The sequence below is a fragment of the Pacificispira sp. genome (assembly GCF_965228185.1).
GTDB lineage: Bacteria > Pseudomonadota > Alphaproteobacteria > UBA8366 > Aestuariispiraceae > Pacificispira.
This window is the reverse complement of the sequence record NZ_CBDDHE010000009.1, coordinates 113591-170703: the sequence shown is the minus strand read 5'-3', so window position 1 is coordinate 170703 and position 57113 is coordinate 113591. Positions and strand designations below refer to the sequence as shown.

The 57113-nt window shown below is 62.7% G+C and carries 52 protein-coding genes and 1 other RNA gene (2 of these 53 running past the window's edge); 23 read left to right on the top strand and 30 right to left on the bottom strand.

Annotation, left to right across the window (positions count from 1 at the left end; genetic code table 11):
* Both hisC and pheA read right to left on the bottom strand, forming a co-directional pair.
* Positions 1 to 521: the 5' portion of a histidinol-phosphate transaminase gene (gene hisC, locus ACO06O_RS20350; protein ID WP_421884149.1), read on the bottom strand. The gene continues 577 nt to the left of window position 1, outside the view; only the first 521 of its 1098 coding nucleotides appear in the window; its start codon is at positions 519 to 521; the stop codon falls past the left edge of the window.
* On the bottom strand, positions 518 to 1375 hold the full coding sequence (pheA, locus tag ACO06O_RS20345) for a chorismate mutase (protein WP_421884147.1): 858 nt from the start codon (positions 1373 to 1375) through the stop codon (positions 518 to 520). The genes hisC and pheA overlap by 4 nt, the downstream gene beginning before the upstream one ends.
* A gap of 216 nt (positions 1376 to 1591) precedes the next feature.
* Here pheA and ACO06O_RS20340 point away from each other — a divergent pair, with 216 nt between their 5' ends.
* The 4 genes from ACO06O_RS20340 to truA are packed head-to-tail and all read left to right on the top strand — an operon-like array spanning position 1592 to position 4264.
* Positions 1592 to 2512: a homoserine O-succinyltransferase gene (locus tag ACO06O_RS20340; RefSeq protein ID WP_421884143.1), complete on the top strand. Its 921-nt coding sequence runs from the start codon at positions 1592 to 1594 to the stop codon at positions 2510 to 2512.
* Positions 2513 to 2535: 23 nt separating this feature from the next.
* Positions 2536 to 2916, top strand: a complete 381-nt coding sequence (locus ACO06O_RS20335; RefSeq protein ID WP_421884140.1) for a hypothetical protein — start codon at positions 2536 to 2538, stop codon at positions 2914 to 2916.
* 37 nt (positions 2917 to 2953) lie between these two features.
* Positions 2954 to 3466: a copper chaperone PCu(A)C gene (locus tag ACO06O_RS20330; protein ID WP_421884136.1), complete on the top strand. Its 513-nt coding sequence runs from the start codon at positions 2954 to 2956 to the stop codon at positions 3464 to 3466.
* Between the two features lie 57 nt (positions 3467 to 3523).
* Positions 3524 to 4264, top strand: a complete 741-nt coding sequence (gene truA, locus ACO06O_RS20325; protein WP_421884182.1) for a tRNA pseudouridine(38-40) synthase TruA — start codon at positions 3524 to 3526, stop codon at positions 4262 to 4264.
* 7 nt (positions 4265 to 4271) lie between these two features.
* On the opposite strand, the gene ACO06O_RS20320 is transcribed toward truA, so the two are convergent.
* The 9 genes from ACO06O_RS20320 to ACO06O_RS20280 all read right to left on the bottom strand — a co-directional run bounded on the left by ACO06O_RS20320 (position 4272) and on the right by ACO06O_RS20280 (position 10477).
* A complete protein-coding gene (locus tag ACO06O_RS20320; RefSeq protein WP_421884133.1) occupies positions 4272 to 4835 on the bottom strand; it encodes a DoxX family protein in 564 nt (187 codons plus the stop codon).
* A 9-nt stretch (positions 4836 to 4844) separates the two neighbouring features.
* On the bottom strand, positions 4845 to 5579 hold the full coding sequence (locus ACO06O_RS20315) for a putative DNA-binding domain-containing protein (RefSeq protein WP_421884130.1): 735 nt from the start codon (positions 5577 to 5579) through the stop codon (positions 4845 to 4847).
* Entirely contained in the window at positions 5569 to 6456 is an 888-nt protein-coding gene (locus ACO06O_RS20310; RefSeq protein ID WP_421884127.1) for a DUF692 domain-containing protein, read from the bottom strand. The genes ACO06O_RS20315 and ACO06O_RS20310 overlap by 11 nt, the downstream gene beginning before the upstream one ends.
* Positions 6457 to 6524: 68 nt before the next feature.
* Positions 6525 to 6857, bottom strand: a complete 333-nt coding sequence (locus tag ACO06O_RS20305) for a DUF2282 domain-containing protein (RefSeq protein ID WP_420420297.1) — start codon at positions 6855 to 6857, stop codon at positions 6525 to 6527.
* Positions 6858 to 6915: 58 nt separating this feature from the next.
* Positions 6916 to 7455: a YHS domain-containing (seleno)protein gene (locus tag ACO06O_RS20300; RefSeq protein WP_421884123.1), complete on the bottom strand. Its 540-nt coding sequence runs from the start codon at positions 7453 to 7455 to the stop codon at positions 6916 to 6918.
* Between the two features lie 129 nt (positions 7456 to 7584).
* Positions 7585 to 8163: a hypothetical protein gene (locus ACO06O_RS20295; RefSeq protein ID WP_421884120.1), complete on the bottom strand. Its 579-nt coding sequence runs from the start codon at positions 8161 to 8163 to the stop codon at positions 7585 to 7587.
* Complete coding sequence (gene dapE / locus ACO06O_RS20290; RefSeq protein ID WP_420420300.1) at positions 8160 to 9326, bottom strand: succinyl-diaminopimelate desuccinylase; 1167 nt, start codon at positions 9324 to 9326, stop codon at positions 8160 to 8162. The genes ACO06O_RS20295 and dapE overlap by 4 nt, the downstream gene beginning before the upstream one ends.
* The gene (gene dapD, locus ACO06O_RS20285) at positions 9327 to 10172 is read right to left on the bottom strand and encodes a 2,3,4,5-tetrahydropyridine-2,6-dicarboxylate N-succinyltransferase (RefSeq protein ID WP_421884117.1); all 846 of its coding nucleotides are present in this window, start codon (positions 10170 to 10172) and stop codon (positions 9327 to 9329) included.
* Positions 10173 to 10297: 125 nt separating this feature from the next.
* A complete protein-coding gene (locus ACO06O_RS20280; protein ID WP_421884114.1) occupies positions 10298 to 10477 on the bottom strand; it encodes a hypothetical protein in 180 nt (59 codons plus the stop codon).
* Positions 10478 to 10695: 218 nt separating this feature from the next.
* Between ACO06O_RS20280 and ACO06O_RS20275 the strand changes: the two genes are divergently transcribed.
* The gene (locus ACO06O_RS20275) at positions 10696 to 10938 is read left to right on the top strand and encodes a hypothetical protein (protein WP_421884111.1); all 243 of its coding nucleotides are present in this window, start codon (positions 10696 to 10698) and stop codon (positions 10936 to 10938) included.
* 5 nt (positions 10939 to 10943) lie between these two features.
* Here the strand turns inward: ACO06O_RS20275 and ACO06O_RS20270 are convergent, their stop codons facing one another.
* From ACO06O_RS20270 to ACO06O_RS20260, 3 genes are all read right to left on the bottom strand, one after another.
* A complete protein-coding gene (locus ACO06O_RS20270) occupies positions 10944 to 12116 on the bottom strand; it encodes a trans-sulfuration enzyme family protein (RefSeq protein ID WP_421884107.1) in 1173 nt (390 codons plus the stop codon).
* Positions 12117 to 12123: 7 nt separating this feature from the next.
* A complete protein-coding gene (locus ACO06O_RS20265) occupies positions 12124 to 13506 on the bottom strand; it encodes a pyridoxal-phosphate dependent enzyme (protein ID WP_421884104.1) in 1383 nt (460 codons plus the stop codon).
* Between the two features lie 120 nt (positions 13507 to 13626).
* Positions 13627 to 14463 carry a HalD/BesD family halogenase gene (locus ACO06O_RS20260; RefSeq protein ID WP_421884101.1) on the bottom strand — a complete coding sequence of 279 codons (837 nt, stop codon included), beginning with the start codon at positions 14461 to 14463 and terminating at the stop codon, positions 13627 to 13629.
* 120 nt (positions 14464 to 14583) lie between these two features.
* Here ACO06O_RS20260 and ACO06O_RS20255 point away from each other — a divergent pair, with 120 nt between their 5' ends.
* On the top strand, positions 14584 to 15438 hold the full coding sequence (locus tag ACO06O_RS20255; RefSeq protein WP_421884097.1) for a LysR family transcriptional regulator: 855 nt from the start codon (positions 14584 to 14586) through the stop codon (positions 15436 to 15438).
* On the opposite strand, the gene ACO06O_RS20250 is transcribed toward ACO06O_RS20255, so the two are convergent.
* The 3 genes from ACO06O_RS20250 to ACO06O_RS20240 all read right to left on the bottom strand — a co-directional run bounded on the left by ACO06O_RS20250 (position 15428) and on the right by ACO06O_RS20240 (position 18823).
* Complete coding sequence (locus ACO06O_RS20250; protein ID WP_421884095.1) at positions 15428 to 15970, bottom strand: PAS domain-containing protein; 543 nt, start codon at positions 15968 to 15970, stop codon at positions 15428 to 15430. The two genes, ACO06O_RS20255 and ACO06O_RS20250, sit on opposite strands and share 11 nt — an antisense overlap.
* 109 nt (positions 15971 to 16079) lie before the next feature.
* The gene (locus tag ACO06O_RS20245; RefSeq protein ID WP_421884092.1) at positions 16080 to 16562 is read right to left on the bottom strand and encodes a peroxiredoxin; all 483 of its coding nucleotides are present in this window, start codon (positions 16560 to 16562) and stop codon (positions 16080 to 16082) included.
* A gap of 152 nt (positions 16563 to 16714) precedes the next feature.
* Positions 16715 to 18823, bottom strand: coding sequence for a protein-disulfide reductase DsbD family protein (locus ACO06O_RS20240; protein WP_421884088.1), 2109 nt, complete (start codon positions 18821 to 18823; stop codon positions 16715 to 16717).
* Positions 18824 to 19010: 187 nt separating this feature from the next.
* Between ACO06O_RS20240 and ACO06O_RS20235 the strand changes: the two genes are divergently transcribed.
* From ACO06O_RS20235 to rsmI, 7 genes are all read left to right on the top strand, one after another.
* The gene (locus tag ACO06O_RS20235) at positions 19011 to 19589 is read left to right on the top strand and encodes a YqgE/AlgH family protein (RefSeq protein WP_421884084.1); all 579 of its coding nucleotides are present in this window, start codon (positions 19011 to 19013) and stop codon (positions 19587 to 19589) included.
* Between the two features lie 138 nt (positions 19590 to 19727).
* Positions 19728 to 20198 carry a Dps family protein gene (locus ACO06O_RS20230; protein WP_421884179.1) on the top strand — a complete coding sequence of 157 codons (471 nt, stop codon included), beginning with the start codon at positions 19728 to 19730 and terminating at the stop codon, positions 20196 to 20198.
* A gap of 174 nt (positions 20199 to 20372) precedes the next feature.
* Positions 20373 to 21362, top strand: coding sequence for a protein-methionine-sulfoxide reductase catalytic subunit MsrP (gene msrP / locus ACO06O_RS20225; RefSeq protein WP_421884082.1), 990 nt, complete (start codon positions 20373 to 20375; stop codon positions 21360 to 21362).
* A 330-nt stretch (positions 21363 to 21692) separates the two neighbouring features.
* Entirely contained in the window at positions 21693 to 32333 is a 10641-nt protein-coding gene (locus tag ACO06O_RS20220; RefSeq protein WP_421884079.1) for a FecR domain-containing protein, read from the top strand.
* 373 nt (positions 32334 to 32706) lie between these two features.
* Positions 32707 to 33573 (top strand): isocitrate lyase/PEP mutase family protein, encoded by an 867-nt coding sequence (locus tag ACO06O_RS20215; RefSeq protein ID WP_421884075.1) that lies wholly within the window; start codon positions 32707 to 32709, stop codon positions 33571 to 33573.
* A gap of 12 nt (positions 33574 to 33585) precedes the next feature.
* Positions 33586 to 34242: a class I SAM-dependent methyltransferase gene (locus ACO06O_RS20210; RefSeq protein ID WP_421884071.1), complete on the top strand. Its 657-nt coding sequence runs from the start codon at positions 33586 to 33588 to the stop codon at positions 34240 to 34242.
* A 31-nt stretch (positions 34243 to 34273) separates the two neighbouring features.
* Positions 34274 to 35554: a 16S rRNA (cytidine(1402)-2'-O)-methyltransferase gene (gene rsmI, locus ACO06O_RS20205; protein ID WP_421884067.1), complete on the top strand. Its 1281-nt coding sequence runs from the start codon at positions 34274 to 34276 to the stop codon at positions 35552 to 35554.
* A 114-nt stretch (positions 35555 to 35668) separates the two neighbouring features.
* Here the strand turns inward: rsmI and ACO06O_RS20200 are convergent, their stop codons facing one another.
* The 6 genes from ACO06O_RS20200 to ACO06O_RS20175 form a co-directional block, all read right to left on the bottom strand.
* Positions 35669 to 36364 (bottom strand): ABC transporter ATP-binding protein, encoded by a 696-nt coding sequence (locus tag ACO06O_RS20200; RefSeq protein WP_421884064.1) that lies wholly within the window; start codon positions 36362 to 36364, stop codon positions 35669 to 35671.
* Positions 36365 to 36368: 4 nt separating this feature from the next.
* Positions 36369 to 37103: an ABC transporter ATP-binding protein gene (locus ACO06O_RS20195; RefSeq protein WP_421884061.1), complete on the bottom strand. Its 735-nt coding sequence runs from the start codon at positions 37101 to 37103 to the stop codon at positions 36369 to 36371.
* Complete coding sequence (locus tag ACO06O_RS20190) at positions 37100 to 38035, bottom strand: branched-chain amino acid ABC transporter permease (RefSeq protein ID WP_420420318.1); 936 nt, start codon at positions 38033 to 38035, stop codon at positions 37100 to 37102. Before ACO06O_RS20190 ends, ACO06O_RS20195 begins: the two co-directional genes overlap by 4 nt.
* Positions 38032 to 38913, bottom strand: coding sequence for a branched-chain amino acid ABC transporter permease (locus tag ACO06O_RS20185; RefSeq protein ID WP_421884058.1), 882 nt, complete (start codon positions 38911 to 38913; stop codon positions 38032 to 38034). Before ACO06O_RS20185 ends, ACO06O_RS20190 begins: the two co-directional genes overlap by 4 nt.
* An 82-nt stretch (positions 38914 to 38995) precedes the next feature.
* Positions 38996 to 40306 carry an ABC transporter substrate-binding protein gene (locus ACO06O_RS20180; RefSeq protein WP_421884056.1) on the bottom strand — a complete coding sequence of 437 codons (1311 nt, stop codon included), beginning with the start codon at positions 40304 to 40306 and terminating at the stop codon, positions 38996 to 38998.
* A gap of 108 nt (positions 40307 to 40414) precedes the next feature.
* Positions 40415 to 41815: a hypothetical protein gene (locus ACO06O_RS20175; protein WP_421884053.1), complete on the bottom strand. Its 1401-nt coding sequence runs from the start codon at positions 41813 to 41815 to the stop codon at positions 40415 to 40417.
* 116 nt (positions 41816 to 41931) lie between these two features.
* Here ACO06O_RS20175 and ACO06O_RS20170 point away from each other — a divergent pair, with 116 nt between their 5' ends.
* Positions 41932 to 42726, top strand: a complete 795-nt coding sequence (locus tag ACO06O_RS20170; protein ID WP_421884049.1) for a copper chaperone PCu(A)C — start codon at positions 41932 to 41934, stop codon at positions 42724 to 42726.
* Here ACO06O_RS20170 and ACO06O_RS20165 read toward each other — a convergent pair whose 3' ends face one another.
* Complete coding sequence (locus tag ACO06O_RS20165) at positions 42727 to 43197, bottom strand: DUF1203 domain-containing protein (protein WP_421884045.1); 471 nt, start codon at positions 43195 to 43197, stop codon at positions 42727 to 42729. It abuts the gene before it with no gap.
* Between the two features lie 129 nt (positions 43198 to 43326).
* Here ACO06O_RS20165 and pncA point away from each other — a divergent pair, with 129 nt between their 5' ends.
* From pncA to ACO06O_RS20150, 3 genes are all read left to right on the top strand, one after another.
* Positions 43327 to 43935, top strand: coding sequence for a bifunctional nicotinamidase/pyrazinamidase (gene pncA / locus ACO06O_RS20160; RefSeq protein ID WP_421884041.1), 609 nt, complete (start codon positions 43327 to 43329; stop codon positions 43933 to 43935).
* 125 nt (positions 43936 to 44060) lie between these two features.
* Positions 44061 to 44483, top strand: coding sequence for a rhodanese-like domain-containing protein (locus tag ACO06O_RS20155; protein WP_420420325.1), 423 nt, complete (start codon positions 44061 to 44063; stop codon positions 44481 to 44483).
* Positions 44484 to 44526: 43 nt separating this feature from the next.
* On the top strand, positions 44527 to 45714 hold the full coding sequence (locus ACO06O_RS20150) for an O-succinylhomoserine sulfhydrylase (protein WP_421884176.1): 1188 nt from the start codon (positions 44527 to 44529) through the stop codon (positions 45712 to 45714).
* Between the two features lie 75 nt (positions 45715 to 45789).
* On the opposite strand, the gene ACO06O_RS20145 is transcribed toward ACO06O_RS20150, so the two are convergent.
* The 3 genes from ACO06O_RS20145 to ACO06O_RS20135 are packed head-to-tail and all read right to left on the bottom strand — an operon-like array spanning position 45790 to position 48626.
* Positions 45790 to 46836, bottom strand: a complete 1047-nt coding sequence (locus tag ACO06O_RS20145) for an extracellular solute-binding protein (RefSeq protein WP_420420326.1) — start codon at positions 46834 to 46836, stop codon at positions 45790 to 45792.
* 33 nt (positions 46837 to 46869) lie between these two features.
* Positions 46870 to 47709, bottom strand: coding sequence for an ABC transporter permease (locus tag ACO06O_RS20140; RefSeq protein ID WP_421884037.1), 840 nt, complete (start codon positions 47707 to 47709; stop codon positions 46870 to 46872).
* Positions 47706 to 48626, bottom strand: a complete 921-nt coding sequence (locus tag ACO06O_RS20135; RefSeq protein WP_421884033.1) for an ABC transporter permease — start codon at positions 48624 to 48626, stop codon at positions 47706 to 47708. Before ACO06O_RS20135 ends, ACO06O_RS20140 begins: the two co-directional genes overlap by 4 nt.
* 316 nt (positions 48627 to 48942) lie before the next feature.
* On the opposite strand from ACO06O_RS20135, the gene ACO06O_RS20130 reads away from it, so the two are divergent.
* Positions 48943 to 50178, top strand: a complete 1236-nt coding sequence (locus ACO06O_RS20130) for an MFS transporter (RefSeq protein WP_421884029.1) — start codon at positions 48943 to 48945, stop codon at positions 50176 to 50178.
* Here ACO06O_RS20130 and ACO06O_RS20125 read toward each other — a convergent pair.
* Positions 50175 to 51812, bottom strand: coding sequence for a PAS domain-containing sensor histidine kinase (locus tag ACO06O_RS20125; protein ID WP_421884025.1), 1638 nt, complete (start codon positions 51810 to 51812; stop codon positions 50175 to 50177). The genes ACO06O_RS20130 and ACO06O_RS20125 overlap by 4 nt on opposite strands.
* A 124-nt stretch (positions 51813 to 51936) precedes the next feature.
* Positions 51937 to 52306, bottom strand: a transfer-messenger RNA (tmRNA) gene (gene ssrA, locus ACO06O_RS20120).
* A 39-nt stretch (positions 52307 to 52345) separates the two neighbouring features.
* Here ssrA and ACO06O_RS20115 point away from each other — a divergent pair.
* From ACO06O_RS20115 to ACO06O_RS20095, 5 genes are all read left to right on the top strand, one after another.
* On the top strand, positions 52346 to 53140 hold the full coding sequence (locus ACO06O_RS20115; protein ID WP_421884022.1) for a thymidylate synthase: 795 nt from the start codon (positions 52346 to 52348) through the stop codon (positions 53138 to 53140).
* A 1-nt stretch (position 53141) separates the two neighbouring features.
* Complete coding sequence (locus ACO06O_RS20110) at positions 53142 to 53519, top strand: TfoX/Sxy family protein (RefSeq protein ID WP_421884019.1); 378 nt, start codon at positions 53142 to 53144, stop codon at positions 53517 to 53519.
* Positions 53516 to 54046, top strand: a complete 531-nt coding sequence (locus ACO06O_RS20105) for a dihydrofolate reductase (protein ID WP_421884015.1) — start codon at positions 53516 to 53518, stop codon at positions 54044 to 54046. The genes ACO06O_RS20110 and ACO06O_RS20105 overlap by 4 nt, the downstream gene beginning before the upstream one ends.
* Positions 54047 to 54175: 129 nt before the next feature.
* The gene (gene trxB / locus ACO06O_RS20100; protein ID WP_420420334.1) at positions 54176 to 55147 is read left to right on the top strand and encodes a thioredoxin-disulfide reductase; all 972 of its coding nucleotides are present in this window, start codon (positions 54176 to 54178) and stop codon (positions 55145 to 55147) included.
* A 163-nt stretch (positions 55148 to 55310) separates the two neighbouring features.
* Entirely contained in the window at positions 55311 to 55838 is a 528-nt protein-coding gene (locus ACO06O_RS20095) for a bactofilin family protein (RefSeq protein ID WP_421884011.1), read from the top strand.
* Positions 55839 to 55844: 6 nt separating this feature from the next.
* On the opposite strand, the gene ACO06O_RS20090 is transcribed toward ACO06O_RS20095, so the two are convergent.
* A protein-coding gene (locus ACO06O_RS20090) for an aromatic amino acid ammonia-lyase (RefSeq protein WP_421884008.1) crosses the window boundary here: on the bottom strand, positions 55845 to 57113 show its 3' portion. The gene runs 312 nt beyond the window's last position; the window shows 1269 of its 1581 coding nt (coding positions 313-1581); its start codon lies off the right edge, out of view; the stop codon is at positions 55845 to 55847.

Genomic DNA, 57113 nt, shown 5'->3' with positions numbered 1-57113 from the left:
CGCAGTTCCGATCCTGAAATATAGGTGCCGGTCGGATTGTTCGGGTTCGCGACGAAACAGATCTTCGTGCGTTCCGTGACCTGGGCCAACAAATTGTCGACGTCGGTGTGCAGATTGGTTTCGGGGGCCAGGACCGGCGTCGCGCCGACCGTGCGGGCCGAAATCCCGTACATCAGGAAACCGTGCTGCGATTGCAGAACTTCGTCGCCCTGTCCGGCATAGCATCGGATCAGCAAGGTGATCAGCTCGTCCGATCCGGCACCGCAGACGATCCGCGCCGGATCCAGTCCGAAACGTGCGCCGATGGCGTTGCGCAGGGCAACTGCGCCGCCATCCGGATACCGGTTCAACGCCAGAGCCTGGCCGTAGGCTTCAATCGCCTTCGGACTGGGCCCCAACGGATTTTCGTTGGCGGACAGGACGACCGGCGGCTCGGCATCGTCGTCGCCGCCATGGGCTCCGGGCACGTAAATTGGTGCGTCCGCGATGCCGGGACGCAGTTTCAGCGGGCTTTCACTCATTCCAGGACAACTCCCGTCCGGCGGTCCGGACCCAAGATTTCGGCGTAGCCGCCGACCACTTCGACACGGACGACGGTGTCGCGCACTTCGATCAACTCCAAACGCGGGTCCTTGCCGTCGACGAAATCGCCCAGTTCGACCAGATGAACCCAGCTTTCCTGCTGCGGTGCCGACGCGGTGAACAGCGGATGCAGCTTGGCGCGCTGCAATATGGCGTTCAACCCGGTCCGGGACAGGGGCGCGGTGGTTTCGACCAGGATCAGTGTCCGATCACTGCCCGTCGGTTCCAACTTCAACCGGGCGACGGCCAGCGCATCCTGCATCTGGCCCCGGACGCTGCCGACACCGGCGAAGGGCAAGCGCATGATGACTTTCGGCGCGTTCGCACCGGACAGTTTGACCCACCAGGGGTCTTCGTCGCTCTCGCGGGGCGCGGGCAGGACGGCAATCTGGTGTTTGTCCTCAAAGACCTGGGCCAAAGCGTCGCGCACGGTCGGATAGGCCGTCATCGGCACCTGGCTGCCGAACTGATCGCGCGCCAGATCCCACAGCGTATGTTCCTCGCTATTGGCGAAGACGGCGACTGAGTAGTCCGCCTGCAGCATGGTGAAGGCGGCGATCATCTCGTGCCACATGCGGGCCAGGGCGGAAAACGGGAAGGGCCCGCTATGCCGTTCGGCCAGGCGGCGCAGCATCCCCGCCTCGCGCGTCGGGCGCAGTGGGAAGCTGACGCTCTTGCCCTTGGCTTCGGCGACGTGTTGGACGACATCCCAGCGCTTCAGGATCAGATCGTGGATCTGATCGTCGATCGCGTCGATCTGCTGGCGCAATTCGTCTAGGTTCGGTTTGGCCATTTCCCCGGTCCCAATATCAAGCCGTTAGGACGTAGCGCGCCCCTTGCGCGAAATCAAAGCAAAAGCGTTTACGGTCCGAGTTTGGCCGGGTTTGGGTGGATTGCTTTAATTTACGTTTTTTTAGTGGAAATTATGGTTCCAGGGTATTAAATCATCCGCTCTGAGGCGCCGATGCCTCCGAACAAGGATGACGTAAGTAAGAGCGAGACCAAGGATATGCCGATCAAGATTCCGAACGACCTGCCCGCCCGCCTAGAGCTGGAGCGCGAGGGCATGATGGTCATGTCGGAAGCCGACGCGATTCGGCAGGATATCCGCCCGATGAAGATCGGTCTGCTCAATCTGATGCCCCAGAAGCAGAAGACCGAAACGCAGTTGGCGCGCCTGATTGGGGCGACGCCGTTGCAGATCGAACTGACCCTGGTGACGACCGGAAGCTATGTGCCGTCAAATGTGTCGGCGCATCACCTCTCGACATTCTATCGGACCTGGGAAGATGTCGCGGACGAGAAGTTCGACGGGTTCATCATTACCGGCGCGCCGGTGGAAACCCTGCCTTTCGAAGAAGTGCGCTACTGGCAGGAACTGGAGCGCGTCATCGACTGGACCCTGACCAATGTGCATTCGACCCTGGATATCTGCTGGGGCGCGCAGGCGGCGCTGCATCATTTCCACCGGGTGCCGAAGCATGAACTGCCCAGCAAGATGTTCGGGGTCTTTCCGCACCGGGTAACGGACCGGACCGCCAATCTGCTGCGTGGATTTTCGGACGAACTGGCGATCCCGGTGTCGCGGCATACCGAAACCCGGAAGGAAGATCTGAAGGGGATCGACGGGGTGCAGGTCCTGATCGAATCCGATGAGGCGGGGCTGTGCCTGGCCCAGGATACGGCAAAGCGGCATATCTATATGCTGAACCATCTGGAATACGACGCCTGGACCCTGCGCGACGAATACCAACGGGATGTCGACCAGGGCTTGTCCATCGCCCCGCCGAAATACTATTTTCCGGACAACGATCCGACTCGCGATCCGCCGAACACTTGGCGCGGCCACGCCCATCTGTTCATCGCGAACTGGATCAACGACACGTATCAGACGACGCCGTTCGATCCGCAGGACATCGGTAAGGTCTGATACCTCCGGAAAGCGGGGCAGGCGTGAAGCGGTTTCGGCAGTTGGACGGCATCGGCGGATGGGCGCGCAATCTCGCGCTCTTCGCCCTGCTGCTTCAATTTACCCTGCCGCTGGGGATGGCGGTCGCAGCCGACCTGCCGGGGGCGCAGTTCGATCCCGCGTCCGTCTTTGACTGTTATAGCGGTGATCCGGACGATCCCGACACGGGCCATAGTGGCTTGCATGGATGTGTCTTGCCCGGCGGGTGTTGTATCGCAGGCGGGTCGGTCAGCCTGGGTATCGCGCCGACCAACGGCACAGGCACCGAAATTGCCGCCATGTTCTCGCCGGCCTATTCACAGTCGCTCCCAGTGCGTCCGACTGCGCAGAATCTCGTAAGGGGGCCGCCCGACCCGTCCGCTTGAATCCCGGCACAATTCGAATTCAAGAAGGACGAAAGACATGTTCAACAGACGTCAAACCCTGGGCGCCCTAGCAGCCGTTTCCTTGCTGACCGCGGCCGCGCTGCCCGCCACCGCCGAAATGAAGCATGGCGGGATCATGGTGGATGCGCCCTTCGCGCGCGCCAGCGCCAGCCCGGCCGTCAAATCCGGCGCCGCCTATTTCACGCTGCATAACCATGGCGAAATGGCGGACCGCCTGATCGCCGTCGAGGGCGACGCTGCCGCCCGGATCGAATTGCACACCCACGTTATGAAAGACGGGGCGATGCAGATGTTGGAAATCGAAGGCGGCGTGCCGGTCGGGCCGGGCGAAAGCGTCGCCTTCGAACCGGGCGGCAACCACGTCATGATGATGGGCCTTGCCGCGCCGCTGAAGGAAGGCGAAACTCTGCCGCTGACCCTGGTTTTCGAACATGCCGGCAAGGTCGCGGTTCAGGTTCCCATCCTGGGCGTCGGTGCGATGGGCGGTATGAGCCACGGCGATCATTCCGGCCATAAGATGACCGAATAACCGGCGGAACCGACGGCGCGGCTTTCCTTGGCCCAACCGATCCGGTAAATGCCGGGAATGCAGCGCTGGAAGATCACGATCGAATATGACGGCGGACCGTTCGTCGGCTGGCAACGCCAGACGAACGGTCCCTCCGTTCAGGCCGCCTTGGAAGACGCCGCCTTCGCATTTTGCGGGGAACGTGTGCTGGTCCAAGGGGCGGGCCGAACGGATACCGGCGTCCACGCCCTGGCCCAGGTCGCCCATCTGGATATCGAGCGGGCGACCGATGCCAAGACCGTCCGGGACGCGATCAATCAACACCTGAAGCCGGACCCGGTTGCCGTGCTGGGGGCCGAAGCGGTGCCTCAGGATTTCCACGCCCGGTTTTCCGCGACGGGCCGGTCCTATCTTTACCGCATCCTGAACCGGCGGGCGCCGGCGGTCCTGGATCACGGCCGCGTCTGGGCCGTGCCGCAGGAGCTGGACGCCGCCTCGATGCATGAGGCCGCGCAGGTCCTGGTTGGCCGACACGATTTCACCAGTTTCCGCGCCAGCGAATGTCAGGCCGACAGCCCGGTGAGGACCCTGGACCGGCTGGATGTGTCCCGGCGGGGCGAGGAGATCCATATCGTGGCGGAGGCGCGCAGCTTCCTGCATCACCAGATCCGGAACTTCGCCGGCACGTTGGAGCGGGTCGGGCGCGGGCGTTGGACGGCAAGGGACGTCGCGGACGTCCTCGACGCCCGGGACCGTGCGGCGGCGGGACCGACCGCCCCGCCGCAAGGCCTGTACCTGACAGGCGTCTGCTACGACTGACCTGCCGCTATCGCAGCTTCAGTAGTGCGTCCACCGACAGTTTGCCGCCGCCCTTCACGACCAGCACGATCAGCAGGAATATCCACAGGGCGCGCTGATCCAGGATCGCCGCGTCCGAGAACCGGTCGAACCAGGAACCGATCGTCGCCGCGTCGGCATGGTGAAACAGAATGTCGACCAGGCTCTGTACCAGAATGAACCCGATCATTCCCAGCGCGGACAAGCGGGTCAGCAATCCCAGAACAATCAGGATCGGCAGCAGGAACTCCGCATAGGTCCCCGCAAAGACGATCAGGCCATAGGGAAAGACGGGCACCTGGGCCGCGTCATAGCCATAGGCCTCGACGACGCTGGGCAGGATCTGGAAATAGGCGTTGTCGCCGATGGTGAAGAAGCCAGTCACCCCATCGCCGACCTTGGTCGCGGCGGAGTTCAGATAGTAGATCAGCAGCACCGCCGCGAAAACGAAACGGGCGCTCAACTCCAGCAACCAACCCTCAGTCTTCGCCTGGATGGCGGTGAATGCCCGGTCATGCAGCAATCGGGCGCAATTCAGTAGTTTCGTGAGCATGCTTTCCCCCTAACATCGATCCGTAATCCCGATTACGGCCCCCAGGGCAAAGACGCCCTGAAGATTGGCGGCCAGATCGAATTCCGCTGATTCCTCGGCGGCCGCCTGTGCCGCCGCACCGAGGGTCGCGCCATCCTGTAACGCCGACAGGAACCCATAGGCCCCCGGGGTCAGGACGGTCGTTTCAACACGCATATCCGGGCGCAGCACGGCTACATCTTCGCCGCGCTTCATATCGATGCCTTCCACTCCGGCCCAGATGGACCCGACCGGGAACCGAGAGCGGAGCAGATGTAATGTGGGAAGCAACGTCAGTTGAGCCTGTCCCAAACGGTCGGCGGGAAAATCGGCCATGACGTCGATCGCCACCGGATGCGCGTCCGGCCCGTGATAGGCATCGCGCCGCGCCCATTCCAGACGCGCGACATCGCCCAGATAGGGGACGGTGGCGGCCGGTTCGAAATCGTCCAGGAAATCGCCGAAGCCTGCGCCATAGATCAATAAGACCGGATCGCGCGGCGGTTCGGTATCGATAAAGATGCGTGCGGCGGCGCGGAAGAACGCCTCGCCGACCAGGCGTTGGACGACGGGGAAGATATCCGCCAGCACGTCGATCAGCGCGACCGCGCGATTGTTGCGGTAAACGTCGAAACGCCGCTTGCCCGATGACCGGACCGGCGCGGGCGGTGGCAGGTCGGGATCGCACAGCGCGGCGGCGAAGGCGGCTTGAAGTTCATCCGGCATGGGACATCGCCTTCACGTCCGTACCGGCCGTTTCCGCCAGCAAGGCATTCGCGCGCACCGCTTCGTCATAAAGGACGGACCATTCCGGAACGTCATTATCCCATTCGATCAGGGTCGGGCGCGACCCGGTCCGGCTCAGCACGTCCTTGAACAACCGCCAGACCGGATCGGCGACGGCCCGGTCATGTGCGTCGATCAACAGCGGCGCGCCGAAATCGTCGGTATCGGGCGCATGGCCGGCCAGATGGATTTCCGCGACACTCTCCATCGGGAAGGCGGCGATGTAAGAGGCAGCGTCCCAGCCGTGATTGACGGCGGACACATAGACATTGTTCACGTCCAGCAGGAGCGCGCATCCGGTGCGCTGGGTCAGCGCCGACAAGAAGTCGGTCTCGCTCATATCCTCGGCGTCGAAGGCGACATAGGTAGACGGGTTTTCAATCGCGACGGTCCGGTTCAGCGCGGATTGAAGGCGGTCCACATGCTCGCAAAGCCGCGCCAGCCGTTCCTTGGTGTAGGGGATGGGCAGAAGGTCGTTCAGGAAACTGCCGTCGTGACGGGACCAGGCCAGATGTTCGCTGACCAGCCCTGGCTCGTATCGATCGACCAGGCGGCACAACCGGGCCATATGATCGGCATCGGGCGGCTCATCCCCACCCAGCGACAGGCCGACGCCATGGATCGAAAGTGGATAGGACGCACGGATTTTTTCGAGATAGCGATGCGGCGGTCCGCCGCCACCCATGTAGTTCTCGGCATGGACTTCGAACCAGCCGATATCGGGACGTTCCGACAGGATCGTTTCATAGTGGACCGGTTTCAGCCCGACACCGGCCGAAGCGGGAATAGTGGGATGTTTCGGGTATGCATCCGGCATGATGCTGTGCTCCAAGAACGAAGGCGGCGCGCGTTCCAGGTCGGACCGCGCGCCGCTTCGCGCAAATCTTAGGCTTCCGGAACGTCGCGTTCCAGCGGCTCCAGCGAGCCTTTGCGGTCGCCCGGCAGATCGAATTCGGCCATGGACTCTTCCACGCCGTACTTCGTGCAATCTCCGGCGGGGACGAGTTTCCAGGCATTGCCCTGATAGTCGACCTTGGAGGTGCCGGCGCAGGTCGTGCCCGGCCCGGCGGCGCAATCGTTCTGACCGGCCAGCGAAATGCCGTAGCATTTTTCCTTGCCGGCGGCGGAGGCACTGGTGGTCGCGGCGGTCGCCGACAGGGCCAGCGCGACGGCGCCGGCGATCATGGTGGCGTTGATGGTTTTCTGATGATCAGCCATGGTCATACTCCTTCGATGGTGGATCGGCGGACACCCTCCGCCGACAGGGTAACGCAATTCAGTTCTGCAATGGGGCGGAAACCGTGTAGGTGCCGTCATTGTCGGCAATCGCCTTCCAGCTACGGTCCGACGCGGGCTGGACTTCCGACGAACTCCAGTTGGATTCGGATTTCGACAGGTTGCCGTCGATATCCTGTTCCCACAGGCCGACAACCGTCGGCGTGATGTTCAGATACAGTTTGCCGTCGACGATCCGCCACAGGTTCGGATTGCCGGGAACTTTCCCGCCCTGGGCAATGCCATAGGCGCAATGCCCGTCATAGGCCGGGGCGTATTTTTCCGGATCGGACAGGAACTTGTCGCGGTTTGCCTCGGTCGCGAAAGCCCATTGGGCACTGTTGAACTCTGCCGTGATCCCGGTATTTCCCGGCACGGCCTCTTTCTGACGCTGGCCGACCGGCATTTGATCCAGGTCGAAATAGGCGACCGGATCATAGCCGCCGATCGCAAAGCCGGACGTGTCGACATATTGTTCACCGGCCTGCGCACCGGCGACGGTCGCCAGGCCGAAGGCGGCCGCAAGGAGGAAAGTTCGCATTGCTGATGCCTCTGTCATATCGGTTGCCGGTTCGGGATGTTTCCCGTGCCCCCGATATATTTTTCAGATTGCCGCCAACGGCAATTCACGTCCTAACACCAAAACGTTATCGGGACGTCAGCGGGCCGATTACAGGCTTTGCAGCAAAACGTAGTTCTTGATCCAGCCCAGCACGCGACCGATCGCCAGATCGCCCAGGACAAGAAGAAGGGTCACGGGCAGGCTCGTTTTGAAAAGGTGTCTCAGCACCATACCGCCGATGAAGAGGCTCCATCCCTGAATCATCAGGAAAAGGATGCGGGCGCCGCCGCTGCCGCTTTCCAAATCGATCGTCAGAAGCAGGACAATCTGGATCGCCATCGGGGTCAGGACGACCCAGTTCGCGGCGACGACGTACCGAATCCAGCGTTCGGGCCGACCCAACAGAACCGACAGATAGGCCATGATCAGCGGCCAATAGACCAACTTGATCAGATAATCCGTGGTTTCGGCGATGAAAAACTCAAAACCGGGGTAATCGCTGCCATAGGTGTTGAGCCGGTATAGCGCGGCGAAGACCAATGGATAGATCAGCAGCAGGCACCAGAAGCTTTTCAGAAAGTCTTCGCGGGTGTCGCCAAACCGGTCCAGGGCGTCCATGCGGGTGCAAAAGACGTGGAAACCGTCTCTCAGTCGGCCCACCATTTCGGCGGGACCGACGGGAATCATGATGCGGCCTTCTCGAAGTACCGGTCGATGACCTGAACATAGATATCGCGCAACGACGTGATGTCCGCGGTCTCCACCCGTTCGTCGACCTGGTGCATGGTCTTGCCGACCAGGCCGAAATCGACGACGGGGCAGTAATCCTTGATGAAGCGGGAATCCGACGTTCCGCCGGTCGTGCTCAGTTCCGGGCGGTTGCCTGTCACCGCCTCGCAAGCCTCTACCAGCAGATCGGACAGCAGGCCCGGCGGCGTCAGGAAGCTTTCCCCGGACACCACGATGTCCAGGTCGAAATCGGCACCGTCGCCGGCCGCTTCGGTGAGGCGGGCGCGCAAGGCGTCTTCCAGGGATGCCCCGGTATGCAGATCGTTGTAGCGGATATTGAACCGTGCCGTTGCCAAGGCGGGGACGACATTGGTGGCCTCGTTATCCACTTCGATCCGCGTCACCGACAGGACGGACGGTTCGAAATGTTCTGACCCTTCGTCGATCCGCCAATCGACCAGGCTGGCCAGCATCCGTGTCAGGCGATGTGCGGCATTGTCCGCCAGATGCGGATAGCCGGTATGACCCTGCACGCCGCGCGCGGTGATATAGCCGTTCAGGCTGCCCCGGCGGCCGATCTTCATCATCGTGCCCAACGCGGTTGGATTGGTCGGCTCGCCGGTAATGCAATGGTCGATCCGTTCGCCCAGTTCCGCCAGGGCCGGCAGCATCTTCTTGGTGCCGTTGACGGAAGGCCCCTCTTCATCCCCGGTAATCAAGAGGCTGATCGATCCGGGAACGGGCCCGACGCTGGCCAGACGGCGCGACACCGCGGCGACCCAGGCGGCAATGGCACCTTTCATGTCCGATGCGCCGCGCCCGATCAGCATGCCGTCCCGCACGGTCGCCGCGAACGGATCCGTGCTCCAACTGGCCGCCTGTCCCACCGGTACGACGTCGGTATGCCCGGCGAAGCACAGATTGGGCGCTTCCGTACCCAGACGGGCATAGAGATTGTCGACCCGGTCGGTCCCGTCTTCCTGAAAGGGCAGTCGGTGGCAGACGAAGCCCAGTTCCTCCAGGACGCCCTGTAGCAGGTCAAGCGCGCCAGCTTCGGCCGGTGTGACGCTCGGGCAGCGGATCAGGTCCTGGGTGAGGGCGATCGGGTCGATTTCAGTCATTTAAGTGCGCAGCAGCTCGTTGATGGAGGTCTTGGAACGGGTCCGCTCGTCGACGCGCTTGATGATGACGGCACAGGACAGGGACGGGCCGGGGCTGCCGTCCGGCAGCGGCTTGCCGGGCAGGGCACCGGGCACGACGACGGAAAACGCCGGGACGCGGCCCATGAAGGTCTCGCCCGTATTGCGGTCGACGATCTTGGTCGATGCGCCGATGAAAACGCCCATGGACAGGACGGAGCCTTCTTCGACCCGAACGCCTTCGACCACTTCGGATCGGGCGCCGATGAAGCAATTGTCTTCGATGATGACCGGGCCGGCCTGAAGCGGTTCCAGAACGCCACCGATGCCGGCGCCGCCGGACAGGTGAACGTTCTTGCCGATCTGGGCGCAGGACCCGACCGTGGCCCAGGTGTCGACCATGGTGCCGGTGTCGACATAGGCGCCCAGATTGACGAAGCTGGGCATCAGCACGACGTTCGGCGCGATATAGGCGGAACGGCGGACCACACAGTTGGGCACGGCGCGGAAACCGGCGGCACGGAATTCCGTTTCGCCCCAGCCTTCGAACTTGGACGGGACCTTGTCCCACCATGGCGCGTTGCCGCCCGGTCCGCCGGCGATGGTGGTCATGTCATTCAGGCGGAAGCTCAGCAGCACCGCTTTCTTGAGCCATTGATTGACGGTCCAGCCGCCTTCGCCCTTTTCCGCGACGCGGGCCTTGCCGCTGTCCAGCAGGTTGAGGGCGGTTTCCACGGCTTCGCGGACCTCGCCGCCGGTCGCCGGGGATACCTGATCCCGGGTCTCGAAAGCGGCATCGATCACCGACTGCAAGTCTTCATACGCCATATCTCGGCTTACTCCCAAACGCGCCCGGCGGGCAATTTCCGATAGGGCCCCGCACGGTCGTGACAGGGTCGGCGCACCATACCGTGCGCGGCGGGGCGGTCAAGTTGGGTGGCGGCGGGAAAAGGCTATTCTGCGACGCGCAGCGCCCGGATCTTGGTTTCGATCTCGATCCAATGCGTTTGGCCCTGCTGATCCTGATAGAACAGGCATTCGGCGGACCGGGCATGGGCAAACGCCGAGGCGCCGGGGCCATGCTCGCGCAAGATGCTGCGCGCCAATCGATCTGCATTTCCGATGTCAAACATCGATCGCATCCTCAGACGCATCGCCTGGACGATACATACCCTTCCCCGATGATCATTGAACGACCGTCGGGTAAACAATTTGTAAACGCGGATGTCGAATTCGCCGGTAGGTGGGGACGCCGTCCCGAAATCGTCATCAAAAATCGACGTCCCGTTAAGGCACCATTAACTCAAGCCCGCCTACCATGACTCGCGTTCACGACATGAGGCAAAGGGCAATGATTTCCGCTTGCAAGGATTCTGTCAGCCGGGCGTATTCCCATATCGGTGACGCCGACGAAGAAAGCGCCAAGTCGATTGTCCGTCGTTTGAGTTCTTGTGCTATTCGGGACGCCTGCCCCTATGCGCGCGAATGCGCCCGCACGGTCGGGACCCTGCGGCGCGACATTGCCGCGTCGGAAAGCACGCTCGCGGTCGTGTCCTCAAATTCCTATCTGCTGGATTCCGACGGGTTGATCTAGGCCGGTCAAACCGCCGCCAATGCGGAATCCAGATCGGCCAGCAGGTCGTCGATATCCTCAATCCCCACGGACAGACGCACCAGGGAATCCGAAATCCCCAGTTCAGCGCGAATCTCAGCCGGGATCGATGCGTGGGTCATGATGGCCGGATGCTCGATCAGGCTCTCCACCCCGCCAAGGGATTCAGCCAGGGCGAACAAGTCGGTGTGCTCCAGGAAGCGGCGGCTCTCGTCAATGCCGCCCTTTAGGATCGCGGTGACGATGCCGCCATAGCCGCCGACCATCTGCCGCGCCGCCAGGTCATGCTGCGGGTGGCTCTCGAGACCGGGATAGATCACCCGTTCGACCTTGTCATGGGCTTCCAGATACTCCGCGATCCGCATCGCGCCGGCACAGTGCTGGCGCATCCGGACGGCCAGAGTCTTCAGGCCGCGCAAGGCCAGGAAACTGTCGAACGGGCCCAGGATGCTGCCGACCGCGTTATGCAGATAGGCCATGCGGTCGGCCAGTTCGCCGTCTTCGCGCAGCACGGCCACGCCGCCGACAATGTCCGAATGCCCGTTCAGATATTTCGTGGCCGAATGCACGACGATATCGAAACCATGATCCAGCGGCTGCTGCACAATTGGGGATGCGAAAGTGTTGTCACAAACGGTCAGAAGCCCGTGCTTCTTCGCAATCCGCGCAATGGCGTCCAGGTCGACGAGGCGCAGGGTCGGGTTGGTCGGGCTTTCGACCCAGACCATCTTGGTTTCCGGCCGGATCGCGGCTTCCAGGTTGGCCGGATCGGTCAGGTCGACGAAGCTGAAATCCAATCCCGCCGAACGCTTGCGGACATTCTCCATGATCCGGTAGCTGCCGCCATAGAGATCGTCCATCGCGACCACATGGTCGCCACTGTCCAGCAGTTCCAGGATCGTGCCCATGGCCGCAAGGCCGCTGGCGAAAGCATAGCCGCGTGCGCCGTTTTCCAGATCCGCGACGCAGGCCTCGAAGGCCATGCGCGTCGGGTTCTGGCTGCGGGAATATTCATAGCCCTTGTGAACGCCGGGGCTGTCCTGGACATAGGTCGACGTCGCATAGATCGGCGTCATGATCGCGCCGGTCGTCGGGTCCGGGCTCTGACCGGCATGAATGCCCCGCGTGGAGAGGCCCTGGCGGTTTTTCTTGATCGTCATGATTGGGTTACTTCCCGCGTTTGCGCATGTAGTTGATGAAATCGACCCGCGTGATCAGGCCATAGAATGTGTCGGAATCCTTGACGATGGCGACCTTTTCCGCCCGGAACAGCGGCAGAAGCGCCTCGATCGGCGATTTGGGCGAGATCGTTTCAAGCTTCGCCACCATATGGTCGCCTGTCGGATCGCCGAAAGCCTTCTCGTTCTCGCAGACCGCCAGCATCAGGTCGCTTTCATCGATCAGGCCGACGATATGGCCCTTGCCGTCCATGACCGGCAATTGCGAGACGTCGAACATCCGCATCCGGCCATAGGCCGTCGCGAGGGTCTCGTTGGGCTTTACGGTGACGACCTGTCCCTTGTCCGCACGCCGGGTGACGAGGTCGCGCAGATCGCCGTGCTCCTCTACATCCAGCAGACCGTTGTCCAGCATCCAGGCATCGTTGTAGACCTTGGCCAGATACTTGTTCCCGGTATCGCAAACAAAGGTGACGACGCGTTTCTTTTCAGTCTGGGCCCGGCACCATTTGATGGCCCCGGCCAGCAGGGTGCCGGTCGAACTGCCGCCGAGGATGCCTTCCTGGACGACAAGGTCGCGCGCGGCGGCGAAAGCCTCCTTGTCGGACACGTAGACGGCGTCCGCAATCAGGGAGATGTCGCAATTCGGCGGGATGAAATCCTCGCCGATCCCCTCGACCAGCCAGGAACCGACCTCCGTCGGGACTTCCCCGGTCTTGACCGTATCACCGACAACCGATCCGTCGGGGTCGGCCAGCACCATGCGCAGGTTCGGCTGCACTTTACGGAAATAGCGGCCCAGGCCGGTAATCGTACCGCCGGAACCGACCCCGCAGACCACGGCATCGACATTGTGGTCCATCTGCTCCCAGATCTCGGGACCGGTCGTCGTCTCGTGGGCCAGCGGGTTTGCCGGGTTGGCGAATTGATTGATCCAGATCGAATTCGGCGTTTCGTTGTGAATCCGCTCCGCCATGTCCTGATAGTATTCGGGATGGCCCTTGCCGACGTCGGACCGGGTCATGATGACCTCCGCCCCCAAGGCCTTCAGATGGAAGATCTTGTCCTGGCTCATCTTGTCGGGGATGACCAGGACCATGCGATAGCCCTTCTGCGCGGCGACCAGGGCGAGGCCCAGTCCGGTATTGCCGGCGGTCGCCTCGATGATCGTTCCGCCCGGCTTAATTTTTCCTTCGCGTTCGGCGGCCTCGATCATCGACAGACCGATCCGGTCCTTGATCGACCCTCCGGGATTCTGGCTCTCCAATTTGAGGAACAGCTCGCAAGGGCCCGTATCGACATTGCTGACACGGATCATAGGCGTGTTCCCAATCATCGACAGTACGTCGTTGAAGGGCTTCGCGGCGGACATGGGACTTCCTCCGGTTTGTGCGACGGGTGGGACCGGTCGTAGAGCCGATTTCCGACCTTTGATCCTGCGGAATGTAGGTCAGTTGGACGGGTTCAGAAAGGGGGACCTATTGGTCCGGGATCAGTCGACCAGCGAATCGCCCCGCTGGCGTCCCATCTCCAAATGGACCGGCAGAACCCGACCGTAGATCTGTTCCGTACGGTGGGGATTGCCCACCATTCCCGGTACGCGGGCCCAGGAAGGAATGGCGACATGGCGGGGCAGGCTGCCGTCGACCCGGGTGACCCGGTGCAGGGTATAGCGGCCTAGGAACAACTGCATGTCCCCGGCGTTTAACTCCAATTGGCGCACCCGGGACCGGTCGCCGGCCATGACCGCGGCGACGTCGTCATAATGTTCGTCCTGCGGGTCGCGGATCCCCGGGACATATTCAAAAATTCCGCCCGAGTGCGACGGCTGAATCATGAAAGTGACGGTGAATTCATTGGTATCGAAATGCCAGGGAAAGGCGTCTCCCGGCCGCATCGTGTTGAACGGCATGCAGGCCAAAGGGTCTGCGTATTTGTAGAGCGGGTCGATCCCGAACGCGGCGGATAGGAACGCAGTCAGATGCGGACTGTCATAGAGTTGCCAAAGGTCCGATCCGGGATCGATCAGATCGGCGCAGACAAATCCGTTCGTGCGTTCCTGAACCCGGTTGACCGGATGAGACGGCCCGAGTTCCGGACGGGGTTCGGAAAAATATGGATTGTGGTGGGTCCGCCGCCGAAAGGCCTGCGGCGCCAGCCTATCGGCTTCTGTGGCAATTCGGGCGATCGCCGCCGGGGTCAAAAAGCGCGACAGGGTGCAGCATCCGTCTTCGGCCAGTGCCTCCCGGCAGGAATTGACCAACCGGTCATGGGCCGCCGTGCCCGGCGCATCGATCGGATACTTGTCCGCGTGAAAGACCCCCTGCATGCCCGCACCCTTTCGATGAGAAGCGTATTATCGCGAAAAGAGTCTCCGAAATTCTGTTGAATTGGAGAAGCGATATTTTTAAGTCTCAGAGATCGAAAATTTCGATTATGCGGGTGGGCAATGAACATCGATCACATGCGTGCCTTTCTGGAGGTCGCCGCGACCGGCAGTTTCCAACTGGCGTCGGAGCGTCTGAATGTGACTCAGTCGACGATCTCGGCGCGAATCAAGGTGCTGGAGGACCGACTGGACCGGACCTTGTTTCACCGCCGTCGGTCGGGTGCGGAACTGACAGGCGCGGGGCAGCATTTTCACCGCTATGCCCAGACGGCGGTGCGGGCCTGGGAGCAGGCGCGTCATGAAATAGCTTTGCCCGAAGAACTGTCCTCGGTTCTGGGGATCGGCATCCATGCCACGCTATGGGATCGCATCGGCTATGCCTGGATCGACCGGATTCAGGCGCGGGCGCCGCGTCTCGGCGTGCGGGCGGCGGTCGATTTCTCGCCGACGCTGACACGCCATGTCTGCGACGGTTTTCTGGATCTCGCGGTGCTTTTTGTGCCGCAGCAGCGCTCGAACCTGACGGTCGAAATGCTGATGGAGGAGGATTTGATCATGGTGTCCGGCGCGCGGGACCGGACCTACAAGGGCTCTTGGGTCGAAGATTACATCTTCGTCGATTGGGGCGACGATTTCCGCCAGCAGCATGCGATCGCCTTCCCGGACGCCCTGACCCCGAAACTGCAAGTGGACCACCCGGCCCTGGCTCTGAATTTCGTGATTGAGCGCGGTGCTTCCGCCTATCTTCTGGCCAGCGCCGTCCGGCCCAACATCGAGAACGGCGAGGTTTTTCAGGTCGACAAGGCGCCGGTCTTCCGCCGGGCAACCTATGTCGCCTATCCCGAGAACCCGATCGATCCGGAGCGCCTGACCATCGCGCTGGAGGAGTTGCGGGCCCTGGTCGCTAGTGGTTGAACAGCGAGGGTTCGGCGCTGTCGGAATGGCGGCACTGACTGAAGTTCATCATCATGTCGATTGTCCGGCCATCCCTGGCAAGGGGCAGCATCAGTGCCTCGACACTGGCGACCATCGTAAAGGGATCAACCGATGGAGCGCCGTTGTAATGGCGCGGCACGCCGGTTTCGCAGACGGCGATCAGGTCCGCCTCGCCATCGGAGCCGGTGAAGTTTGACACCGTATCCAGGAGCTTTCCCTGCATGCGCGGCCCCCAGGAATCGAGGAAATGCCCGCCGAAAATGCGGCACCGGAAGCGCATCGTCGGATAGTCGGGATCGTCGCGCACGACGTCCAGCAGCCAGATGGATTGTAGCAGGCGCGGAATGTCGGTCGGATCGATATGCTGCCGTCCGGGCAATAGGCCCGGCCCGGGGCGGCGATCGCGCCAATACGCAAGAGCATCTCGAATTACCGGGCTTTCGACCGGAATCAACGACGGATCCTCGATCATCTCCGGGGTCAGAACGGTCGAACCTGTTTCGGCTTTCAACGATACGTCCTCCGAGGCGCCAACCGACTATCCGGCCTCGGACCGATAAATTCAATGCCGGTGGGCGGCGTCGGCGTGGACCGCCGGACGCCGCGCACCGTACCGGAACTTACAGCTTCGCCAGAATCGCTTCGGCGGAGGATACTTCGAACGCGCCCGGCTCTTCGACGGCGAGATGGGTCACGGTGCCGTCGTCGACGATCATCGCGAAACGCTTGCCGCGCACGCCCAGCCCGGCCGCGACGAGGTCGAGTTCCAGACCCATGGCAGAGGTGAAGGCGGCCGAGCCGTCGGCCAGCATGTCGACCTTGCCGTCGGCCTGCTGATCCTTGCCCCAGGCGCCCATGACGAAGGCGTCATTCACGGCCAGGCAAGCGATACTGTCGACGCCCTTGGCGCGCAGCGCTTCGGATTGATTGACGAAACCGGGCAGATGCTTGGCCGAACAGGTCGGCGTGAACGCGCCGGGCACGGAGAACAGGACGACTTTCTTGCCCGAGAAGTAATCTGCCGGGTCGACATCTTCCGGCCCGTTTTCGCCCATCTGCTTCAGGCCGATCGCCGGAACCTTGTCGCCTTCTTTGATGCTCATGATCTGTCTCCATCCCGTGTGACATGCGTTGGACGGTGCAAGGAGGCTACCCCCTTCACCCATGGTGCGGATTTAGGCTAATCCGAAAGCAAGTCCAGTGACAATTCCGACGCCACTGGTCAACCGAGGCGCCAACATTCATTCGGTGGCGATCATTCGGCTGCCGCAAATTCGGTTTCCGGGTCGGCCGTCCGCGCCGCCTGCCGGACCGCCGCCGCCGTCAGAAGCTCCGGCAGGGCCACGCCTGCCGGTGCCTCGGGGCCATAGACGATATTGAAGGGAATGCCGTACCGGCCGTGCCGGGCCAAATAGTCCGCGATGGCGGCATCGGGTTTGGTCCAGTCCGCCTTCATCGCCACGACATTGGGCCCGGTAAGCCAGCCCGCGATTTCGGCCGATTCCACGACCGCTTTCTTGTTCCATTGACAGGTGACGCACCAGTCCGCCGTCACATCGATGAAGACGGTCTTGCCCTCATGGATAAGGCCGGGAATGGCCGCCTCGTCGAAAGGCCGCCAAACAATTCCGGAAGCATCGGAAGCCGCGGCGGCGATGGAAGGACGTGCCGATTCGTTGAAGGTCAGCGGCGCCGCCACGGCGGCGATGGCCAACAGGGCCGAAAGCGGCCAGGCGAAACGGCCGAGGCGCGATCCATCGATCTTGCGTGTGGCGAGGGCGGCGGCTGCCAGTGCCACGAGCGCGCCGACCGCCACGGCATTCTCCAGCCCGACCGTCGCGGCCAGAACGGTGGCGAGCCACACAGCGGTGCCGACAAGGGCGAGGATGAGGATTATCCGCAAGTAGCCCATCCAAGGGCCGGGGCGCGGCAGGAAGCGGATGACCGCCGGAAACAGGGCGATCGCCAGATACGGGGCTGCCAGACCGACCGCCAGGGCCGCGAAGACGGACAGGATATCCACGGTGCCGCCGCTTAGCGCGAAGCCGACGGCGGTGCCCAGGAACGGCGCGCTGCACGGCGTGGCCAACAGGGTTGCGAAAGCGCCGGTCAGAAAATCGCGCAACAAGCCGTCGCGGCCATTGCCGGCGGTCGCTGCACGGTCGCCTATCGTGCCGGGGAGCCTGAAATCGAAAAGGCCGGCCATGTTGCAGGCGAACAGCGTCAAGAGCGCGATCATCAATGCCAGGAAGACCGGCTGCTGAAACTGAATGCCCCAACCCACACTCAGCCCGGCCTGTTTGACGCCGATGGCCAGGGCGGCAAGAACCATGAACGATGCGAGGATTCCGGCGCTGGCGGCCAGGAAACCCAGCCGGACCTCGCGGAGGCCCTTGCCCGACTTGCCGAGGACGGACATCAGTTTGAGCGACAGGACGGGCAGAACGCAGGGCATGAGGTTCAGGATCAAGCCGCCCAGCAAGGCCAGCCCCAGAATCGTCCAAAAGGGCGTTCCTGTTTTCTGGCCGGGTATAATGTGTGTTTCGAAAGCGGTCTGATCATCCACCAAGGTCACGGTCAGCCCCTCGGCGGTCAGCGCAGCGACATCCAGATGGGCTGGGGCAGTCACGGTCAGAACGGCTTGGTCCGACCCGCGCATAGCGACATCCGGCCGGTCGAAATAGGCCCCGCCGGGACCCTCGACGAAGGCATCCAGCCCATCCCCGAAACCGGTCGCGCTTTGGACCGACAGGGCAACCTGTATGGCCGAGCCGGTTTGAATGATTGTGGCATCCTGGAGCCGCAGGCCTGTTCCCTGCGGGTCGGTTACGGGCACGGTGGCCCGCGACTGGTCGATCAGATGCGCGTCCGGCGACAGGGCAGCCGGCCCTGCCGGCAGATCCAGGGCGATCTCTGCCCGCCCGGGAATGCAGATTTCCTCACAGATCAGGAAATCGACCGTACCGCGCATCCGGACCGGATCGCCGATGCGGGCCGGGCGAACGGTCATCGGAAAAAGGACCGCTTCCTCATATCCCAAGGTGCCGATATCGAAGATTTCAAACCGTTTCGGGACGGGCCATTGCAGCGCGACGTCCGCAACATTGTCCGATGCCGACCAATCTGGAATCGGCGGCAGTCCCGCGTCACCCGGGGTGCGCCAGTAAATCTTCCAGCCTGGATCCAGGCGGAATTCGAGGCCCAATGGCAGGGTTTCCCGGTCCCCAGTTGCCGTCACCGCGGAAACGAGACGCAAAGCCGCGTGGTCCGCCGCGACCCATTCGCCCGTGGCCGCCGTTGCCGGACCGGACGCCGCGATCAGAAGCAGCGCGGCCTGAATGAGTCGCAGGACGGTATGTCGCATCGTCTCTTTGATCCTCCATTGGAATGGCCTCTATATAGGACTTCCAAGCCGTTGCAGAAACTCACATAATCGTGCGGCGCTTCGACGCTTCGCCGTTGCTTGTGCGGTCGGCCCCAATGGCCGCATCTGGCAACCGGCCCTATCTTGTTGTTAGACTGAGCAGGCTGAGACAGGCACAGTGACCGGCATGACGGAATCGAGCCAAAATCATTCGGGATACCTGACCGGGCAGTTTCTGGTCGCCATGCCCAGCATGACCGATCCGCGATTTCAGCGGACGGTCATCTATCTTTGCGTTCATAACGCCGAAGGGGCCATGGGCCTCGTGGTAAACCGCCTTGTCGATTCCCTGACCTTCGACGAATTGCTGGAACAGTTGAACATCGGACGGCCTCGGGGCGGTGACGAGATCCGCGTTCATTTCGGCGGACCGGTGGAATCCGGCCGCGGCTTCGTCTTGCATTCGACGGAATACATGCGCGAAGGCACGGTCGTCATGGACAATGGGATCGGCCTGACGGCGACGGTCGACATTCTGCGGGACATCGCCGGCGGTACCGGGCCGCGCGACAGTCTGCTGGCGCTCGGTTATGCCGGGTGGGGACCCGGGCAGTTGGATGGCGAGATTCAAGAGAATGCCTGGCTGACCGTCCCGGCGGATGCAGACCTGCTCTTCGATGCCGAACTGGACGACAAGTGGGATCGGGCCGTCGGAATCCTGGGGTTCGACCCGAAACTCTTGTCCATGGAATCCGGCCGCGCCTAGGGCTGCAAGCACTATTTTAGAATTATTCTAAAAAACCATTGAAGCACCTGACCGAACCACCATATGGAGGGTCGAGCTAAAGAAATTGCGCCGCGGTTCGCGCAATCCCAATGCAAGATCAGGAGCTGAAGAATGGCTTTGGAAATCGACATCGGTATCCCGGAAAACGACCGGAAAGCGATCGCTGCGGGCCTGTCCCGCGTTCTGGCGGACAGCTACACGCTGTATCTGAAAACCCATAACTTCCACTGGAACGTCAAGGGTCCGATGTTCAATTCGCTGCACACCATGTTCGAGTCGCAATATGTCGAACTGGCCACGGCTGTTGACGAGATCGCAGAACGCATTCGCGCGCTGGGCGAGAAGGCCCCCGGAACTTACGGCGCCTTCGCCAAGCTGACCCAGATCGAAGAAGAGGAGGGCGACCCGCCCGCCGAGGAAATGATCCGCCAGTTGGTGCGCGGTCACGAGACGGTCGCCCGGACCGCCCGTTCCGTTTTCCCACAGGCAGAGGCCGGTCAGGACGAACCGACTGCCGACCTGCTGACGCAGCGGCTGCAGGTCCATGAAAAGACCGCGTGGATGCTGCGCAGTCTTCTGGCCGAGTAAGCCGCCGCACTAGGCTGTGCGAAAGTGCAGAGGGCCCCGTCGATCGCGGCGGGGCCCTTTACTTTGCGCTGTCCTCATACCTTGTCACGAGCGCGTGACCATGGATTGACCGGCGCGTGCTTTGGCCCGACTTTGCGGAACAGGGCGGGTTCAAAGGAATGGAGCGGACGCATCATGCTGATCAAGGTCAAGAAGGGTTGGGAACTGCCGGAATCGGCCGCCATGGACGAAGGCGCCTACCGCAATCGTCGCGACATCCTGCGACAGCTCTCATTGGCGGGATTCCTTGCCGGGACGACTCTGGCGACCGGGATCGGCGGGCGGGTGGCCCGGGCAGCCGAAACCGATCCGTCGGCGAATCTTTATCCCGTTCCCGCGAACAGCCTGTATCAGGTGCCGGAACGGCCTCTTACCGCGGAATCCGACGCGACGACCTACAACAATTTCTATGAGTTCGGCAGCCACAAGCGCATCTATGAGGACGCTCAGGCCCTGAAGATCCGGCCCTGGGACGTGGTGATCGACGGTATGGTCGAATCCCCGATGACCCTGGATATCGATACGCTGCTGCGTAAGGTACAGCTGGAGGAACGGGTCTACCGCCACCGCTGCGTCGAGCGCTGGGCGATGACGGTGCCCTGGTCCGGTTTCCCTATGTCGCAGTTGGTCGATATCGCAAAACCGCTGAGTGGCGCGAAATATGTGAAGATGCAGACACTCGCCGATGAGGAAACCATGCCGAACCTGTCGGCAAGCTGGTATCCCTGGCCCTATACCGAAGGCGTCACCATGGCCGAGGCGACCAATGATCTGACTTTCCTAGTGACGGGCCTGTACGGGAAACCGGTGCCGAAGCAGAACGGGGCACCGTTGCGCCTGGCCCTGCCCTGGAAGTACGGGTTCAAGTCGGTCAAATCCATCGTTCGCTTCACCTTCACGGATGAACGTCCGGTCAGCTACTGGGAAGAGTTGCAGGCCAGTGAGTATGGGTTCTGGGCCAATGTGAACCCCGATGTGCCGCATCCGCGCTGGTCGCAGGCCGAAGAGCAGCTTCTGACCAGCGGCGACGTGGTGCCGACTCAGATCTACAACGGATACGGTGAGTTCGTGGCGCATCTGTATGACGGAATGCAGGCCGAATTCGGCGACCGACTGTTCCGTTGACCGCCGGTCCAAGACCGTCGGCGGATTGAATTCTTTATAATTTATGTAAAATTTCGCCGGTATTTTCGAAAACTCATCGGCTTAATTGTCGCGTCTGCTTGCCAAACGCGACGCAGGACCATGATACTGTATTGGTACGCATAGTTGAAGCCGATGCGCACAATGCGGTTTAGGCGACAGCCGGTGATATTTTTTTCCCGGTGTGACCGCCGTCACCGCATCGATGTACCCCATTTGCTATTGAATAGGGCATCGTAGAGACGCATCGGCGTCGGCGAGCGTGCCTTGGAGAGGGGCACGGTATAACGAACGACCTACAGGTATCGTGCGATGAATATTCTAGAGGCCTTGAAGGCGCAGTCCGAAGCGGCTGGCGAAACTTACGTTGAGCTGAATGCCGACGGGCCAACCGTCGTGCCCGGCGGCGACGATTTGCTGCTCAGCGAATATTCCCGCCTGGGGCCGGATCTTCAGATCACCCTGCCGACCGGCGATACCGTGGTCGTGGTCGACTATTTCTCCGGCGGCGGCGTGCCGCCCACGCTGCAGACCGAAGGCGGCGCCATGGTCAATGGCGACCTCGTGTCTCAGCTGGCCGGGCCGATGGTCCCCGACACCCAGATCGCCCAGACCGGGACATCGGATGCGCTTGGCGAGGCCGCGGGCGTCGTCGACAACATGAAGGGGGACGTCGTTGCGATTCGCGGCGGTGTCGAAGTGCAACTGGGCGCGGGCGACAGCATCTACGAGGGCGACGTTCTGGTCACCGGGGCAGATGGTGCGGTCGGTATCATCTTTGCCGACGACAGTACCATGTCCATGGGCGGCGGCGCGCGCATCTCGATCGACGAGATGGTCTATGACGCCAATGCCGGCTCGGGCTCGCAATTGTTCGATGTCGTGCAGGGCGCTTTCGTCTTTGCGTCCGGTCAGATCGGCAAGGACGATCCGGAAAATGTGCAGGTTCGCACCCCGGTTGCGACGATCGGGATTCGCGGCACGAAATACGCCATCAATGTCGACCAGGAACTGGGCGAAGCGACAGTAACCTTGTTCGAAGGTGCCGTTGTCGTGGAAAACGGTGCGGGTCAGGCGTTGCTGAATTCCATCGGCCAGTCGACCGTCGTGACCTCCGCCTTCACGGCGCCGGGCGATGTCTTCGTGATGGATCCGGATACCCAGACGTCGACCTATGGCGACGCCATCGATTACCACCCGAATCAGCCGCAGCTTCGCGAAGACGATGACGGCGGCGGTGAAGACGGGTCGGACTCGAGCGATCTCGGCGCAGAAGAGTTGGAAAAACTTGCCGAAGAGCTCGACGATCTGGACACAGCCGCGGGACCCAGCGGCGCAATCGCGGGCTTTACTCAAAGCGCGCTTTTTTTGCGCCTGTTGAACGGCGTTATGGATGGCGGGGACTTTACCTCCGGAGAGCTGGGTGACGATGGGTTCTCGATCGGCAACCCCTTTTTCCCGGTCGAGCCGATCAGAAGCAATGAGTCCTTTCTGAACAACTCGACGCCGTCCGACGGCACCTATCGGATCGGCAGCGACGCTTTCAGCAGCGGTTCCTATACCTATACGTTCGACGCATCGTCGCCCTTTGTGTCGGTGACCGGCAGCTCCGGGTTCGATCTTTTCAACATCAATGCGCAGTCGTCGGGAGTCTCCGACTGGACCGTCGGGCAGAGCGGCGGTCGTGTCGTCATTCAGGCTGGTTCCTATGGCGCCGGCAATTTCGACGTCACATCGACCATTGACGTCGACGATGTCGAAGAGCTGCAGATCGATCTCGGTTCCGGCAACAACTCCATCACCATCGGGGACCTTTCCAATACCGACATTGCCGAAAGCACGGTCATTCTGAATACCGGTGCCGGCAACGATACGATTGACGGGTCGGATGCCAACAAACGTTTCGTCATCGACGGTGGTGTCGGCGACGATACCCTGATCGGCGGGACGTCGAGCGACGACCTTCTGGGCGGCGACGGAAACGATACCTTGGTCGGCGGCACAGGCGACGATGGCGGCGCCAGCAACGATCTGCTGATCGGCGGCGCGGGGGACGATACGCTGGTCGTCACTCTGGAAGGCGGCGCGGTCGACGCGAACCCGCCCAGCACCGAGGATGCGATCCTGAATTTCGGCGACAGCGCCGTATCCGCTGCCCGCGCCTATGACGTCGTCATCGGCGGCGAAGGCAACGATACCGTCGTCCTGAACATTCCCGAGGCGCAGCTCACGAACCCTGAATTCGCTCAGGAGCTGGTCGACCTCAAGAACCACATCGAATCCGGTGATACCGGTGCGGACCGGTATTTCCCGGCCCTCGGCCTGCAGATCAGCGGCGTCGAGAATGTCGTGTTCCAGGGCGCTGCGGCCGATCTGTCGATCACGCCCGCCCTGACCGTCGGTAACGGCGTGGAAGACGGCGAAGCGACCGTGTCCTTGACCCTGGAAGGGGCGTTGGAAACGCCGCTGCTCGATATCGATGTCACGATCTCCGGCGTGCCGGAAGGGGCGACGCTGGTTGTCGGCGGGCAGGAGTTCGCCGGTGGGTCCGCAATCGTCCTCGACTTGTCGGAACTGGGCCTGACCCACGCGCAACTGGCCGATATGGTCCTGAAATTTGCGCCGGATTCGGATGCCGATGTCTCTTTGACCGTCGCTGTTTCCGCGGAAGCGATTCTGACCGGCGACACGGCCGCCACGGAACTGTCGGGCACGGCCGTGGTCGATGGCGTGGCTGATGCGCCGGTCGTTTCCGTCAGCGATACCGCCGGCAGCGAAGACGGTGCCATTTCCCTGTCGATTTCCGTCACGCAAGGCGACGCGGATGGGTCCGAGACGGTTACGGTCGCAATCCAGGGCCTCCCGGAAGGCGCCGTACTTCTTGACGCCCAGGGCAATGAGCTCGATCCGTCGGAAATTCCTGAATCGGCACTGAACGGCCTGCAAATCGTGCCGCCGGCGAATTTCTCCGGCGAGATCCCACTGAGTGTCGTCGCCACCAGCTCGGAAGGCACGACCACCGCCAGTTCCACCGCAACCGGCTTTACCGTCAATGTTGCCGCTGTCGCGGACACGGCGGATCTGGTGACGGCGCCGGCCGAAGGGCTGGAAGATGGCGCGATCCCGCTGACCATCGCCGCCAGTGCGACCGACGCGGGCGAGACCGTGACGCTGTCGATCTCCGGCTTGCCCGAAGGGGCGAAGCTGGTCGACGGCGACGGCAATGTGCTCGACGCCGCCAATATCTCCGCGGATCAGATCGGCGATATCCATCTGGTCCCGCCGCAGGACTTCTCCGGCGAGATCGTATTGAGCGTTACGGCGACGACGCAGGACGGCGACAGCACGCAGACCTCCGACCCGGCTCCCTTGACCGTGACCGTCGGCGGTGTGGCCGATGCGCCGATCGTTCAGGTCGGCAACGGTGCGGGCGACGAGGACGGCTTGATCGGCCTGTCGATTTCCGTCGCGCAGGGCGATGCGGATGGGTCCGAGACCGTTTCCGTCGCGATCCAGGGCCTGCCCGCGGGTGCGAAACTGTTCGACGCCGCCGGCAATGAGCTGGATCCGGGGAATATTTCTCCGGACGCGCTGTCGGGTCTGAAGCTACTGCCGCCACTGAATTTTACCGGAACGATGGCGCTTAGTGTGGTCGCCACCAGCGCGGAAGGCGACACCACCGCCACGTCCGAGCCGGCCGGTTTCACCGTCAATGTTTCCGGCGTCGCGGATGGGGTGGAGCTTGTGCTCGAACCCGCTTCCGGTTTGGAGGACGGCGCGATCCCGCTCGACATCGAAGTCAGCCTGACCGATGCCAGCGCAACGGAGACCGTGACCCTATCGATTTCCGGCCTGCCGGAAGGGGCGAAACTGGTAGATGCGAACGGCGTCGAAATTGATGCCGGCAACATTTCGGCCGATCAGCTCGGCAATATCAATCTCGTCCCGCCGCAGGACTTCTCCGGCGAGATCGCGCTGACCGTTACCGCCACGACTCAAGACGGCGAGAGCCAGGCCGTGACCAGCGGGGCGTTGACCGTTTCCGTGTCCGGAGTGGCCGATACGCCAATCGTTCAGGTCGGCAACGGCGCGGGCAACGAGGATGGCCTGATCGGCCTGTCGATTTCCGTCGCTCAGGGCGATGTGGATGGGTCCGAGACGGTTTCCGTCGCGATCCAGGGTCTGCCAGAAGGGGCGAAGCTGTTCGACGCTTCTGGTAACGAACTGAACCCCGGAAACATCTCGCCAAGCGCATTGTCCGGCCTGAAATTGTTGCCGCCGCTGAATTTCGCGGGGACGCTGGCGCTCAGCGTCGTTGCCACCAGCGCGGAAGGCGAGACGACCGCGACTTCCGAACCGGCCGACTTTACCGTCACCGTGTCCGGCGTGGCCGATATCGTCGACATCATTGCCGGTCCGGTTGCCGGGGCGGAAGACGGTGCCATTCCGCTGTCGATCTCGACGAAACTGACCGATGGCGACGAAACCGTTACCGTGAGCATCGGTGGCCTGCCGGAAGGCGCGCGGCTGCTGGACGGCGACGGCAACGAGGTCGACCCCGTCGGTATCACTTCGGACATGCTGTCGGGGCTCAGCCTTGTGCCGCCGCAGGATTTCTCCGGCGAGATCACCCTGACCGTCACCGCGACCAGCCAGGACGGCGACAGCACGGCGGATTCGACCGGCTCTCTGACGGTCTCTGTTTCCGGTGTCGCCGATGCGCCGATCGTTCAGGTCGGCAATGGGGCCGGCGATGAGGATTCGCAGATCGGCCTGTCGATTTCCGTCGCGCAAGGCGACGCGGATGGGTCCGAGACCGTCACCGTCGCGTTGGAGGGGCTGCCGGTCGGTGCCATTCTGACGGACGCCGAAGGAACGCTTCTGGACCCGGGTGCGATCCCGGTTGGTGCGCTTTCGGGCCTGATCCTGACGCCGCCGCTGAATTTCAACGGCTCACTGACCCTGACCGTTGTTGCGACCAGCGCGGAGGGCGGCACGACCGCGACGACCACTCAGTCCTTCACTGTCGATGTGGCGGCGGTCGCCGACGCGGTCGATCTCGAGCTGGATGATATCGTCGATATCGAAGGCAACGCCGTTTCGCTGAATATCGGCGCAATTTTGCCCGATGACGACGAGTCTCTGACCATCGCTATCAGCGGTCTGCCCGAAGGCGCGACCATCGTCGACGCGGTGGGTACGGTCCTTAATCCCGATGCGATCCCGGGTGACGCGCTGGACGGCCTGAAGATGATCCTGCCGGCCGGCTTCTCCGGTGATGTTGCGCTGGGGGTCACGGCTACGACCGCCGACGGGGACAGCACCGCCGTCTCCACCGGCACTTTGAATGTGTCGATTTCCGGCGTTGCGGACGATCCGGAACTGATCGTTTCGGGCAGCGTCGGCAGCGAGGACAATGCCATCGGCCTGTCCATCGAGGCCTTCAGCAACGACGCCGATGGGTCTGAGGAACTGACGGTCTCCATCGGCGGTCTGCCTGAAGGCGCGGTCTTGCAAGACGCCTTGGGCAACGCGCTCGATCCGGCCGCCATCGCGCCGGAAGCCTTGAGCGGGATGCAGCTTGTCCCGCCCGCGAACTTCTCCGGCACGATCACGCTGACCGTGACGGCCACCAGCAGCGAGGACGGCACCACGGCCGTCAAGACGGGCACGCTTTCCGTTGAGGTCGCCGCCGTTGCGGACGAAGCGGATCTGGAAATCGGCGATACCGTTGGCCTGGAAGGCGCGGTGGTCGATCTGAACATCGCGGCCAGTCTGAACGATGACGAGACCCTGACGGTTTCGATCGAAGGTCTGCCCGACGGCGCAACCCTGGTTGATGCGGACAATAATCCGGTCGATCCGTCGAATGTGCCGGGTGCTCTTGTCGGCGGCTTGAAAATGGTCGTTCCGGAAGACTTCTCCGGCAGCGTTTCGCTGTCGATCACGGCGACGACCCAGGATGGCGACAGCACCGCGACCACGTCGGGCACGATGACCATCGCGATATCCGGTGTCGCGGACGACCCGGACCTGGTCCTGACCGGGACGACCGGCAGTGAGGACGGGGCGATTGCCTTGTCGATCAGCGCCGGGTTGACCGACGCCGACGGCGAGACGCTGAGCGTCCAGATCGACGGCCTGCCGGATGGCGCGCGCCTGATCGATGCGGAAGGCAACGATGTCGATCCGGCCGATGTGCCGCCGGCCTTGTTGAACGGTCTGCAAGTCGTGCCGCCTGTCAATTTCTCCGGGACGCTGAACCTGACGGTCACCGCGACCAGCAGCGAAGACGGCACCAGCGCGGTGAAGTCGGGCAGCCTGTCCGTCGACGTTACCGGCGTGGCCGACGCGCCCGAGCTGGACCTGTCCAATGCGTCCGGCGACGAAGGTCTGCCGCTGGCCTTGAACATTTCCGCCGCCCTGGCCGATACCGATGGGTCAGAGACGCTGAGCATTCAGATCGGCGGTCTGCCGCAGGGCTTCGCGCTGACGGACGGTACGAATCACTACAGCGGCGATCCTGTCTCGATCCCGCCCGCAGCGTTGAGCGCGCTTACCCTGCTGCCGCTGGCCGGTTTCGCCGGGGCGCTGAGCCTGACCGTTACCGCGACGGCGACGGAAGCGAATGGCGATACCAACAGCGTGACCGAAACCCTGGGCATCAATCTTGCCGACGTGGCGCTGACGCCGGTGTTGAGCGTTCTGAACGCGGTCGGGGACGAAGATTCGACGATCCCGCTGAATATTTCTGCCGCGGCTCATGACGGCGATAGCCTGACCGTTACGGTGACGGGCCTGCCCAGCGGCGCCAGTCTGGTCAACGATGCCGGGGAAACCTTCACGGGCGATGAGATTTCGCTGACGGCCGACCAACTGGCCGGGCTGAAAGTGCAGCCCGCGGCGAATTCGGATCAGGACTTCACACTGACCGTGACGGCGACCTCGACGGATGGGGACGATAGTGCGTCGATCTCGTCCAGCCTGACCGTGACGGTCGATGGTGTGGCCGATACACCGACCCTGTCCGTTTCGCCGGTCACCGGCATCGAAGACATTCCGATCGCTCTGAACATCGACGCGGCGCTGGCGGATATCGACGGGTCGGAAAGCCTCACCGTCGAAGTCGACGGGTTGGGCGACGGTTTCAGCCTGAAGGCGGCCGACGGTACGATCTATTCCGGCGATCCGGCCGTGATCCCGGGCGATGCGCTTGAGGGGTTGGTGCTGCTGTCGCCGCTGAACTTCACAGGCGGCCTGTCGCTGACGATCCGCGCGATCGCGACGGAAGGCGGGTCGGGGGACACGGCGCTGGTCGAGCGTAACCTGTCCCTGTCGATCACGCCGGAACTGGATCTGCCGACCATTACCGCGCTGACCGCCAGCGGCAATGAGGACGAGAGCATCCCGCTCGATATCTCCATCGGCAATATCGACACGAATGAGACGATCACCGTTTCCATCGAAAATCTGCCCGCCGGCGCGACACTGACCAATTCGGCGGGCGAGAGCTTCACGGGCGGGACGGTGACGCTGACCGTCGAGCAATTGGAAGGCCTGGCGGTCATTCCGCCCCAGGATTCCGGTGCGGATTTCGACCTGACGATCCGTGTCACCACGGCACAGGGCGAGGAATCGGCATCGACGTCACAAGAGCTCGGCGTGGTCGTGCGGGCCAAGGCGGATGATCCGACCCTGATCGTCGGCGATATGCAGGTCGTGCTCGGCCGGGCCGAAGCGACGACGGAAACCGGGACCTCCGGCGACGACACGCTGATCGGCGGGGCCGGCGGCGATACCCTGATCGGCGGCGACGGCAACGATCACCTGATCGGCGACGGCGGCAATCTGAGCGCCATCGTGTCGCTGAACCTGGAAGCCTATTCCAACGATATCGACGGGTCCGAGGTGGTGACGGTCACCATCGACGGCCTGCCGGCCGGTGTGCAGCTTCTGCAGGCGGGCGAGGTTCTGGTGACCGGCGAGGCGGCGACGCTGCCGGCGGACATGCTGAACTCCATCACCCTGCTGGTTCCGCCCGGCACGGCGAACTTCACCTTGCAGATCACGGCGCGGACCACGGATTTCGATCCCGATGGCGGCGGTGATTCCGCGACCCATACGGCCAGTATTGCCGTGTCCGTCGAAGACGGGTCCGGTCTGGGATCCAATGACGTGCTGATCGGCGGGGCCGGCAACGACTTGCTGGAAGGCGGGTCCGGCGCCGATACGCTGATCGCCGGGACCGGGGCCGACACGCTGCTGGGCGGTGCAGGCAACGACGTTCTTCAGGTGATCCGGGGCAGTGACGGCGACGACGTCATCGACGGCGGTACCGGCACGGATACGCTGACGCTGACCGTTACCGAATGGGATCTGCTGGATGTCGGGATTGTGACCGATCTTCAGGAACTGGTGGCCTTCGTTGCCTCCGGTGCTGCGGCAACGGGGTCCATGGTGTTCGAAAGCCTTGGCCTCGAGGTCAAGAATATCGAGGGGCTGAACATCCTCGATACGAATGGCGACGCGATCGACATTTTCGACATCGTCTTCCCTGATCCGGGTACCGGTATCACCTATTCCGGCGACAGTGACGACAATGTCGCGACCGGTTCGGAATACGACGACACGATGTATGGCAGTCACGGCAACGACACGCTGTATGGCGAAGCCGGCGACGACAAGCTGTACGGCGAAAACGGTCAGGACACGCTGTATGGCGGCGACGACAACGATCTTCTGGACGGCGGCCATGACAATGACGTCCTGGATGGCGGTGCGGGCGACGACACGATCTATGGCGGAAATGGCAACGATACCATCGACGCAGGCTCGGGTGACGACCATGTCGAAGGCGGCCATGGCGACGATGTCATCCTTATGGGCACCGGATCGGGGACTGTCGACGCGGGCAATGGGGACGATCTGACGGTCGTCACCATCGACGCCGACGAAACCGATCGGGCACTCTCGCTCGACGGTGGTCACGGCGATGACACGCTGCGGATCGAATTGAGTGCCGATCATCCGGACTTGAACTCGGTCATGTCGGATATCGCTGCGGCAACGGCCGCTGCGCACGCCAACAGCAGTGCACAGCAAAGCATCGACAGTCTGGGGATCACCTTCAAAAACTTTGAAGACGTCGAAATCTACGTTGACGGTACTCAGGTTACCTTCGCCCCCGAAGTCGACGATCCGGCCGATTTGAGCGTCGACAGCGACGCCGTCAGTGCCGGGGCCCAGATCCTGGGCGGGATCAGCCTCAGCGATGCCGACGGCTCGCAATTGATGCAGGCAACGGTTCGGATCTCCGGCGGCTATCAATCCGGCGACATACTGACGGTCGATCAGGGCGTGTTGTCCGGGTTGGGTCTCAGCATCGACAGCGCCACGGCGACCGCCGACGGTTATGTCCTGACGATTTCCGGCGATGCCACGCTTTCGGAATACGAAACGGCTCTGGAAGCCGTGCGTTTGGGCAGCAACGACACAGTGCCGGAACCGGGTACGCGTACGATCTCCGTTCAAGTGACGGATGATGACGGCAATACCTCGGACGCCGCGGACGTTTCCGTTTCCGTCACCATGCCGGACGCCCCGGAATTGGCCGATACCGGCGACGGTGACAATGTCGCTTTCCTCAGCGAGGCGAGCGCAAGCGGGGCGACCGTCACCGGCATTACCGATGTGCCGAATACCGTAACCGAAACCCTGGCTGTCGTTGTCGGCAAGAACGGCTATACAGGCACTGGCCAGTTCGAAGTGATCGTCAATGGCGAGTCCATGGGCACCTTCACGACAACAGTGAGAGCGACCGGCTACGGCGCCGAATGGCAGACGATCGAAATCGGAGAAATGACGCTGCCGCTGGGTGAAGCGGTCGACATTCAGGTCAAGGCGGTGTCGTCGAGTTCCAACGTGCTGCTGAAGAGCATCACTTATGGGGATGCCGCGATCGAAGCGGAATCCGGCGATATCACCAGCATTTCCAGCATTATTGACGAAGTCACTTCCGGCCTGGGCAGCGGCCAGAGCTGGAGCGACATTCTGTCGAACCTGGCCGACGATTGGGTCAATTTGTTCTCGGACAGCTACATCATGCTGGATCCGACCGGCACGGCAGCCTCCTATGCTCTGACGCCGGGCGAAGATCTGAACCCGCTGGACGGCTGGCAGGTCACCGAAGATGGGACGGCCCGCGACATTCAGAACGGCGATCTGGGCGACCGGTACGACGAAATCGACATGGGCGACGGCACCGACTGGGCGGTCGCGGCGGCCGGGACCGAAGACGACCTGACGGTCGATCTGTCCGGTTCCGTCTGGCGCGGCACCGAAAACGCGCTCGGTGGCCGGGGCGATGACACGCTGATTGGCAATGAAGACGCCAACCTTCTGGCGGGCGGTGACGGCGACGACGTGTTGATCGCCAATGGCGACAACGATCTGTTGATCGGCGGTGCGGGCGATGACGAGTTGCAATACGACATCGCCGATCTCCAAGCTGCGGGCAACGCCGAACAGGGCAGCGGTTTCGGGACCGTCGATCAGGCAATTTCCGATGCTTATGAAGCCAATGACCTGGATGGCGCGGCAGCGCTGGAAAGTCTGCGGGCCGGCGTTAACGGTGGCAGCGGCATGGACACGCTGAAACTGACCGGCGGCAACGGATCGCTGAGTTCTCTGTCCGGTGATGCCCTGGCCAATGCCGTGAAGAATGTCGAAATCCTGGATGTGACCGGGGTCGATGGGCCGGTCGACATGTCCCTGTCGGTCGACGACCTGATCGAGATGACCGATGACCGGGACGAGCTGAAGATCCTGAAGGACGGCGAAGACACGGTGAAGGTCGGCGATCAGGAATACGGTGCCGGCGAACACACGGTCAATGTCGGCGGCGTCGACTTCAAGCTGACCATCGAGGATGTGGACACGCCGCCGGACGTCTGATCCGCCGGATAGGGCTTTGAAGAACCCCGCCCGGAACGCCGCGGCGGGGTTTTTCATTGCCGGAGCCCTGCTCAAGAGCGGTATGCGATCAGATGGAATCACCTGAGATCGGTATGGCGGGTTGTCGTTTAGGAGCGTCGGCGCAGGCGATGCGGGGCATCGTCCAGCCGTCGCGACAAATCCGACGGCGCGCCATGCCGACCTTTGGCGCCGTGTTCGGCTCCCTGGACCGCGTCGCGGCACGCTCCCGATGCCCCGCATCGCCACGCGCGCCGCTCCTAACCAGGAAACCGAAGACGGCGTCTCAGGCGGTTTCAACTGAACGCATACCGCTCTAGACTGGTGGTATAGAGCAATTTCGGGGGAGGAAGACATGGCGCGTTGGACGGATCGCCGGCAACGGTTTCGGTCGGTACTGACCGGGGAGAGCTGCGTCTCGCCCGCATCGGTCTATGATCCGATGACCGCGCGCCTGGCCCGGGATATCGGGTATGAGATCGGCATTCTGGCCGGATCCACCGCCTCCATGACCGTCCTGGGCGCGCCGGACCACATTGTCCTGACGCTGACGGAGTTCGCGGATCAAGCTGCGCGCATCGGGCGGGCGTCGGACCTGCCGCTCCTGGTCGATGCCGATCATGGGTATGGCAACGCGCTGAACGTCATGCGCACGGTGGAAGAATTGGAAGCGGCGGGCGTGTCCGCCTTGTCCATCGAAGATACCGACCTGCCGGCGCCGTTCGGTTCCGAGGGGAAAGCCCGGCTGATCCCGTTGGAGGAAGGCGTCGGGAAGATGCGAGCCGCCATGGCCGCGAAACCGGATCCGGACCTTGTCGTCTGCGGCCGGACCAGTGCCGCCCAGATCGCGGGGGCGGACGAATGCCGCCGCCGCGTCGCCGCCTATACCGAGGCAGGGGTCGACGCGATCTTCCTGGTCGGCGTACCGGACAAGGATTGCCTGGACATCGTGTCCGGCGCGACCGATCTGCCTATTGTTCTGGGAGGCGCCGGGCCGGAGCTGAAAAACCCGGAATATCTGGCGTCCCGGAATGTCCGTGTTCTGCTGACCGGGCATCAGCCGATCGCGGCGGCGATGAATGCCGCCTATGAGACGCTGTTGGCGCTGCGCAACGGGGGCAAGGCGTCCGATCTGCCGGGACTGCCGTCCAAGGATCGGATCGCGGTGGCCCTGGACGAGGACCGGTATGCGGGGCATATCTGCGACTTTCTGAACGGCTAGCAGGTCCGAGGCGTGAGCGCGTTCGACATTGTTCTGGGCAAGAAGACGGTGCCGCTGGAGTCGGAAGGCTTGGCCGTGCGCCGCGCGGATTACGTGGCGGTCGCGATGGATGTCGGGACGGGGCAGGGCAAGTTCGTTCTCGATCTTGCAAAGGACTTTCCGGACAAGCTGGTCATCGGTGTCGACGCGGTGGCGGAAAACATGTCGAAATCGGCCCGCGCCGCCGGGGCGTCGGTCAAGAAGGGTGGCTTGCCAAACGCTTTGTTCGTCCGGGCGGCGGCGGAACGCCTTCCGGGACCCTTCGAGGGCCTCGTCGACGAATTGACCGTCCAGTATCCCTGGGGGTCGCTTATGCGGATCGTCTCCGAACCGTCGCTCGACCATCTGCGCCTATTGCGCGCGGTCTGTAAGCCGGGGGCGAGCCTGTCGGTTCTGCTGAACTATTCCGTGTTCGAGGATCGCCCTTATCTGGAACGGCTCGGCATGAGCGACATCGAGGATCCGGCAGAGTCGGAAACGCTGCCGGAAGTCTATGCGGCGGCGGGGTTCCGCATGACGCATCGCGAGCTGATCCATGGCGATCCGCCGGTTCGGACGGCCTGGGGCCGGCACCTCGTGCGCGGTTCCGCCCGTAGCACGCTGATGATCGACGCGGAGGCGGAAGATTGACTTTCCACCCCCCGGCTTCGATCTTGCGGCGATGAGCGCAACCGGAAAATCCGTCACCATCCGCTGTAAGGGGCATCCCAATATCCGGGCGTCCCATGCCAAGACATTCGAGCTGACCCGCGATCCGTCGATCACGGCGGCGGGGACCTGTATCATCGGGGTAGAGGCGGAGTATGACGAAGCGGCGCTGTTGAGCCTGCGCGGTGCGGTGCGCATCACTTTGCGCTGCGGCGAGTACGAGGATACGGCCAGCGCCCGGATCAATCCGAAATTCGCCGCCGGCGCGCCGCTGATCTTCCGCCGCATGCCGACCCCGGAGCCGCGCACCTTCTGTGTCGGTGCGGACAAGGGTTCTCACGCGCTGGACCGCGATCTGATCGCGGCGCTGCAGCAGCCGGGCGCGGAACTGGAGGTTACGGTCTCGCCGGACGAGAAGGCAGAGCAGGATGGCGACGGCATCCTCTATCTGGTGGGCACGCCGATCGGCAATCTGGACGATCTGTCGCCGCGTGCCCTGTCAGTGCTGCAAAGCGTCGACCTGATCCTGTGCGAAGATACGCGGACGACCAAATCGCTGCTGTCCGGCTTCGGTTTGGACGATCTGTCTCTGACCGCCTATCACGACCACAATGAGCGCGACCGCGCCCCGGATATCGTACGGCGCCTGCGCGACGGCGCGCGCATCGCGCTGGTGTCGGAAGCGGGCATGCCGACGGTTTCCGATCCGGGTTTTCATCTGGTCCGCGCGGCCCGCGAAGAAGGGTTGACCGTCACGACGGTGCCCGGCCCCGATGCCGTGACCACCGCCCTGTCGCTGGCCGGACTGCCGACCGACGATTTCCGCTTCATCGGTTTCCTGCCGCGCAAGCCGACCCTGCGCAAACGGCGCTTCGAGGAACTGACCTCCGCGACATACACCACGGTCTGTTTCGAAGCGCCGCACCGGATCGACAAGGCGCTGGAAGAGGCGGCGGAAATTCTGCCCGACCGTCCGATGGCTCTGTGTCGTAACCTGACCAAGTTCGGGGAAAAGGTCCTGACCGGCACCGCCGCGGAAATCCTTTCCGACATTACCGAAGGCGAAGCGGTGAACGGCGAACTGGTCCTGCTGATCGGCGGCGCAGCGCCCGCCGACGAGGGCGAGGCTGCGCTGCCCGTCGACGGCGACGCGGTGGAACGTATGCTGGAATCGCTGGTCGCCGCCGGTCTTCCCACCAAGGCACTTGGCGACGCCTATGCCAAGGCGATGGGAATCCCCCGCCGCGACGGTTTCAACCGCGTGCTGGAAATGAAAAAGGCGGCGGAAGAGTAATCGACGCCGTCGTCCCGGTAAGGCAACCCAACCTGCATGCGGCCCTGGATTCCCGCCTTCGCGGGAATGACGGACAAACGATGGAAGAGTTCCCGTTTTAGCGGAGGGCGAACCCTAAACCCCGACATAGCGGTGCAGCAGGTCCGGATCGTCGCGCAGGGTCTGGACCGGGACGGTGTCGCGGTTGACGCCGTTTTCGATGAAGGCGACCCGGTCCGCGACGGGCAGGACGGCATCGACGCGCTGTTCGACCAGGATGGTCGCGACACCGGTCTGTTTCAGCGACAGAACCACTTCCCGGATGCGGGAGATCATGGAGGGTTGCAGCCCCTCCGTCGGCTCGTCCATCAGCAGAACCTTGGGTTCCGTGCACAGGGCCCGGGCCATGGCCAGCATCTGCTGTTCGCCGCCGCTCAGCTTGCCGGAAACCTGGGACAGGCGTTCGCGCAGGACCGGGAACAGGTCCAGCACCTTCTCGCGCGTGTCCTTGCCGTGCCCGTTCACCATCAGGCCGATCTCGATATTCTCTGCCACGGTCAGTTCCCCGAATAGGCGGCGGCCCTGCGGTACATAGCCCAGCCCGCGTTTCGGGGCCTCATGGGCCGGCAGGCTGGTCAGATCCGTGCCGTCGATCGTCACCTTTCCGGCGCGCGGCGGTACCAGGCCCATGATCGCCTTCAGGGCCGTCGTCTTGCCGGCGCCGTTGCGGCCCAGCAGACAGAGAATTTCGCCCGCGTCCACCGCGAGCGAAAAGCCGCGCAGGACCTGAACGTCGCCATAGAAGCAATCGATTCCGTCGACTGTCAGCATCCCGTCAGCCCCCCAGATAGGCGCGTTGGACGGCATCGTCGGCGCGGATTTCCTCCGGCGTGCCTTCCGCCAGGATCTCGCCGAAATTCATCACCGTGATGCGCTGCGCCAGTTCCATGACGACCGTCATGTTGTGTTCGATCAGCAGGACCGTCGTGTCCCGCGCAACGCCACGGATCAGGTCCAGGAAATTGGCGATTTCCGAATCCGACAGGCCTTGCGTCGGCTCGTCCAGGATCAGCAGCTTGGCATCCAGCGCCAGCCCCATGCCGACCTCCAACAGGCGCTGGTGACCGTAGGCCATTTCGGTCGCCTTGGTATCCGCACGGTCGCCGAGCCCGACGCGGGCCAGGATTTCCTCGGCCTTTTCGTTCAGGGCATCCGTGTCGATCCGCCCGAACGGCCCGGCGGCGGCAAGGGCGCCGCGCTGCGCCGGCAGCAGGATGTTCTCCCGGCAGGTCAGATTGGCGAAAACGCTGGTGATCTGGAACGTATAGGCGATGCCCTGCGCCACGCGGCGGTGGGCAGGCAGGCGGGTGATGTCGCGGTCCTGGAAGGAAATCGATCCGGTGGTCGGTTTGATCCTGCCGCTGATCAGGCCGACCAGGGTCGACTTGCCGGCCCCGTTCGGACCGATAATGGCGCGGATCTCGCCTTCCGGCAGGTCAAAGTCGACGTCCTTCACGGCGGTCAGGCCGCCGAAATTCTTGGACAGGTTCCGGGCGCTCAGCAGGGTCATGGCAGCCACCTCGCCCAGCGGTCGCGGATACTGCCCAGAATGCCCTTGGGCGCGACCAGGATCAGGATGACCAGCGCCGCACCGACGAAGAACAGATAGGCCGAGGTCAGGCCGCTGGCGATATCGATCAGATAGAACATGGCGACTGTCCCGACCAGCGGACCCAGTACCGTTCCGACCCCACCCATCAGGACATAGAGCAGCGGCAGGATCGAATACTGGATCGATGCGAAACTGGCGCCGACATAGCCGAACAGAATGCCATAGGCGGCCCCGGACGCCCCGGCGAAGGCGCCGGACAGGACCAGTGCGGTCAGCTTGTAGCGGAACGGGTCGTATCCCAGCATCCGCGTGCGTTCCTCGTTCTCTCGGATCGCGACCAGAATGCGGCCGGTCGGCGAGCGCACGATGGCGAGCTTGATCAGGACCGCCACGGCGAACAGGGCCAGGGCCGCCAGATAGCGGGTGTCTTCGACGGACAGGTCGATGCTGAAGACCTGCCGCAGTTCCAGCGGAATGACGAAACCCTCGTCGCCGCGCGTGTGCTCGTTGAAATACAGGGTCGTCAGATAACCCACCTGAGAGAACATCAGGGTGACGATCATGAAGGACACCCCGGCGGTGCGCAGCGCAAGCAATCCAATGCCCAGCGCCATCAGGATCGCGCAGGAAAATCCGAACAGGAAGCCCGGCCCGGCGGTCCAGCCATAGGCCTGCATCGACATGCCGGCGCCATACAGACCGGCGGCGAAGAACAGGGCATGGCCCAGGCTGAGCAATCCGGTATAGCCGAACAGCAGATTGTAGCCGAGGGCATAGACCGTCAGGACGAGGATCCGCGCCAGGCTGACATGGTGATAGTCCGGCAGCACGAAATGCAGCGCGAGCAGCAATGCGATGACGCCGATATGAAGTCCCAGAATCCGGTTCATCGCGCCACCGTCCCGAACAGGCCCGTGGGGCGGAAGACAAGGACCAGCGCGACCAGTGCCGTGGCGATCATCTTCGCCAGGGTCGGTTCGAACAGGGTCGAAATGATGCCGTCGCTCATCCCGATCAGGATCGCGGCAACGACGGTCCCGCGCAGGCTTCCCAACCCGCCGATGATGACGACGATAAAGGACAGCAGCAGCGGGTCGCCGCCCATCAGATAATAGGCCTGTTGGGTCGGAACGATCAGCACCGCTGCGATGGCGGCCAGGGCCGCACCCAGCGCGAAGACACCGGCATAGACCCGGTCGACGGGAATGCCGAAGGCCTGGGCGGTCTCGCGGTCATACTGGGTCGCGCGCATGACCAGCCCAATCCGGGTCTTGGCCAGCAGGAACCAGGTGCCCAGCATCAGCGCGATGCAGGCAACGATCACGAACAGCTTGTAGCCGGAATAACCGAAGCCGGGGAACCGAACATAGAAATCGAACGGCGCAGCAACGGCGGTCGGCACCGGCCCGTGCAGGGTCAGCGCCGCCTGCTGCAGGATGTAGAGCAGCCCGATCGTGGCGACGATCGTCGCCTCCGGATCGTAGTTCAGGCGCTTCAGGATCAGGCGATCCGCCACGGCGGCCAATACGCCGACCAGCAGCGGGCTGAGGATCAGCGCGGCCACGAAACCCAGCAGCGGAGAGCCGGAAATCTGGCTGGAAACCCAATAGGCGACGACCGCGCCCAGCATATAGAACTCGCCATGAGCGACATTGACGACGCGCATGACGCCGAAGACCAGCGACAGGCCCAGCGCCGTCAGGGCCAGGACAGCCGCCTGCACGGCGCCTTCCATTGAGGCGATCAGAAAAAACGTACCGTAATCCAACGGGAAAGACCTTCAGCTTCGGATCCGCCGCCGGCCGTTCATACGGCCGGCGGTGGTCCGGTCAACAATCCGGCGATGCGCCTTACAGCGGCATCTGCGTGTAGTCGACTTCCGGCTCGTACAGGCTGTCCTCAATGGAGGTGCGATGCACGACGCCAAGCTTGCCTTCGTTGACCTTGCTGATGCTCTGAATACCGAAGGCCTGGTGGGTCTTGCCATTGAAGGTCTTCATGCCCTGCGGATGCGCCTGGCTCTCGGGGAATTCGGTGAAGCTTTCCACCGCCTCGACCAATTTGGCACGATCGTCCGGTCCCTGATACCCGGCGGCTTCCATTCCCTGTTTGATGATATGCAGGGTCTCCCAGCAGCCGAACATATGGGAATAGGTCGAGATGTCCTTCGGGTCGTTCAGGCTGGCGCCATTCGCATCGACACCGACCTTCTCGCGATAGAAGGCGTCATGCGGGTTGGCCCCGTCATTCTGGGCATAGCGCGGAAAGGCCTCCCAGAAATAGGTGCCTTCCAGGGCTTCCAGACCCGGGCTGGCAAGATCGACGGCTTCCAGACTGTCGATGAAGCCGAAGATTTCCGGACGGTCGCCGCCGAAGAACTGGCCCATTTCCTTCACGAAGGTCAGGACGCCGGGGCCGACCATGACATGGTACAGAACCTCGGTTTCCTTCGGGATGCGCGGGAAGTATTTGAAGAAGTTGGTCTCCGTCGGCGGGATCGCGATCTTCTCGATCACCTCGCCGCCCTGGGCGGCAATGGCAGCCGAGAAATAGTCCCGGTGATCGTGACCGAAGGCGAAATCGGGGAAGATCATCGTGACCTTCTTGCCCAGATTGCCGCTGACCCACGGTGCCATGGACTGAACCTGGCTCTTCACATCGGTGATGCCCGGCTGCAGGACATATCGGTTCAGCTTGCCGCTGGCGACATGGTGTCCTTCGCTGACCACGAAATACGGGATCTTCAGCTCGCCCGCCCGCGGCGCGGAGCCGATGACGACATGGCTGAACAGCGTCCCGAAAACGATGTCGGTCTTGTGCTGAATGGCGAATTTCTCGACCACTTCGGCACCCCGTTTCGGATCGGTCCCGTCGTCTTCGGTGACGATTTCGACCGGGCGTCCGTTGATGCCGCCACCGTCGTTGATCAGCTGGGCGGCCGCCATGGTCGTCCGCTCGTACCAGCGGCCATAGGCGGCGCCGATCCCGGTGCGGTGAGCCTGGAAGCCGATTCGGATGGGTTCGGCGCTGTGAGCTTGATTGAAACGTCCGGCCAGGGGCAATGCCGCCGCGGCCAAACCACCGGCCGCGACGGTCTTCAGCGTGTCGCGGCGGCTAAACTGCTTTTTCTGTGTAGTCGACTTGGGTCCCTGATCGGTCATCACGAAACCTCCTGTTCAGGTATGGATGGCACGGTTCCGCCCCCACGCGGTTGTGCTCTTGGGAAAATCGTACGCACACAAACAAATTTCTGTCTAGTGCCGCTTACCTTAGCCGCCTGTCGGCGATGAGAGAAGCCAAAGACCGAACAGCGTGTAGAGGATCATCAGCAGCGCCATCGGAAACTGGGCAAGTGTTTGAAAACGTTGGGTGCGATAGGTCAGGCGACCGCTCAGGCCATGCGCCAGGACGACGGCCAGGATATGGCCCAGAACAATCACCGCCACTTGGAACTGCCACAGGCGTTCGACATCCTCCGCAACGTTCAGAAAGGACGTCGTCACCCGAAAACTCTCGAGACCCAAAAGGTTCGCGCCCCGGCCCAACGGGTCATTGGCTGCGACCAGGGCCCATTGCCCGTTGACCATCAACACGGTCAGGTAATGCGACAGGTGATAGGCGAGTGAGATTGGCAGAATCGACAGGACGAACAGCCGGAACGCCGTCAGAAACTCCCCCCGTCCCAGCTTTTGGCCAAGCCAGACCGTCGCGCCGTAAAGGGCCGCAAGGGCGATCCAGGCCGCCGCGAGACCGACCGAATTGACGCCGGTGACGGCGGACCGTCCCGGGAACTCCAAGGGATTGATGCCGTTCAATCCCAGCCACCAGAAGGTCATGTTCAGGCCGTCGAAGGATACCGTCGCCAGGGTCAGCAGCAGGAACAGGGCAACTGCGGCCGGGGGCGCTTCGGCCTGCAGGATGCGGGCGCCGGGCCAGGCGAAAGACAGACGCCGGTCGCCGTCGCGGCGCTCCACTGCCACGGGCGCGATGAGTGCCAGATAGCGGAACAGAATCGTCAAGGGCTCCGCCGCGTTGAGCCATCGCGCCTCACCAAAAATCAAGGCGCCCAGAAGATGGATCAGCCAATAACCTGCCACCGCGACGGCCAACCGGTCGGGATCGTCCGGCGCGAGGTCGACCAGTTCGAACCAGGCGATGGCCAGAAAGAACGCGATGGCGGGCCAGCCCGTGACGCGCGCGGGAAGGCCGATCGGTCCGTCCCCGATGGCTGTCAGTCCCGCGGCCCGGCGTAGAAGGCGCACCGGAAAGCGCCAGGGGTTGAGCACCGTCCAGAAATTTCCCAGCACCGCATGCAATACCGTGACGCCCACCCAGCCGATGGTCCAGACGGCCTGCGGTAACGGGTTGGTCAGCGGATCGCGCGTCCCCTCGACGCCACAATAGATCAGAAAGGCAAACAACAAGAAGGACAGCGCGGCGATGCCGTCATCCAACCACTCCGCCCGCGGCCAGGGTAGGGTCAGGCGCGGAGCGGCCCTTTCGACGATCCGCCTCGGTGCAACGACGATCAAGACCGCGAAAGAAACGGCGACCGACAGAGTGCCACCCAACAAATAATACTCCGTAGGCAGCAACAGGATGAAGCCGCGTTCCGCCGTATGGGCCCAGGCGGCGGTGCCGTAAAGCACGACCGCCAGAATCAGGCCCATTCCAAGTAACAACCGCCTCGGCACAATTGTCCCCCGATTATCCCGCGGCGGAATTGGGCTTGAACCGTCCGAGACATGCAAGTCAAACTCTGTACTTCGTAACGGTTGGGGCGGGTATGACTCTTAGAATTCTCGGTGTCGGTCTGGCTGCGGCCCTGGTGATCGGGGCGGCGGCGTTTTTCCTGTTTCGCGGTACGTCGGGCGGCGTTCTGGTCGAATCGCCCCGACTGGTCGCCACCGATACGCAGCCGGGTGACGCGATGGTCTTCATGACCCTGACCAATACCTCGCACACCCCCGACATTCTGATCGGCGCGGTCAGCGACTATGCCGGAAACTGCGGGTTCCATGGTCCAACGGTCGGCCGGGATTCCAAAGGAGAGGAGTTCGTTGTCGTCCCGTCGGGCGGTTCGACCGCGCTGAGTGCGGAAACGGCCCATTTGGAATTGCTGGGCATCGACGAACCTCTGCGCGAAGGTCAGTTGATCCCGATGACCCTGATATTTCAGAATGCCGGAGAGGTCGCGATCAAGGCGCGGGTCGAGGCCCTGGTGCCGCGTTCGGAACTGACGCTGCGGGCCGGCCTCTATGAACCCTCGGCCGACGAGCCCGTCCCAGCCATTACCTTGACGGCGCAGCCGGAGGGCGAGGGGCGCTGGCGGATTGCCGTGGATATCGGCGACTTCGATCTGGAGAAATCGGCGGTGGACTCGGCGCATGTCCCGAACCAGGGTCATGCCCATTACTATATCGACAACGTCAAGATCGGACGGCTGTTCGCGCCGGAATTTGTCACCGATCCGTTGCCGCCGGGCCCGCATCAGATCGCCGTAACGCTGAATACCAATGACCACCGCGCCTATGCCAAGGACGGCCGGCCGATCACCGCCACGATTACCGTGGAAAACTGATCAGCCGCGTTCCACCCGGCATTGGAAGCAGTTGTTCCGGGCCGAGCGGATATGAATGTAGGTAACGGCCGGGTCGTCGAATATGGCAACCATCGCCGCTTCTGCCTCCATTGTGTCGACGATACGGCCGGTGCCATAGCGGATCCGGTCATCCGGACCATAGCCCTTGATCAGAACGTCCCGGACACCGTCGAAGATCGCCGGCATGCGGTGGCTGTCCGACGGTGCCGGACACGCGTCTGCACATAGGAAGATCGGCCCGGTTTCCGCATAGGGCTGGGGCGCGGGAAATGGTCGATAGCTGAGGATCAGCATTTCGTCCCCCTTCGGCACCGGACGCAGACAGTGCCGACACGGATTGCCGTCCCCATCCGATATGTGGCGCTCCGGTATCTGGCCGTTGGCGTCCGGCGAGCCGGATTGCAGGGCCCGCGCGACGGCGGTCGGGATGGGTATGAAACGAAGCGGCATGGCGTCCTGAACCGGCAATTTGAGGGAAACCGGAGCGTGCCTGTCCGGCCGCGTGGTGCGCCACCCGGTTCTTGCGGCCCCGGCAGGGACGTGGAAAACTCGCGCTGACCAGACAGCCGGAGGATGCGGATGACCGCCGAAGATACCGCCTTTATCGCCATCGATGTTCAGAATGATTTCTGTCCGGGGGGGGCGCTGGCGGTCGCGGATGGGGATTCCGTGGTGCCGGTGATCAACGATCTGATGACCGCCTATCCTGTGAAGGTGCTGACCCAGGATTGGCACCCGGCTGACCATTTTTCCTTTGCTGCGAATACCGAGGGCGCTGCGCCATTTTCGTTGGTCGAAGCGCCTTACGGGCCGCAGGTCCTGTGGCCGACGCATTGCGTCCAGGGCAGCAATGGCGCCGCCTTCCACAAGGATCTGGATACGGATGCCGCGGATCTGATCGTGCGGAAGGGCTACCGGTCCGCCATCGATTCCTATTCTGCCTTTTTCGAGAACGATCACGTGACGCCGACCGGCCTGGAAGGATATCTGAGGTCGCGCGGCGTCACCAAATTGGTCATGGCCGGGCTGGCGACGGATTTCTGTGTTCGGTTCTCGGCCGTCGATGCTGCGAAACTGGGATTCGAGGTGACCGTGATCGGTGCCGGGTGCCGGGCCATCGATATGGACGGGTCCCTGGCCCAGGCGCGGCAGGACATGCTGGATCACGGCGTGGTCGTCGCAGACTGATCTGCGGGAATTCATAATTTACCTTTTCTTTTGTGTGAAATGCTGCTAAACGCCGTATCTCCGGTGGTTGAGCGCGCGCGTCGCGACGGCAACGGGGTGTGAACGATCAAATCTAGGGGACCAAAATGAGCGGAGCCTATGCCGGCGACATTGCGCCGAAAGACGCCTGGAAAATTCTCGAGGACGAGAAGGATTCCGTTCTGATCGACGTGCGGACGGCGGCGGAATGGCAGTTTGTCGGCGTGCCGGTTCTGGACGGGCTGGGCAAGCAGACGGTCCTGGTCGAATGGATCCGCTTCCCGGGCGGTGTGTCGAACGCCGAATTCGTGGAGCAGGTAAAGGGCGCGGTCGGCGGTGGCGATCCGGCGCTGCTGTTCCTCTGCCGCTCCGGCCAGCGCAGCCAGGGTGCGGCGGCGGCCCTGACACAGGCGGGCTTTTCCCGCTGTTACAACATCCTCGAAGGGTTCGAGGGCGACAAGGATGGCGAGGGCCATCGCGGACGGGTCGGCGGCTGGAAGGTCGCGGGCCTGCCGTGGGCGCAAGGCTGATCCCGCAGGATCGGCGCGCCAGGTGAAGAAGGATCGCGGAAAGATGGATGGCGGATTGACCGGGCGGCGTTATCGGCGCCAGACGGAATTGGTGCGGGGCGGTCTGGACCGGTCCCAGTTTCGGGAGACCAGCGAAGGGCTCTTCCTGACCTCCGGCTATGTCTATGACAGTGCCGAGCAGGCGGAGGCGTCGTTCAAGGGCGAAACCGACAATTTCATGTATTCGCGCTATGCCAATCCCACGGTCGGCATGTTCGAGGAACGCCTGGCCCGTCTGGAAGGGGCCGAGGATTGCCGTGCCACCTCCAGCGGCATGGCCGCGATCTTCTCGGCGCTGGCCTGTTTCCTGGGGCAGGGCAAGCGGGTGGTCGCGTCGCGGGCGCTGTTCGGGTCCTGCTATATCATTTGTTCTGAAATCCTGCCGCGCTTCGGCGTGTCGACGACCTTTGTCGACGGGCACGATCTGGACCAATGGGCGTCCGCGTTGAAGGACCGGGCCGACGCGGTTTTCGTCGAAACCCCGTCCAATCCGATGCTGGATCTGGTCGATCTGGAAGTGGTCTCCGCCTTGGCCCATGGCGCCGGTGCGAAGGTCGTGGTCGACAATGTCTTCGCCACGCCGATGCTGCAGCGTCCGCTGGAACTGGGTGCCGATATCGTCACCTATTCGGCGACCAAGCATATCGACGGTCAGGGACGGACAATGGGCGGCGCGGTCCTGGGCACAAAGAAGTACATCAAGGACGTGTTCGAACCGTTCTATCGCCATACCGGCCCGTCCATGAGCCCGTTCAACGCCTGGATCATGGTGAAGGGGCTGGAAACATTGCCGCTGCGGGTCGAACGGATGTGCGAGAACGCCGACCGCATCGCGCGCTTCCTGGAAGGGCATGGCAATGTCCAGTCCGTGCGTTATCCGGGCCTGGAAAGCCATCCGCAGCATGATCTGGCGAAGCGCCAGATGAGCGGCTTCGGAACCCTGGTGACCTTCACGCTGCCGGGGGGCAAGGCGCGTGCCTTCGATGTGCTGAATCGGCTGCGGCTCTGGGATATTTCCAACAATCTGGGCGACGCCAAGAGCCTGGTGACCCATCCGGCGACGACGACCCACCAGCGCCTGAAGCCGGAAGAGCGCGCCCATCTGGGGATCGACGACGGCACGGTTCGCCTGTCGGTCGGTCTGGAGGATGTGGAAGATCTTCTGGAAGATCTGGACGCCGCGCTGGCCTGATACAGCGCCGTTTTCGGAAACGCGAAAGGGCCGGCCCGATGGGGCCGGCCCTTGTCGTTTGGAACCGAAACCGGGTTAGGATTTCAGCTTCGTCCAGACCCGCTCACGCAGTTGCTTGGACGCGGGGCTGCACTGCTTGAAGCCCGACAGGCGCTCGCCGTATTCCTCCGGCATGTTGACCGCCGGATCGGAGGACAGGCTGGCGTCCAGAAACTCGCCGGAGCCGCGGATCGCGTTGGAATAGCCGGTGTAGTTCGACGCGATCGCCGCATTTTCCGGATCCATCATCCAGTTCACGAAGGCTTTCGCCGCGTCCATATTCGGCGCGTTGGCAGGCACCGCCAGCGTATCGGTCCAGAAGGTGACCCCCTCTTTCGGATAGACATAGACGGCGTCCGGCTTGTTCTTCTTCACGCGGTGCGCGGCACCGTTCCACTGCATATGGACCGCGACCTCGCCGGCGGACATCCGGTCGATCGTGCCGTCGTTCGAATAGACTTTCACATGCGGCTTCTGCGCCATCAGAAGGTCGAGAATCTTCTGCGCCTCGCCGGAATCCTCGGTGCATTTGTCGACGCCCAGATAATAGGCGGCGGCATTCCAGACGTCGCTCATCTCGTTCAGCATCGCGATATTGCCTTTCAGCTCGTCGCGCGGCTCGAACAACTCCTTCCAGCTCTGCTCCAGCTCACCGCCGGGGACCATGGCCGGGTCATAGGTGAAGCCCGTCGTACCCCACATATAGGGCGCGGAATAGGACCGGTCGGCGTCGACGGACAGCGTCTGGAACGGCGGCAGCACGTTGCCGAAATTCTCCATCTTGTTGACGCCGATATTCGCGACCAGGCCTTTCTCGATCATCGTGCCCAGCGTCGTCGGGCCGGGGAAGATCACGTCATATCCGCCGCCGCCGGCCTGCAGCTTGGCCAGAAGGTCCTCTTCCGACGCGTAATTGTCGATCGTGACCTTCACGCCGGTTTCCGCCTCGTACTTCTTCAGCAGATCCGGCGGGAAATAGTTGGACCAGTTGTACAGATGCAGTTCCTGCGCCGATGCCGCACCGCCGAGGGTCAAGCCCACGGAGAGCGCGAGCCCGCCGAGGATATGGGACATTTTCTTCATCTTTGTCTCCCGTTTCTCCTGTTGCGAGGACGGTTATCGGTGTTGCGTCTGCCCGCGTCCTCTACCGAGCAGAAGTGAAAGCGAAACCAGTGCGACCGAGACCAGCAGCATGATCGACGAGATCGCATTGACCTCCGGCGACACGCCGACCCGGATCAGGCCGAAGATGTAGATGGGAAGTGTGGTGGACCCGGCGCCGCCGACAAAGAAGGTGGTGACGAAATCATCAAGCGAGATGATGAAGGCCAGGACCGCGCCGGAGATGATCCCCGGCATGATCAGCGGCAGGGTCACTTTGCGGAAAGCCTTGCCAGGGGTCGCGTAAAGATCGCCGGCGGCCTCGATAAGTTTCGGGTCCAGGCCCTCCAACCGGGCGCGGATCGGCAGATAGGCGAAGGGGATGCAGAACACCGTATGGGCAATCATGACGGTGATCAGGCCCTGAGTGATACCGACCATCGCGAAGAACATCAGCGTCGCGACGGCGGTCACGATTTCCGGAACCGTCAAAGGCAGGGCGATCATCACATTCATCGCCGACTGGCCGACGAACCGGTCCCGCGCCATCCGCACGGCGGCCAGTGTGGCCAGCGCGGTCGAGGCGGTGGCCGCGACCACCGCGATGATCAGCGAATTCTTCGCCGCCCGCAGCATCTCCTCGTTCTGCAGCGCCTTCACATACCAGTCGATGGAAAAGCCCGACCAGATCGTCACCAACTCATTGGCGTTGAAGGACAGGGCGATCAGAACGGCGATCGGCAAATAGACATAGGCGAAGAACAGGACCGCCATGAAGGCGACACCCGGCCAGTGTTTGGCATCCCCCGGCGCGGCGCGGCGGATCGGTGAGGAGATCAAGGATCGTACCGTCATTGCGACCCCGCTTTCGGCCGCGCCTTCAGCGCATAGATCGTCATGGCGATCAGAACCAGGGACAGCAGCGCGAAGCCAAGCGCCGCGCCGAAGGGCCAATTCCGGGCCGCGCCGAATTGCAGTCCGATCAGGTTGCCGATCATCATGGTCTTGCCGCCGCCCAGCAGTTCCGGCGTCACATAGGACCCGAGACAGGGGACGAAGACCAGGATCGATCCCGCGATGATCCCCGGTTTCGCAGCGGGCAGCACGATATGCCACAGCGTCCGGACCCGGTTGGCGTAGAGATCGAAGGATGCCTCGATCAGCCGCGGGTCCAGCTTTTCAAGGCTGGCGTAGATCGGCAGTACCATGAAGGGCAGGAAGGAATAGGTCAGGCCGACCGAAACCGCGAACCCATTGTGCAGCAGCGGCAGCGGCTCGCCGATAATCCCGGTCCAAAGCAGGAAAGAATTGATCGTCCCGTGGTCGCGCAACAGCAGGATCCAGGCATAGTTGCGTACCAGCAGGTTAGTCCAGAAGGGGATCGTCACCAGGAACACCAGGATCGCGCGCCATTTTTCCGACCGGGTCGCCATGAAAAGCGCGGTCGGAAATCCGACCAGCAAGGACAGGGCGGTCGTGATGGCGGACAGCCAAACAGATCGAAGGATGATCGACAGGTAATCGAAGTTCCAGGACAGGCTGTCGTCCAGATTGCGCTCGAAGATGAAGCGCAGATAGGCTTCCGGGGAGTAGCTGTCCCAGACCACACTGCCGGAGAAGTCGCGCTCGTGGATCGAAATCCAGGCCATGAGCAGCAGCGGTACGACCATGAACACGCCGATCGCCAGCGCAGCCGGGCCAATCAAAATCGCCCTTGCGCGCCATGCTGCACGGCGCTGTCCGACCGAGTTTTCCGTAACGGCCATCGTCATTCATGGGACCAGTTCGAACCCGCCGATACGCCTTGATCGCGACCGGCTTCGGGTTCCAGACCCACGCCTTTTTCCGTTATTCTCGTCGTCTCCCCGCCTAACGGTAAGCGACTGGTCCGGCTATTCCAAGTTTTTTTATGCAATCGGTCAAATAAATTCGTGTGGCTGGGCGGGTCCCCAGGCGCGCCGGATCGCTGTTTCCGGCCGGCACAAGTCTTTTGCCACCACCGGATGGCCGCGGTTAGCCATTGCCGCCGACCGGAAGCCGGAGTAGGGAGCAAGGGTCCGCGCTGGACGACCTAGGGAACCCGTTGCCATGACCGATACTCTGTCTGCGCCTTCCGAGGCGGACAGCCGTTACGCTTGGACGCGGCTGTTCATCAGTCTGATCGTCAGCACGATCGGCGGTATCGGCTTGTGGTCTTCCGTTGTGGTCCTGCCGGTGATCGAGGCCGAGTTCGGAATCGACCGCGGCGGCGCGTCCTTCCCTTACATGGCGACCATGATCGGTTTCGCGGCCGGTGGGATATTCATGGGGCGGCTGGTCGACCGTTTCGGCATTGCCGTGCCGGTGGCGATTGCAGCGGTCATGTTGGGCGTCGGATACATCCTGTCCGCCTTCGCGACCGAACTGTGGATGTTCGTCGCCTGCCAGGCGCTGTTGATCGGGATGCTGGGGAGTTCCGCGACCTTTGCCCCGATGGTCGCGGATACCTCACACTGGTTCTTGAAGCACCGCGGCATCGCCGTGGCCATCGTCGCTAGCGGCAATTACCTGTCCGGTACGGTCTGGCCGCCGATCCTGCAGGAAAGTATCGCGATCATGGGCTGGCGCGACACCCATATCTGGGTCGGCATCTTCTGCATCGCGACCATGATCCCGCTGTCGATGCTGCTGCGCCGCCGGCCTCAGATCGATCAGGGACACGTCCCCGTCGCGCGCCGTGCCGCTGCCGGCCCGGCGCCGGCCTCGCCGACGGCGCTGCTGACGATCCTGGCCTTGGCCGGGGTCGCCTGCTGTGTCGCGATGTCGATGCCTCAGGTCCATATCATCGCTTATTGCGGCGACCTGGGATATGGCCCGGCGGTCGGGGCTGAGATGCTATCCCTGATGCTGGGGCTGGGCATTGTCAGCCGGCTCGCGTCCGGTGTCATCGCGGACCGGATCGGCGGGATTGGCACGTTGATCCTCGGATCGACCCTGCAGTGCCTGGCGCTGATTTTCTATCTTCCGTTCGACGGGCTGGTGTCGCTCTATCTGGTATCGGCTCTGTTCGGCCTGTCCCAGGGCGGTATCGTGCCCAGCTATGCCCTGATCGTGCGGGAATATTTCCCGGCACGTCAGGCCGGGACACGGGTGTCGATCGTCCTCATGGCGACCGTGTTCGGCATGGCGCTGGGCGGTTGGATGTCAGGTGAAATCTATGATCTGACGGGCAGCTACGAAGCCGCATTCCTGAACGGCATTCTGTGGAACCTGTTCAACATGGCTATCGCGGCCTGGCTGCTTTTCAGTCGGTTCCGGTCCGGTCGGGGACTGGCTGCCGCCTAGCCGGGGTCGGGGGCAGCCACAATCCGTTCGGACGGCATCCGCACGATGGCGCTGGTGCCGGTACCCACCACGCTTTCCAGGTGGATCGTCCCGCCGTGGAGTTCGCACAGCTTGCGGGCGATAGGCAGGCCCAGACCGGTTCCTTCGACCGCCATCCGCGTTGCCGCGTCCAGCCGCCGGAAACTTTCGAACGCTTGCTCCAGGCGGTCCGGTTCGATCCCGGGGCCGGAATCGCTGACCGCGATCTCCAACCGCCCATCTTCGGTGATCTGGGTCGTGATATGGATCTTGCCGCCGTTGAAGGAGAATTTGACGGCGTTGGTCAGCAGGTTGATCAGGACTTGCTCCAGCTTGACCGCATCCGCCCGCAGCCAGATGTCGCCCGGGCCGTCCAGCAAGTGCATGGTGACCGCCTTGCGGCGGGCGCGGTCCGACAGAATGGCGATGCTGTCCGACAGAATGTCCGACAGCCGGAACTCCGTTTCTCTCAGGGTTTCCTGCCCGGCCTCGATCTTGGACAGGTCCAGAATGTCCGACACGAGGCGCAGTAGGTGCTGCCCGCTGCGGTGAATGTCGTCGGCATATTCGGCGTAACGGCTGTGGCCGATCGGTCCTAAATGCTGCTGCTTCAGGATGTCGGAAAATCCGATGATCGCGTTCAGTGGCGTCCGCAATTCATGGCTCATACTGGCGACGAAGTCGGATTTTGCGCGGCTGGCCGCCTCCGCTTGTCGGCGTGCCTCCATCAATGATTGCTCCGCGCCTTTCAGGACGCTGACGTCACGGACGCAGACGATGACGACCGGCTCGCCGTCCACTTGGACGATGCGCCCGCGCAGTTCTGCCGGAAACCGTGTGCTGTCCTTCCGGACATAAACACCCTCCTGGACGATCAATTGGCCCAAACAGGAATTGCGCCAGTTCTCCAGAACGATTTCGATCGGCATGGATGCCTCGACATCCGCGACATTCATCATCAAGAGTTCATCGCGGCTATAGCCCAGGGCGTCGCAGGCTTGCTGGTTTACGTCGACGAACTGGCCGTCGAGATCATGGATGAATACGGCATCGGCGATCTCGTCGATTACCGTGCGGTAGCGCATCTCGCTGCGCCGCAGGGCGTCTTCCGTCCGGCGTTGCAGAAGCACTGCGCCGATCCGCTGTGCCACCATTCGGAAGGTTCGCTCGACCTCCGTGGAAACGATGATTGGGGCCTGGTCCAGAACGAAAACATGCGCAAAAACATCGCCGTCGGCGTCGTACACCGCCTTCGCGAGATAGCTTTCGATTCCCAGATGGCGCAGGAAGTCCGGCGCCGCGAACAGATCGGACACATCGCGCGGAAATGACCAGAACGGATCCAGGGGCGAAGAGAAATAGACCTTCTCGCAGGGGCCGTTTGCCAGGGGATAGGCGAAGGGCTGGATGGTTCCTTGGCGGTCATGCAACCGCTGGATTTCAACATGGGTCTTATCTGCCGATAGCACACCGATCCCGGCCAGGCGGCATCCGAGGGATTGGGATAGGGCGGAAAGCGCCGTTGGCAAGAACTCCGGATCGCCGGATTTCAAGCCGTCCAACGCCCCGAGGGCATTGAAATTTTCCAGGAATACCCGTTCTCGAAGGTCCGCCACATCCGCTCTCCCGGATATAGCTTAGTTCAAAACATGGTTAACGGGCCACAAAATATTCACATCACTGCATTAAACTTTTGGTGCGTGTGCCGTGACGGGACAGCCTGAGGTGGAATGTAAGGAAAGTGGGGGGTTCTGTTGCTGGGTCCCCCAAACCCCACCTGGAAACGGATGAGGTTTCCAGGAATTCCGACTTTGCTACTGAGGCCACTTACGCAGCGACAGCAACCATCTCGTCGTTATCATTCGCATTTAGCGATTCGGCCCGATAACGGCGGAACCATGCCGGGCGCGGACCTCTGCCTTTACCACGCGTGTCGATCCTAATTCGCCCCCATATGCCGGGAAAACCGATTGGAATTCCCGGCGAAACTGGTGGAGGCGCCGGGTACTGCCCCCGGGTCCACAACGCTTATTTCGCAGCGCCCTCTAGCGCCATAGTCGATTGCTCGACAGGAATACATATAGGCAGTATGACCGCGCGATGAAAGGGGTTTTCAGGTTGCCCCGGAATCTCCCTTAATGGTGTCGCCATGAAGCAATATCTCGATCTGCTGCGCGACGCGCGCGACAATGGGGCGGTCAAGGCCGACCGGACGGGCACCGGAACGAAGTCGGTTTTCGGCCGCCAGTTCCGATTTGACCTGTCCGAAGGCTTTCCGCTGGTCACCACCAAGAAGCTGCATCTGCGCTCTATCATTCATGAACTTTTGTGGTTCCTGCGGGGCGACACGAATATCGCCTATCTGAAGGAAAACGGCGTTTCGATCTGGGACGAATGGGCTGACGAGAACGGCGATCTGGGGCCGGTCTACGGCAAACAGTGGCGGTCCTGGGCCGCGCCGGACGGGCGCAGCATCGACCAGATGCAAATCCTGATCGACGGGCTGAAACGCAATCCGGACAGCCGCCGCCATATGCTCAGCGCCTGGAACCCGGCCGACATCGATGCCATGGCGCTGCCGCCCTGCCATTGCCTGTTCCAATTCTATGTCGCGGAAGGAAAGCTGAGTTGTCAGCTCTACCAGCGCAGCGCCGATATCTTCCTGGGCGTGCCGTTCAACATCGCGTCCTATGCGTTGTTGACCATGATGGTGGCGCAGGGGGTCGGACTGAAACCGGGCGATTTCGTCCATACGTTCGGCGACGCTCATCTCTATCTGAACCATCTCGACCAGGCCGACCTGCAGCTCAGCCGCACACCGCGCAGCTTGCCGACCATGGCGATCAATCCGGATGTCAAAGACGTCTTCGCCTTCCGGTTCGAGGATTTCGAACTGTCGGATTACGATCCGCACCCGCATATCTCGGCGCCGGTCGCGGTTTAGGATGGCGGTCAGCCCGGAATTGATGGAATGGCTGGCCGAACGTTTTGCGCCGCTGGGTCCGGTGCATCGCAAGCGTCTGTTCGGCGGCATGTGCTTCTATCTGGAAGACGCGATGTTCGCCGCCGTGTTGCGCGACACGCTGTATTTCAAATGCGATGACGATACCGCCGCTGCCTTCGACGCGGCCGGTTGCGAGCCCTTCGAGTATGACAAGCAGGGTGGCACGACGATTGTTCCCGCCTTTCGCCGCTGTCCGGATTCCGCGATGGATGACGAGGACGAATTGCTCGACTGGGCGCGATTGGGGATCGAGGCCGGGCGCCGAACCGCGATCGAGAAGGCGAAGAAGGCCGCCTGGAAGAAAGCGAAGAAGAAATGAGTTCCGCAACGGATCCCAAAATCGTTCTGGTCGTCGCCATGGCGCGCAACCGTGCCATCGGGATCGATGGCGGATTGCCGTGGCGATTGCCGGGCGATCTTGCCTTCTTCAAGCGGGTCACGATGGGAAAGCCGCTGGTCATGGGGCGAAAGACCTGGGAATCGCTTCCGCGTAAACCGTTGCCGGGCCGCCCCAATCTGGTCGTGACCCGTGCGGTCGGCTATTCGGCCGATGGGGCGGAAGTCCATGACACGGTGGAAGGCGCGCTGTCCCGCGCAAGGATCCTCGCGCGGGATGCCGGAGAAGTCTGTGTCATCGGCGGCGCCGAAATCTACCGCCAGACCCTGCCCTATGCCGACCGTCTCTATCTGACCGAAGTCGACGCCGAACCGGAGGCGGATACGTATTTCCCTGATATCGCCCCGGCGGAATGGCGGGAGACGGGGCGCGAGCGCGGTCCGCCGCCCCAGGACCCGTCCGTGGACGCGCCGGATTATCACTTTGTCGTTCTGGATCGCCGCAAATAGGCGAGAATCGGGTAGGAAGCGGTTGCGGATGCGCCCGCCGTGACTATGTTCTGGGACCGGTCGGCGGGCACCATCCGCAATCCCGCGCCGCCATAACTTTCGCAGCCAGAGACTTTCAAGGAATTCACCATGTCGGACACGCATCGGGTCAAGGTTCTCATCATCGGCGCCGGTCCGGCGGGCTTCACGGCAGCGATCTATGCCGCGCGCGCCAATCTGGAACCGATGCTGGTCGCGGGCCTGCAACCGGGCGGTCAGTTGATGATCACGACCGATGTGGAAAACTACCCAGGCTATGAGGACGTGATCCAGGGCCCCTGGCTGATGGACCAGATGCAGAAACAGGCGGAAAAAGTCGGTACCGACATCCGTCATGATCTGATCACCGAGGTCGACTTCACCCAACGCCCGCTGCGCGCGGTGGGCGACAGCGGCAGCGTTTATCTGGCCGACACGATCATCATCGCGACCGGCGCCCAGGCGCGCTGGCTCGGACTGCCGGCGGAACAGAAATTCATGGGCTTCGGCGTCTCCGCCTGTGCGACCTGCGACGGGTTCTTCTATCGCGGCAAGGAAGTCGCCGTGATCGGCGGCGGCAACACGGCGGTCGAAGAGGCGCTGTACCTGACCAACCACGCCTCCAAGGTCACGCTGATTCACCGCCGCGACAGTCTGCGGGCGGAAAAGATTCTGCAGGATCGGCTGCTGAAACACCCGAAGATCGAGGTCATCTGGGACACGGTCGTCGAGGATGTGACCGGTGGCGAGGATCCGCTGGGGGTCGAAGGTTTGGTCCTGCGCAATGTGAAAACGGATGCGAAGAGCGAACTGCCCGTCCACGGCATGTTCGTCGCCATCGGCCACGATCCGGCGACGGCAGTCTTCAAGGGCCATATCGAAATGGACGAGGAAGGCTACATCGTCACCGCGCCGGATTCGACGGCGACCGATATTCCGGGCGTCTTTGCAGCGGGCGACGTCAAGGACAAGACCTACCGACAGGCCGTGACGGCGGCCGGCATGGGCTGCATGGCGGCTCTGGAAGCCGAAAAGTTCGTCGCCGGCCTTGAAGACGGCGCGGCCTCCGAAGCAGCCGAGTAACTCTAAAACCCCGATAATATTAAGGGCTTAGGCCGCGCGGGGACCACGCGTCGGCAAAGCTTCACAATCGACCTGTTGTAGTTTCTCACCCGCTATTTTACCATGGATATTAGATAGTTAGCGCTATCAATATCTGGTCTGTTGGACGGGAGGGGATCACCACATGTTCGGTTCGAAGGAGCGTGCGGGTACGCCGCAGGCCATGGATGAAGGGCCGGTGGCCCGGTCTCATATCGCGGCGGGCATGTCCGTGACGGGCGATATCGAAGGCGATATCGACCTGCTTCTCGACGGCAAACTGGAAGGCAATCTGCGCTGCCGCTCGGTGACGATCGGTCGGTCCGGCGAATTGATCGGCCGGGTCCAGGCGCAGGAAGCGGTGATCGACGGACGGGTCGAAGGCAATATCGAAGCCAAGAGCGTCCGACTGAACGTCACCGCCACCATGATCGGCGATGTCCGGCACGACGTCATTGAAGTCGCCGCCGGTGCCAAGATCGAAGGCCGCTACAGCCGCATCGACGGTAAGGCGGGCGCCAAGCCGGTGGTCAAATCCTCGCACAAGACCGACAAGGGCGATGCCCCGCCGAAAACGCCGGCATCCATTGTGCCGGTCGACGATGCCGCGCCGGCACTGGCCGAAAAACCGACGGGCGAAGTGGTTGCCATGGGCGGCGGAAAGCCGGTCTGATCGCGCTTACTGTTCCGCTGCCGAGTATGCCGCTTCCACCAGATCGCCATTGACGACCAGGTCGATCAGCGGCGTCAGGGAGAACATGTCCTCGCCCTCCCGGTCGATCGGCAGTAATGGCAGCAAAGTCTCCACTACCGGCCGGACGCCCCGGCCCAGATCGTCCATCGCGATTCCTCTGCGGTGGATCGCCCAGACGCCGACCGTCAGCTCGATGGACGTGATCTTATAAGCAGCCTCTATCACGCGGGCCATGTCGGCGACGGCATGCATGGCCAGTCCCGCCGTGTCCTCCACGCCATCGGCCAATTGCCCGACGGAATTCAGCAGTACCGGATTGGCCCAGATCTTGGTCGATGCGATCAGCGACGCCGCAATATGGGACAGGTTCAGGAACTGGACGCCGCCGACGGCCCCGGATTCCCGTGCCAGCCCGGTCGGCAGGCCGGAAAAGGCGGGCCAGTGCTGCTTATGCAGCCGCTCGCCGGACAATTCGCACATCTTGGCCAGGATCTGACGCAGCGGATCGACGGCGGCCGTCAGTGCCGTCGAATCCATGTTCCCGTGGCTGATCACCATGCCGTTCGCGCTGTCGATCAGCGGGTTGTCGGTCGGCGCGTTCAGCTCGGTTTCCCAAACCTCCTGAGCGCGGCCGAGAACTTCCCAGCCGACGCCGTGAATCTGCGAGACACAGCGGAAGGATAGCGGATCCTGCAGGAATCGCGCCTCGCCCTCGCGCCAGAGGGCTGATCCGTTGAGCAGGGCACGCAGATGACCGGCGGAGCGCTTCTGGCCGCGACGGCGGTGGACGGCGGTCACCTGCGGCGCGATAGCACCGGGATTGCCGCGCAACCCTTCCAGTGCGACGGCGGCGGCGAGATCCATGGTCCGTATCAGGCGTTCCGCGGCGACGAGGCCCAGCCCGCCCATGCCGAGCGAGATGGCGTTGCTGTTCATCAGCGACAGCGCCTCTTTCGCGCCCGGCTCAAAGATCGAATCCGGGGCGCTTTCCAACAGGCCGAGGCCGAGCTGCGCCAGCGGCACCAGGTCCGACGCGCCGACGGAGCCGGATGCGTCGACCGGCGGAATGCGGTTGTCGTTCAACCGCTGAAGAATGCGCTGAACCAGTTCGGGGCGGACGCCGCTGGTCCCCGTCGCGAACAGGTTGGATTGGATCGTCATGGCCGCACGCGCGACGGATGGATCCAAGGTCGGCCCGGGCACGCGGGTCGCATGGGCGGCCAGCAGGCGGCGGTTGAACGATGCCAATTCGGT

Bases quoted from the DNA above. Each gene is read 5' to 3' on its own strand.
- pheA (WP_421884147.1), bottom strand. From the start codon at position 1,375: ATGGCCAAACCGAACCTAGACGAATTGCGCCAGCAGATCGACGCGATC.
- ACO06O_RS20340 (WP_421884143.1), top strand. From the start codon at position 1,592: ATGCCGATCAAGATTCCGAACGACCTGCCCGCCCGCCTAGAGCTGGAG.
- ACO06O_RS20330 (WP_421884136.1), top strand. From the start codon at position 2,954: ATGTTCAACAGACGTCAAACCCTGGGCGCCCTAGCAGCCGTTTCCTTG.
- truA (WP_421884182.1), top strand. From the start codon at position 3,524: ATGCAGCGCTGGAAGATCACGATCGAATATGACGGCGGACCGTTCGTC.
- ACO06O_RS20320 (WP_421884133.1), bottom strand. From the start codon at position 4,835: ATGCTCACGAAACTACTGAATTGCGCCCGATTGCTGCATGACCGGGCA.
- ACO06O_RS20315 (WP_421884130.1), bottom strand. From the start codon at position 5,579: ATGCCGGATGAACTTCAAGCCGCCTTCGCCGCCGCGCTGTGCGATCCC.
- ACO06O_RS20310 (WP_421884127.1), bottom strand. From the start codon at position 6,456: ATGCCGGATGCATACCCGAAACATCCCACTATTCCCGCTTCGGCCGGT.
- ACO06O_RS20305 (WP_420420297.1), bottom strand. From the start codon at position 6,857: ATGGCTGATCATCAGAAAACCATCAACGCCACCATGATCGCCGGCGCC.
- ACO06O_RS20300 (WP_421884123.1), bottom strand. From the start codon at position 7,455: ATGCGAACTTTCCTCCTTGCGGCCGCCTTCGGCCTGGCGACCGTCGCC.
- ACO06O_RS20295 (WP_421884120.1), bottom strand. From the start codon at position 8,163: ATGATTCCCGTCGGTCCCGCCGAAATGGTGGGCCGACTGAGAGACGGT.
- dapE (WP_420420300.1), bottom strand. From the start codon at position 9,326: ATGACTGAAATCGACCCGATCGCCCTCACCCAGGACCTGATCCGCTGC.
- dapD (WP_421884117.1), bottom strand. From the start codon at position 10,172: ATGGCGTATGAAGACTTGCAGTCGGTGATCGATGCCGCTTTCGAGACC.
- ACO06O_RS20280 (WP_421884114.1), bottom strand. From the start codon at position 10,477: ATGTTTGACATCGGAAATGCAGATCGATTGGCGCGCAGCATCTTGCGC.
- ACO06O_RS20275 (WP_421884111.1), top strand. From the start codon at position 10,696: ATGATTTCCGCTTGCAAGGATTCTGTCAGCCGGGCGTATTCCCATATC.
- ACO06O_RS20270 (WP_421884107.1), bottom strand. From the start codon at position 12,116: ATGACGATCAAGAAAAACCGCCAGGGCCTCTCCACGCGGGGCATTCAT.
- ACO06O_RS20265 (WP_421884104.1), bottom strand. From the start codon at position 13,506: ATGTCCGCCGCGAAGCCCTTCAACGACGTACTGTCGATGATTGGGAAC.
- ACO06O_RS20260 (WP_421884101.1), bottom strand. From the start codon at position 14,463: ATGCAGGGGGTCTTTCACGCGGACAAGTATCCGATCGATGCGCCGGGC.
- ACO06O_RS20255 (WP_421884097.1), top strand. From the start codon at position 14,584: ATGAACATCGATCACATGCGTGCCTTTCTGGAGGTCGCCGCGACCGGC.
- ACO06O_RS20245 (WP_421884092.1), bottom strand. From the start codon at position 16,562: ATGAGCATCAAAGAAGGCGACAAGGTTCCGGCGATCGGCCTGAAGCAG.
- ACO06O_RS20240 (WP_421884088.1), bottom strand. From the start codon at position 18,823: ATGCGACATACCGTCCTGCGACTCATTCAGGCCGCGCTGCTTCTGATC.
- ACO06O_RS20235 (WP_421884084.1), top strand. From the start codon at position 19,011: ATGACGGAATCGAGCCAAAATCATTCGGGATACCTGACCGGGCAGTTT.
- msrP (WP_421884082.1), top strand. From the start codon at position 20,373: ATGCTGATCAAGGTCAAGAAGGGTTGGGAACTGCCGGAATCGGCCGCC.
- ACO06O_RS20220 (WP_421884079.1), top strand. From the start codon at position 21,693: ATGAATATTCTAGAGGCCTTGAAGGCGCAGTCCGAAGCGGCTGGCGAA.
- ACO06O_RS20215 (WP_421884075.1), top strand. From the start codon at position 32,707: ATGGCGCGTTGGACGGATCGCCGGCAACGGTTTCGGTCGGTACTGACC.
- rsmI (WP_421884067.1), top strand. From the start codon at position 34,274: ATGAGCGCAACCGGAAAATCCGTCACCATCCGCTGTAAGGGGCATCCC.
- ACO06O_RS20200 (WP_421884064.1), bottom strand. From the start codon at position 36,364: ATGCTGACAGTCGACGGAATCGATTGCTTCTATGGCGACGTTCAGGTC.
- ACO06O_RS20195 (WP_421884061.1), bottom strand. From the start codon at position 37,103: ATGACCCTGCTGAGCGCCCGGAACCTGTCCAAGAATTTCGGCGGCCTG.
- ACO06O_RS20190 (WP_420420318.1), bottom strand. From the start codon at position 38,035: ATGAACCGGATTCTGGGACTTCATATCGGCGTCATCGCATTGCTGCTC.
- ACO06O_RS20180 (WP_421884056.1), bottom strand. From the start codon at position 40,306: ATGACCGATCAGGGACCCAAGTCGACTACACAGAAAAAGCAGTTTAGC.
- ACO06O_RS20175 (WP_421884053.1), bottom strand. From the start codon at position 41,815: ATGGGCCTGATTCTGGCGGTCGTGCTTTACGGCACCGCCGCCTGGGCC.
- ACO06O_RS20170 (WP_421884049.1), top strand. From the start codon at position 41,932: ATGACTCTTAGAATTCTCGGTGTCGGTCTGGCTGCGGCCCTGGTGATC.
- ACO06O_RS20165 (WP_421884045.1), bottom strand. From the start codon at position 43,197: ATGCCGCTTCGTTTCATACCCATCCCGACCGCCGTCGCGCGGGCCCTG.
- pncA (WP_421884041.1), top strand. From the start codon at position 43,327: ATGACCGCCGAAGATACCGCCTTTATCGCCATCGATGTTCAGAATGAT.
- ACO06O_RS20155 (WP_420420325.1), top strand. From the start codon at position 44,061: ATGAGCGGAGCCTATGCCGGCGACATTGCGCCGAAAGACGCCTGGAAA.
- ACO06O_RS20150 (WP_421884176.1), top strand. From the start codon at position 44,527: ATGGATGGCGGATTGACCGGGCGGCGTTATCGGCGCCAGACGGAATTG.
- ACO06O_RS20145 (WP_420420326.1), bottom strand. From the start codon at position 46,836: ATGAAGAAAATGTCCCATATCCTCGGCGGGCTCGCGCTCTCCGTGGGC.
- ACO06O_RS20140 (WP_421884037.1), bottom strand. From the start codon at position 47,709: ATGACGGTACGATCCTTGATCTCCTCACCGATCCGCCGCGCCGCGCCG.
- ACO06O_RS20135 (WP_421884033.1), bottom strand. From the start codon at position 48,626: ATGACGATGGCCGTTACGGAAAACTCGGTCGGACAGCGCCGTGCAGCA.
- ACO06O_RS20130 (WP_421884029.1), top strand. From the start codon at position 48,943: ATGACCGATACTCTGTCTGCGCCTTCCGAGGCGGACAGCCGTTACGCT.
- ACO06O_RS20115 (WP_421884022.1), top strand. From the start codon at position 52,346: ATGAAGCAATATCTCGATCTGCTGCGCGACGCGCGCGACAATGGGGCG.
- ACO06O_RS20110 (WP_421884019.1), top strand. From the start codon at position 53,142: ATGGCGGTCAGCCCGGAATTGATGGAATGGCTGGCCGAACGTTTTGCG.
- ACO06O_RS20105 (WP_421884015.1), top strand. From the start codon at position 53,516: ATGAGTTCCGCAACGGATCCCAAAATCGTTCTGGTCGTCGCCATGGCG.
- trxB (WP_420420334.1), top strand. From the start codon at position 54,176: ATGTCGGACACGCATCGGGTCAAGGTTCTCATCATCGGCGCCGGTCCG.
- ACO06O_RS20095 (WP_421884011.1), top strand. From the start codon at position 55,311: ATGTTCGGTTCGAAGGAGCGTGCGGGTACGCCGCAGGCCATGGATGAA.